General features: G+C 56.2%; 58 protein-coding genes (1 of these 58 running past the window's edge). 46 read left to right on the top strand and 12 right to left on the bottom strand.

Going from position 1 to position 56425, the window contains the following annotated elements; all coding sequences use genetic code 11:
• The 4 genes from dnaB to hemH all read left to right on the top strand — a co-directional run.
• Window positions 1–176, top strand: the 3' portion of a protein-coding gene (dnaB, locus tag GPM19_RS05095) for a replicative DNA helicase (protein WP_160417804.1). Its footprint begins 1213 nt before the window's first position; 176 of the gene's 1389 nt are visible here — the last part of the coding sequence; its start codon lies off the left edge, out of view; its stop codon occupies window positions 174–176.
• 130 nt (window positions 177–306) lie between these two features.
• Window positions 307–600: a hypothetical protein gene (locus GPM19_RS05100; RefSeq protein WP_160417805.1), complete on the top strand. Its 294-nt coding sequence runs from the start codon at window positions 307–309 to the stop codon at window positions 598–600.
• 127 nt (window positions 601–727) lie between these two features.
• Complete coding sequence (locus tag GPM19_RS05105; RefSeq protein ID WP_160417806.1) at window positions 728–1030, top strand: DUF6482 family protein; 303 nt, start codon at window positions 728–730, stop codon at window positions 1028–1030.
• Window positions 1031–1354: 324 nt separating this feature from the next.
• Complete coding sequence (hemH, locus tag GPM19_RS05110; protein ID WP_160417807.1) at window positions 1355–2425, top strand: ferrochelatase; 1071 nt, start codon at window positions 1355–1357, stop codon at window positions 2423–2425.
• Window positions 2426–2485: 60 nt separating this feature from the next.
• On the opposite strand, the gene GPM19_RS05115 is transcribed toward hemH, so the two are convergent.
• The 6 genes from GPM19_RS05115 to GPM19_RS05140 are packed head-to-tail and all read right to left on the bottom strand — an operon-like array spanning window position 2486 to window position 8311.
• Window positions 2486–2878, bottom strand: coding sequence for a Na+/H+ antiporter subunit G (locus GPM19_RS05115; protein ID WP_202114701.1), 393 nt, complete (start codon window positions 2876–2878; stop codon window positions 2486–2488).
• A 19-nt stretch (window positions 2879–2897) separates the two neighbouring features.
• Entirely contained in the window at window positions 2898–3167 is a 270-nt protein-coding gene (locus tag GPM19_RS05120) for a K+/H+ antiporter subunit F (RefSeq protein ID WP_114486118.1), read from the bottom strand.
• Entirely contained in the window at window positions 3161–3658 is a 498-nt protein-coding gene (locus tag GPM19_RS05125; protein ID WP_160417808.1) for a Na+/H+ antiporter subunit E, read from the bottom strand. The genes GPM19_RS05120 and GPM19_RS05125 overlap by 7 nt, the downstream gene beginning before the upstream one ends.
• A complete protein-coding gene (locus GPM19_RS05130; RefSeq protein WP_160417809.1) occupies window positions 3655–5157 on the bottom strand; it encodes a monovalent cation/H+ antiporter subunit D in 1503 nt (500 codons plus the stop codon). The genes GPM19_RS05125 and GPM19_RS05130 overlap by 4 nt, the downstream gene beginning before the upstream one ends.
• Complete coding sequence (locus GPM19_RS05135; RefSeq protein ID WP_160417810.1) at window positions 5154–5486, bottom strand: Na+/H+ antiporter subunit C; 333 nt, start codon at window positions 5484–5486, stop codon at window positions 5154–5156. Before GPM19_RS05135 ends, GPM19_RS05130 begins: the two co-directional genes overlap by 4 nt.
• Window positions 5486–8311 carry a monovalent cation/H+ antiporter subunit A gene (locus GPM19_RS05140; RefSeq protein WP_160417811.1) on the bottom strand — a complete coding sequence of 942 codons (2826 nt, stop codon included), beginning with the start codon at window positions 8309–8311 and terminating at the stop codon, window positions 5486–5488. Before GPM19_RS05140 ends, GPM19_RS05135 begins: the two co-directional genes overlap by 1 nt.
• A 227-nt stretch (window positions 8312–8538) precedes the next feature.
• Between GPM19_RS05140 and GPM19_RS05145 the strand changes: the two genes are divergently transcribed.
• From GPM19_RS05145 to rloA3, 11 genes are all read left to right on the top strand, one after another.
• Entirely contained in the window at window positions 8539–10872 is a 2334-nt protein-coding gene (locus GPM19_RS05145) for a putative monovalent cation/H+ antiporter subunit A (protein ID WP_160417812.1), read from the top strand.
• Window positions 10865–11326, top strand: coding sequence for a Na+/H+ antiporter subunit B (locus GPM19_RS05150; protein ID WP_160417813.1), 462 nt, complete (start codon window positions 10865–10867; stop codon window positions 11324–11326). The genes GPM19_RS05145 and GPM19_RS05150 overlap by 8 nt, the downstream gene beginning before the upstream one ends.
• Window positions 11314–11661 carry a Na+/H+ antiporter subunit C gene (locus GPM19_RS05155; RefSeq protein ID WP_160417814.1) on the top strand — a complete coding sequence of 116 codons (348 nt, stop codon included), beginning with the start codon at window positions 11314–11316 and terminating at the stop codon, window positions 11659–11661. The genes GPM19_RS05150 and GPM19_RS05155 overlap by 13 nt, the downstream gene beginning before the upstream one ends.
• Window positions 11658–13175, top strand: coding sequence for a Na+/H+ antiporter subunit D (locus GPM19_RS05160; RefSeq protein ID WP_160417815.1), 1518 nt, complete (start codon window positions 11658–11660; stop codon window positions 13173–13175). The genes GPM19_RS05155 and GPM19_RS05160 overlap by 4 nt, the downstream gene beginning before the upstream one ends.
• Window positions 13172–13645: a Na+/H+ antiporter subunit E gene (locus GPM19_RS05165; RefSeq protein ID WP_160417816.1), complete on the top strand. Its 474-nt coding sequence runs from the start codon at window positions 13172–13174 to the stop codon at window positions 13643–13645. Before GPM19_RS05160 ends, GPM19_RS05165 begins: the two co-directional genes overlap by 4 nt.
• Window positions 13646–13690: 45 nt before the next feature.
• Window positions 13691–13960 (top strand): MrpF/PhaF family protein, encoded by a 270-nt coding sequence (locus tag GPM19_RS05170; RefSeq protein ID WP_160417817.1) that lies wholly within the window; start codon window positions 13691–13693, stop codon window positions 13958–13960.
• Window positions 13953–14357, top strand: a complete 405-nt coding sequence (gene mnhG, locus GPM19_RS05175; protein WP_160417818.1) for a monovalent cation/H(+) antiporter subunit G — start codon at window positions 13953–13955, stop codon at window positions 14355–14357. The genes GPM19_RS05170 and mnhG overlap by 8 nt, the downstream gene beginning before the upstream one ends.
• 235 nt (window positions 14358–14592) lie before the next feature.
• The gene (locus GPM19_RS05180) at window positions 14593–15882 is read left to right on the top strand and encodes a DASH family cryptochrome (protein ID WP_227842166.1); all 1290 of its coding nucleotides are present in this window, start codon (window positions 14593–14595) and stop codon (window positions 15880–15882) included.
• A gap of 55 nt (window positions 15883–15937) precedes the next feature.
• Entirely contained in the window at window positions 15938–16402 is a 465-nt protein-coding gene (locus GPM19_RS05185; protein ID WP_160417819.1) for a DUF3429 domain-containing protein, read from the top strand.
• 118 nt (window positions 16403–16520) lie between these two features.
• The gene (locus GPM19_RS05190) at window positions 16521–17777 is read left to right on the top strand and encodes a lytic murein transglycosylase (protein ID WP_160417820.1); all 1257 of its coding nucleotides are present in this window, start codon (window positions 16521–16523) and stop codon (window positions 17775–17777) included.
• 115 nt (window positions 17778–17892) lie between these two features.
• On the top strand, window positions 17893–18384 hold the full coding sequence (rloA3, locus tag GPM19_RS05195; protein WP_227842199.1) for a retropepsin-like aspartic peptidase RloA3: 492 nt from the start codon (window positions 17893–17895) through the stop codon (window positions 18382–18384).
• Window positions 18385–18393: 9 nt separating this feature from the next.
• On the opposite strand, the gene GPM19_RS05200 is transcribed toward rloA3, so the two are convergent.
• Entirely contained in the window at window positions 18394–19107 is a 714-nt protein-coding gene (locus tag GPM19_RS05200; protein WP_160417821.1) for a 16S rRNA (uracil(1498)-N(3))-methyltransferase, read from the bottom strand.
• 149 nt (window positions 19108–19256) lie between these two features.
• Between GPM19_RS05200 and phaR the strand changes: the two genes are divergently transcribed.
• From phaR to coq7, 6 genes are all read left to right on the top strand, one after another.
• Window positions 19257–19775, top strand: coding sequence for a polyhydroxyalkanoate synthesis repressor PhaR (gene phaR, locus GPM19_RS05205; protein WP_160417822.1), 519 nt, complete (start codon window positions 19257–19259; stop codon window positions 19773–19775).
• 100 nt (window positions 19776–19875) lie between these two features.
• A complete protein-coding gene (gene purD / locus GPM19_RS05210) occupies window positions 19876–21177 on the top strand; it encodes a phosphoribosylamine--glycine ligase (protein WP_160417823.1) in 1302 nt (433 codons plus the stop codon).
• A gap of 52 nt (window positions 21178–21229) precedes the next feature.
• Window positions 21230–21682 carry an acyl-CoA thioesterase gene (locus tag GPM19_RS05215; protein ID WP_160417824.1) on the top strand — a complete coding sequence of 151 codons (453 nt, stop codon included), beginning with the start codon at window positions 21230–21232 and terminating at the stop codon, window positions 21680–21682.
• Window positions 21682–22554: a phosphoribulokinase gene (locus GPM19_RS05220; RefSeq protein WP_160417825.1), complete on the top strand. Its 873-nt coding sequence runs from the start codon at window positions 21682–21684 to the stop codon at window positions 22552–22554. Before GPM19_RS05215 ends, GPM19_RS05220 begins: the two co-directional genes overlap by 1 nt.
• Before the next feature lie 61 nt (window positions 22555–22615).
• Window positions 22616–22957, top strand: coding sequence for a histidine triad nucleotide-binding protein (locus GPM19_RS05225; RefSeq protein ID WP_160417826.1), 342 nt, complete (start codon window positions 22616–22618; stop codon window positions 22955–22957).
• A 33-nt stretch (window positions 22958–22990) separates the two neighbouring features.
• A complete protein-coding gene (gene coq7, locus GPM19_RS05230; protein WP_160417827.1) occupies window positions 22991–23632 on the top strand; it encodes a 2-polyprenyl-3-methyl-6-methoxy-1,4-benzoquinone monooxygenase in 642 nt (213 codons plus the stop codon).
• Window positions 23633–23737: 105 nt separating this feature from the next.
• On the opposite strand, the gene ettA is transcribed toward coq7, so the two are convergent.
• From ettA to GPM19_RS05250, 4 genes are all read right to left on the bottom strand, one after another.
• The gene (gene ettA / locus GPM19_RS05235) at window positions 23738–25399 is read right to left on the bottom strand and encodes an energy-dependent translational throttle protein EttA (protein WP_160417828.1); all 1662 of its coding nucleotides are present in this window, start codon (window positions 25397–25399) and stop codon (window positions 23738–23740) included.
• 219 nt (window positions 25400–25618) lie between these two features.
• Window positions 25619–25837, bottom strand: a complete 219-nt coding sequence (locus GPM19_RS05240; RefSeq protein ID WP_160417829.1) for a PA3496 family putative envelope integrity protein — start codon at window positions 25835–25837, stop codon at window positions 25619–25621.
• 147 nt (window positions 25838–25984) lie between these two features.
• Complete coding sequence (locus GPM19_RS05245) at window positions 25985–26422, bottom strand: PAS domain-containing protein (protein WP_160417830.1); 438 nt, start codon at window positions 26420–26422, stop codon at window positions 25985–25987.
• Window positions 26423–26606: 184 nt separating this feature from the next.
• Window positions 26607–27920 carry an MFS transporter gene (locus tag GPM19_RS05250; RefSeq protein ID WP_160417831.1) on the bottom strand — a complete coding sequence of 438 codons (1314 nt, stop codon included), beginning with the start codon at window positions 27918–27920 and terminating at the stop codon, window positions 26607–26609.
• A 90-nt stretch (window positions 27921–28010) separates the two neighbouring features.
• On the opposite strand from GPM19_RS05250, the gene GPM19_RS05255 reads away from it, so the two are divergent.
• Together GPM19_RS05255 and GPM19_RS05260 are read left to right on the top strand one after the other, a co-directional pair.
• Window positions 28011–28280, top strand: coding sequence for an Rdx family protein (locus GPM19_RS05255; protein ID WP_160417832.1), 270 nt, complete (start codon window positions 28011–28013; stop codon window positions 28278–28280).
• Window positions 28277–29158, top strand: a complete 882-nt coding sequence (locus GPM19_RS05260; RefSeq protein WP_160417833.1) for a DMT family transporter — start codon at window positions 28277–28279, stop codon at window positions 29156–29158. Before GPM19_RS05255 ends, GPM19_RS05260 begins: the two co-directional genes overlap by 4 nt.
• A gap of 16 nt (window positions 29159–29174) precedes the next feature.
• Here GPM19_RS05260 and GPM19_RS05265 read toward each other — a convergent pair whose 3' ends face one another.
• Complete coding sequence (locus GPM19_RS05265) at window positions 29175–29861, bottom strand: arylesterase (protein ID WP_160417834.1); 687 nt, start codon at window positions 29859–29861, stop codon at window positions 29175–29177.
• On the opposite strand from GPM19_RS05265, the gene GPM19_RS05270 reads away from it, so the two are divergent.
• From GPM19_RS05270 to cysQ, 23 genes are all read left to right on the top strand, one after another.
• Window positions 29860–30609 carry an ABC transporter ATP-binding protein gene (locus tag GPM19_RS05270; RefSeq protein WP_227842168.1) on the top strand — a complete coding sequence of 250 codons (750 nt, stop codon included), beginning with the start codon at window positions 29860–29862 and terminating at the stop codon, window positions 30607–30609. The genes GPM19_RS05265 and GPM19_RS05270 overlap by 2 nt on opposite strands.
• On the top strand, window positions 30606–33200 hold the full coding sequence (locus tag GPM19_RS05275; RefSeq protein ID WP_160417835.1) for an ABC transporter permease: 2595 nt from the start codon (window positions 30606–30608) through the stop codon (window positions 33198–33200). Before GPM19_RS05270 ends, GPM19_RS05275 begins: the two co-directional genes overlap by 4 nt.
• Window positions 33201–33300: 100 nt before the next feature.
• Window positions 33301–34713, top strand: a complete 1413-nt coding sequence (locus GPM19_RS05280; RefSeq protein WP_160417836.1) for an aq_1923 C-terminal domain — start codon at window positions 33301–33303, stop codon at window positions 34711–34713.
• A gap of 141 nt (window positions 34714–34854) precedes the next feature.
• The gene (gene glyA / locus GPM19_RS05285; RefSeq protein ID WP_160417837.1) at window positions 34855–36120 is read left to right on the top strand and encodes a serine hydroxymethyltransferase; all 1266 of its coding nucleotides are present in this window, start codon (window positions 34855–34857) and stop codon (window positions 36118–36120) included.
• 558 nt (window positions 36121–36678) lie between these two features.
• On the top strand, window positions 36679–37458 hold the full coding sequence (locus GPM19_RS05290) for a Wzz/FepE/Etk N-terminal domain-containing protein (RefSeq protein WP_160417838.1): 780 nt from the start codon (window positions 36679–36681) through the stop codon (window positions 37456–37458).
• On the top strand, window positions 37452–38771 hold the full coding sequence (locus tag GPM19_RS05295; RefSeq protein ID WP_202114703.1) for a lipopolysaccharide biosynthesis protein: 1320 nt from the start codon (window positions 37452–37454) through the stop codon (window positions 38769–38771). The genes GPM19_RS05290 and GPM19_RS05295 overlap by 7 nt, the downstream gene beginning before the upstream one ends.
• Window positions 38772–38793: 22 nt before the next feature.
• Window positions 38794–39792: a UDP-N-acetylglucosamine 4,6-dehydratase (inverting) gene (pseB, locus tag GPM19_RS05300; protein WP_160417839.1), complete on the top strand. Its 999-nt coding sequence runs from the start codon at window positions 38794–38796 to the stop codon at window positions 39790–39792.
• The gene (pseC, locus tag GPM19_RS05305) at window positions 39792–40952 is read left to right on the top strand and encodes a UDP-4-amino-4,6-dideoxy-N-acetyl-beta-L-altrosamine transaminase (RefSeq protein WP_160417840.1); all 1161 of its coding nucleotides are present in this window, start codon (window positions 39792–39794) and stop codon (window positions 40950–40952) included. Before pseB ends, pseC begins: the two co-directional genes overlap by 1 nt.
• Window positions 40952–41680: a pseudaminic acid cytidylyltransferase gene (gene pseF / locus GPM19_RS05310; RefSeq protein WP_160417841.1), complete on the top strand. Its 729-nt coding sequence runs from the start codon at window positions 40952–40954 to the stop codon at window positions 41678–41680. The genes pseC and pseF overlap by 1 nt, the downstream gene beginning before the upstream one ends.
• Entirely contained in the window at window positions 41677–42840 is a 1164-nt protein-coding gene (gene pseG / locus GPM19_RS05315) for a UDP-2,4-diacetamido-2,4,6-trideoxy-beta-L-altropyranose hydrolase (protein ID WP_160417842.1), read from the top strand. Before pseF ends, pseG begins: the two co-directional genes overlap by 4 nt.
• Complete coding sequence (gene pseH, locus GPM19_RS05320; RefSeq protein ID WP_202114704.1) at window positions 42837–43385, top strand: UDP-4-amino-4,6-dideoxy-N-acetyl-beta-L-altrosamine N-acetyltransferase; 549 nt, start codon at window positions 42837–42839, stop codon at window positions 43383–43385. Before pseG ends, pseH begins: the two co-directional genes overlap by 4 nt.
• Window positions 43386–43396: 11 nt before the next feature.
• On the top strand, window positions 43397–44440 hold the full coding sequence (pseI, locus tag GPM19_RS05325; RefSeq protein WP_160417843.1) for a pseudaminic acid synthase: 1044 nt from the start codon (window positions 43397–43399) through the stop codon (window positions 44438–44440).
• A gap of 20 nt (window positions 44441–44460) precedes the next feature.
• The gene (locus tag GPM19_RS05330) at window positions 44461–45666 is read left to right on the top strand and encodes a hypothetical protein (RefSeq protein ID WP_160417844.1); all 1206 of its coding nucleotides are present in this window, start codon (window positions 44461–44463) and stop codon (window positions 45664–45666) included.
• Entirely contained in the window at window positions 45653–46999 is a 1347-nt protein-coding gene (locus GPM19_RS15595) for a DUF6418 domain-containing protein (protein ID WP_160417845.1), read from the top strand. The genes GPM19_RS05330 and GPM19_RS15595 overlap by 14 nt, the downstream gene beginning before the upstream one ends.
• Window positions 46989–47930: a glycosyltransferase family 2 protein gene (locus tag GPM19_RS05340; protein ID WP_160417846.1), complete on the top strand. Its 942-nt coding sequence runs from the start codon at window positions 46989–46991 to the stop codon at window positions 47928–47930. Before GPM19_RS15595 ends, GPM19_RS05340 begins: the two co-directional genes overlap by 11 nt.
• 182 nt (window positions 47931–48112) lie before the next feature.
• On the top strand, window positions 48113–49066 hold the full coding sequence (locus GPM19_RS05345; RefSeq protein ID WP_227842171.1) for a glycosyltransferase family 2 protein: 954 nt from the start codon (window positions 48113–48115) through the stop codon (window positions 49064–49066).
• On the top strand, window positions 49066–50145 hold the full coding sequence (gene rfbB, locus GPM19_RS05350; RefSeq protein WP_160417847.1) for a dTDP-glucose 4,6-dehydratase: 1080 nt from the start codon (window positions 49066–49068) through the stop codon (window positions 50143–50145). Before GPM19_RS05345 ends, rfbB begins: the two co-directional genes overlap by 1 nt.
• Before the next feature lie 36 nt (window positions 50146–50181).
• The gene (rfbA, locus tag GPM19_RS05355) at window positions 50182–51060 is read left to right on the top strand and encodes a glucose-1-phosphate thymidylyltransferase RfbA (RefSeq protein ID WP_160417848.1); all 879 of its coding nucleotides are present in this window, start codon (window positions 50182–50184) and stop codon (window positions 51058–51060) included.
• Entirely contained in the window at window positions 51057–51599 is a 543-nt protein-coding gene (rfbC, locus tag GPM19_RS05360; RefSeq protein ID WP_160417849.1) for a dTDP-4-dehydrorhamnose 3,5-epimerase, read from the top strand. The genes rfbA and rfbC overlap by 4 nt, the downstream gene beginning before the upstream one ends.
• Window positions 51600–51601: 2 nt before the next feature.
• Window positions 51602–52492 (top strand): dTDP-4-dehydrorhamnose reductase, encoded by an 891-nt coding sequence (gene rfbD, locus GPM19_RS05365; RefSeq protein ID WP_160417850.1) that lies wholly within the window; start codon window positions 51602–51604, stop codon window positions 52490–52492.
• A gap of 76 nt (window positions 52493–52568) precedes the next feature.
• Entirely contained in the window at window positions 52569–53951 is a 1383-nt protein-coding gene (locus tag GPM19_RS05370) for an undecaprenyl-phosphate glucose phosphotransferase (protein ID WP_160417851.1), read from the top strand.
• Between the two features lie 151 nt (window positions 53952–54102).
• Window positions 54103–55359, top strand: a complete 1257-nt coding sequence (locus tag GPM19_RS05375; protein WP_227842173.1) for an O-antigen ligase family protein — start codon at window positions 54103–54105, stop codon at window positions 55357–55359.
• 116 nt (window positions 55360–55475) lie between these two features.
• Window positions 55476–56246 (top strand): 3'(2'),5'-bisphosphate nucleotidase CysQ, encoded by a 771-nt coding sequence (gene cysQ, locus GPM19_RS05380; protein ID WP_160417852.1) that lies wholly within the window; start codon window positions 55476–55478, stop codon window positions 56244–56246.
• Window positions 56247–56425: the final 179 nt, after the last annotated feature.

Genomic DNA, 56425 nt, shown 5'->3' on the forward strand with positions numbered 1-56425 from the left:
TCTATCGTGATGAGGTATACAACCAGGACAACCCGGATAACCAGGGGCTGGCCGAATTGATTATCGGCAAGCAACGTAACGGCCCCATCGGCACGGTGCATATGGCATTTATCGGTAAATACACCCGTTTCGAGGACTTGGCCCCGGACAGCTACGGGGAAGCCTTCGGCGGTTGAGCCGATGTTGAGAGACGGTTGAGGCGCAATGGCCAAGCCGCATAATGCCCAGTCGCGAAGGGCAGGGCCGATAAGCAAACGCACGAACGAGACTGGCGTGCGAGTGGCAATCAATCAAGTGGAGAAAGCAATGGCTGGTGGTTTTCGACGGGGTAATCGTCCGCGCATTCCCAAGTTGGAAGCGCGGGGTGAGCTACAATCGCTGGAGAAGGAAGGGCCGTTCAAGGAATGGCTGGGGATGCCGGATCTTTACCGTTATCATTTGGTGGTGGAAGGCGAGGCCTACAGTTATCAGACGGAAGACAGTGAGTTGCCTGTCGCGGTCGGTGACAAGGTGGTGTTCCGCTATAAGCAGACCAAGGCGGGTAACTGGATTGACCGTAACTCATTGGGAAAGGCGATCGACCCAGCTGATTATCAGTAATATTTGATGAAGATACTTGGAACTCCCTTGCAGCATTGCCGTCATATTTGTGACACTCAACCGCAATGGAAATGTCATCAGGCACAGTCAAGCTGTGCCTGAGTTGTATTTAATGCAGGAGGGAACCATGGAGTTCAAGTCACTCAAGCCGTTCGTCAAACAGCATGATAATTTTGAAATACGGGTGATTACCCACGCCGGCAGCCGTTTCTATCAAGTGGAACTTGAAGATGTGGAAGGGCAGCGCCACATGCTGACTAATCGTAAAAAACCGATGCTATTTCGCGCGCTCGACGATGTTTACCTGGAGCTCAAGCGAGCCGGTATTCACCGTGCTTACTTGGTGCAGTATGTGCCCCAAGATGAAGTGGTCGGTCGCGAAGCCCATTATGATGCCCCTCTGACATCGCGCATGCCGCTAGTCTTTTGAGTATCTGATGGTTGTATAGCAACCTCGTTTTTTAAGGTCGTTCTCAAGACCGTTTAGCACAACGTTTAGCTTGGCGTTTTTCCCACCACTGGCCCAGCCGTACCCGGCGGCGGGCACAGAAGCGCTAACCGGCATTCGTGCCCTTATGCCACGCCCCTATCCAATACGCCCCCATCCAACATGCCGTCTGTCCAATACCAGAGGTTTAGACAAAAGCTTGTCTATTGTTATACAAATTATGTCAATAGTATAACTTTATGCCGCCGCGGTGATGAAAAATGCTAAGATTCAGTCACGGATAATGTATTTGCCTAGGAGTATTGCATGACCACGACTGTAGAGAAGGACCAGCCCGGTACAGGGCGCTTGGCGCATGCCGCCTCCGACCACCCGCCGGTGGCCCCCACCAAGGTCGGTGTGGTGCTGGCCAATCTGGGCACGCCCGATGCCACCGATTACTGGTCGATGCGACGTTACCTAGGTGAATTTCTGTCCGACAAGCGGGTGGTGGATTACGCCGATTGGAAATGGCAGCCCCTGTTGCAGCTGGTCATTCTCAGCAAGCGTCCCTTCTCTTCGGGAAAAGCGTATAAAAGTATCTGGAATATGGAAAACAACGAAAGCCCGTTATTGACCATTACCCGTGCGCAAACCGAGAAAGTGACTACGGCGCTGCACGAGCTTTACGGTGATAATGTGGTGGTGGATTTCTGCATGCGCTACGGCAATCCTTCCACCGATAGCGTGATTCGGCGACTTCAGGCCCAAGGCTGCGAAAAAATCGTGTTCTTCCCGTTATATCCGCAATACGGCTCACCGACCACCGCGACTGCCAACGATCAGGCCTTTCGCACCTTGATGAAACTCAAGTGGCAGCCCTCCATTCGTACGGTGCCGGCATATTTCGAGCACCCGGAATATCTCACGGCGCTGGCCAATTCAGTGCGGGAGGTCTATGAAAACACGGCGTCACGCCCGGAAAAATTGGTGGCCAGTTACCACGGCGTGCCCCAGCGTTATCTGATGGAAGGCGACCCCTATCATTGTCACTGCCAGAAGACCACGCGCCTGTTGAAAGAACGGCTGGGGATGGCGGATGAAGAGATCGTGACCACTTTCCAATCCAAGTTCGGGCCGGAGAAGTGGGTGGGGCCGGCTACCGTGGACTATGTGGCGGAGCTTGCCAGGCAGGGCAAGAAACATATAGCGGTGATATCCCCAGCGTTCGCCTCGGATTGTGTAGAAACGTTGGAGGAAATTCAGGAAGAGATCCGCGATAGCTTTCTGGAGGCCGGGGGCGAGACCTTCACCTATATTCCTTGTCTGAATGACCGCGACGATCATATCGCAGCCCTGACAGCAATTATCCGCAACGAACTGGGTGGCTGGCTCTAGCCAATGAAAAGGCCAATGTATCAACGACTACATTGGCCTTCTCGCTACCCATCCTGCTTGTCAGCCGTGTCCCTGATCGGGGTGCGGCACCGGCTTGTCACCGATTTCTTCATCGCGCAGCTCCGAAGGCCGGCCTTGGGTCTTGTCGACATGAGGCAGCTGCAAGTGCAGCCCGGTCTTGGCCAGCAAATGCGCGCTGACCGGGGCGGTGATGAACAAGAACAAGGTAATCAGTATTTCCTGGATATCCGGCTTGCCCTGGGCACCCCAGAAATACAGCATCGAAGCCAGCAGAATGCAGCCAATGCCCAGGGTGGTTGCCTTGGTGGGGCCGTGCAGGCGCATGTAGAAGTCGCGCAGGTGGGTCATGCCCAGCGAGCCGATAAATACGAAGATGCCGCCTGCAATCAGCAGGAAACTGATCACGCCCTCAAGAATCACGTTAATCGTCATGGAGCCTCCAAGGCCTTTTTTATTCGATGATATCGCCGCGTAGCAAGTACTTGCACACCGCTACCGTGCTGATGAAACCGAGCATGGCGATCAACAGTGCCGACTCGAAATAGGTCTTGGTGTTGAGCCACAGGCCCATCATCACAATCAAGGCAATGGAATTGACGTACATGGTGTCCAGGGCCAGCAGTCGGTCGGGAAGCGAGGGACCCACGGTGAGTCGATAGACATTCAGCAACAGCGCCAGGATCACTAGCGCCAGACTGATCTTGAGTGCGATAGCTAGCATTCATATATCTCCATAAGCGGTCGCTCGTAACGCTCGCGAATGTGATTGATAAGCGCCTCTTCGTCCTCCACATCCAAAGCGTGGATCAGCAGCGTCTTGCCATCCATGCGCAGGTTGGCCGAGACCGTTCCCGGGGTAAGGCTGATGGTATTGGCCAGCAAGGTAACCGTGAAACGCTTCTTTACCATCAGTGGATACTCAACGAAATGCGGACGCATGCGGCGCCAAGGGTTGATGATCAACCAGGCCACCTCGAGATTGGCGACGATGATATCGCCGAGTACTCGCAGAACGAAGCGCAGCAACAGCCAGGGTTGGCTGACATGCGGCTGTAGATCCCAGAAACGGTAGGTAAGCAGAGGAATGACGATCGCCAGTACGCTCCCCAGCAGAATCTGGCCGAAGGCCATGCTACGTGTCATGAGTAGCCATACCAGCAACAGCAGGATCGACAACAGAGGTGTCGGCAGCCAAGAGCGGGGCTTGATCATCGAGACTCTCCGTCGAGAAGGGCATGAATCATGCTCTGGGGGTTGGCCAATTGGACGGCGGTGGCGTGAGTGTAGTCGCTGATCGGGCCCGCCAGTACCACCAGCAGGGGGGATGCGCCCAATAACCAGACGACGCCGAACCATTGGCGGCGCGGTAACGTTTCGCCAGCGGCTTCACCGTGGCTGCGCCAGAACAGGGTGGAGCCGGCGCGGGAAAGGGCAATCATCATGCACAACCCACCGCCCAGCAAGATGGGCCACAGCCACAACCGCTGAGTGCCTTCGGCGGCTATCAGCAGAAATGCCTTGCCGATAGCGCCGGACAGCGGAGGCATGCCCGCCACCGCTATGGCCCCGAGAAAGAATAGCCCCGCCAGCCAGCCGCCCTGTTTGAGAGGGCGGCCTTTCACCAGCCGTGTTCCGGCTTTACCGCGTTGCACACCGATCAATTCGGCAAGCAGGAAGAGCCCGCCGGTCACCAGGGTGGTATGAATCAGATAATAGAGTAGCGCGGAGGTGGCCTCTACCGAGCCGATGCCGATGCCGGCCAGCAGGGTGCCGACCGAAAACAACACCAGATAGGCGACCATCAGGCGCAGATCCCGTGCCGCCAGTATACCCATGGCGGCGGCTACCAAGGTGGCCAGGGACAACCACCAGACCCAGGATTGTTCCAGTCCGGCGAGCGGCCCCGCCTGTTCGCCGAAGAGCAGCGAGTAGACCCTGAGAATCGCATAGATACCTACCTTGGTCATGATGGCGAACAGCGCCGCTACCGGGGCAGGAGCCGCGGCATAGGCACGCGGCAGCCAGAAGTAGAGGGGCAGGATGGCGGCCTTGAGGCCGAACACCACCAGCAGCATCAGGGCGCCGGCCGTCACCAGGCCGGCCCGTTCGGCAGGGAGTTCGCTGATCCGCACGGCCATATCGGCCATGTTGAGAGTGCCGGTGGCGCCGTAGAGCACGCCCACCGCAATCAGAAACAGTGAAGAGCCTGCTAGGTTGAGTACCACATAATGCACCCCGGCCTGAATGCGTGCCTTGCCGCCGCCATGCATCAGCAGGGCGTAAGAAGCCAGTAACAAGACCTCGAAAAATACGAAGAGGTTGAACAGGTCGCCGGTGAGAAAGGCACCATTGATGCCCATCAGCTGGAGCTGGAAGAGCCCATGGAAATTGCTGCCTTTCTCGTCGTCACCGCCACAGGCGAAGACCACCGCACCCAGCGCAAGCACGGCGGTCACCAATACCATCAAGGCTGACAGGCGATCGAGCACCAGAACGATACCAAAGGGAGGCTGCCAACCGCCCAGCGCGTAGTAGCTTACTTCGCCGCCGGCGGCTTGGGCCAGCAGTGCGATGCCGATCATCACCAGCAATGCAGTCGCGCCCACGCCGATCAGGCGCTTGGAGCGGGTGCCGCCCTGGCGGCGGCGCAAGGTCAGAATGCCGGCCACCAACGGCAGGACGACCGGCAGGACAATCAAATGCTGTATCACTGGCGTTCCTCCTCGCGGCCGTCGACATGATCGTTACCCGCCTCGCTGCGGGCGCGCATCGCGAGAATCACCACGAAGGCGGTCATGGCGAAGCCGATGACGATGGCCGTAAGTACCAGTGCCTGCGGCAAAGGGTCGGCATAGCTTGCGGGGCCGTCAACGATAGCGGCCCCATCGGTGGTCAGCCCACCCATGGAGAACAGAAAGAGGTTCACGGCATAGGAGAGCAAGGTCAAACCGACCACAACCGGAAAGGTGCGTCCGCGTAGTGTCAGGTAGAGACCACAGGCGGTGAGAACACCGGTGGTGATGGCGTAGAGGCCTTCCATCAACGTTTCTCCTTGGTGGAACGTTCGGTATCGCTTGATGCTGGTTGCTTGACCGGGCGGTGCGCGGTGGTGACCTTGCCCAGATTGGCCAGAATCATGAGGGTAGCTCCTACCACCGCCAGATAGACGCCTAAATCGAAAAGCATGGCGGTGGCCAATTCGAACTTACCCACCAGCGGTAGATGGAAGTAGCCGAAAGCCGAGGTCAAGAACGGCTTTCCGAACAACCAGCTGCCCAGACCGGTAAGAGTAGCGATGGCGACCCCGGCAATAGCGACCGGTTGGTAGGGAAAGTCGAGGCGGTACTGGACCCATTCGACGCCACGCGCCATGTAGACCAGGATAAGGGCCACGGCGGTGATCAGCCCGGCGATAAAGCCGCCGCCCGGCATGTTGTGTCCGCGCAGGAAGATGAAGGCCGAGACCAGCAGCGCCAGAGGTAGTATGGCCTGGGAAATGGTGGTCAGGATCATCGGATAGCAGTCCGGCGACCAGAGGCGCCCCTCGTTATCGCTGTGAGGCATGAACAAGCGCAGACGATTGAGTAGCTTGAAGATCGCCAGCCCCGCGAGGGCCAGTACGGTGATTTCACCCAGGGTATCGAAGCCGCGAAAGTCGACCAGAATCACGTTGACCACATTGTGACCGCCACCGCCGGGCACGCTGTTTTCCATGAAAAAGCCCGATATCGGGTCGTTGTCACGGGTTAGCACCGCATAGTTGAGGCTTGCGATGACCGTGCCTAGGGAGCCGGCCAGGGCTATGTCGCGCAGGTTGCGGCGTGGCGAGGACTCGCTGGCGGTTTTCTGGGGCAGAAAGAACAGCGCCAACATCAACAGAATCATGGTGACGACTTCCACCGACAGCTGCGTCAGGGCCAGGTCGGGAGCGGAGAATCGCGCGAAAGTCAGCGCGACCACCAGCCCCACGACGGAAAGCATCAGCAGCGATATCAGGCGGTGGCGGTGGGTGAGCACGGTACCGATGCCACCGAAGATCAATAGACCGGCGCCCAGCAACAGTACCCCGTCGAGAGGCTGGTTGCCCCGGCTGCCGGTAAGGGCTCCCATGCCGGCCAGGCCCAGTGTGCCCATGACCAGGGCGGCGAACAGCAACAACCCCATGTAACGTTGCAGTGAGCCGCCATCGAAGCGGGCCAGGCCGCTTTCCGCCCGGCGAGCCAGGCATTGCATGGCACTCTCGAAGACCAGGCGAGCATCCACCGGCTGGAAGCTTTTGGCAAAACTTTTCAGGTAGGGGTGACGCCAGTAGAGAGCAATACCCGCGACGATGGCCACGAAGCTCATGGCCAGCGGCAGATTGAAGCCATGCCACACTGCCAGGTAGAACGTCAGGGCTTCACCGAGCACAGCCTGGGTGGCCAGCCCCAGCAGGCCGGTGGCCAAGGCGGCAGGAAATATCCCCACCAGAACGCAAAGAACCACCAGCAATTCCACGGGTAAGCGCATCAGATGTGGCGGCTCATGAGGAGATTTCGGCGGTGCTTGGCGAGCCGGCTTGAAGAAGACTGCATATACCAGGCGTAGTGAATAAGCCACCGACAGTACGCCACCCAAGGTCGCCAGGACAGGCATTATCCAGCTCAACCCGCCCAGCACCGGTGTGACCAGCGTCTCGGTGAAGAACATTTCCTTGGAGAGAAAGCCATTGAGTAGCGGTAGCCCGGCCATGGCGGCGGCGGCCACGGTGGTCAACAGGGCGGTGACCGGCATGGCGCGCCTGAGCCCGCCGAGGTGGCCAAGCTCGCGGGTGCCGGTTTCGTGATCGATGATCCCCGTACTCATGAACAGCGCCGCCTTGAAGGTGGCATGGTTGAGTATATGAAAGAGCGCGGCGAGCACCGCCATGGGACTGCCGATGCCCAACAGCACCGTGATAAGCCCCAGATGGCTGACCGTGGAAAACGCCAGGATGGACTTGAGGTCGGTCTTGATCAAGGCGAACCAAGCGCCGTACAGCATGGTGACGATACCCACCAGCGGTACGATGACCGACCATAGCTCACTGCCGGCGATAGCCGGATGCAGTCTGGCCAGCAAGAAGATACCCGCCTTGACCATGGTGGCCGAGTGCAGATAGGCCGACACCGGCGTCGGTGCGGCCATGGCGTGGGGTAACCAGAAATGAAACGGAAACTGGGCCGATTTGGTAAAGGCGCCGAGCAGCACCAGTATCAGCATCACCGGATAAAGAGAGTCGGCAACAATCAGCTCGCCGCTGGCCAGTACCACATTCATGTCGAAGCTGCCGACCATGTTCCCCAGCAATATCAGACCGGCAAGCAAGGCCAGTCCGCCCGCGCCGGTGACGGCCAAGGCCATGCGTGCTCCTTTGCGAGCATCGCTGCGATACGACCAGAAACCGATCAGCAGGAAGGAGGAAAGGCTGGTAAGTTCCCAATAGAGCCACAGCAGCAAGAGGTTGTCGGACATGACGATCCCGACCATCGACGCCATGAACAGGATCAAATAGGCATAGAAGCGTCCGAAAGGCTCCTCCGGCGACAGGTAATAATGCGCGTAGAGAAGAATCAACAGACCGATGCCGATTATCAGCAGGTTGAAAAGCAGTGACAAGCCGTCAAGGCGAAACGCCAGGTCCAGCCCCAGGCCGGGGATCCAGTCAACGGAGAAGCGTAGTGCTTCGCCGGCGTTCAGCGCAGGCAACTGAGCGAGCGTCAGTAACAGGGCAAGGGCCGGCAGCAAGGCGGTGGCCAGAGAACAAAAATGCCGACCGCGTCGAGCGGTCAGCACAGGCACCAGTACCCCTAGCAGGGGCAGCAGGGCTATCCACAGCAATGTCATCGATCAGTCATCCTGCACGGGTCCGAAAGAAGGGTGGGTGAGAACCGTCTTGCTCACCGCAGCGTCGATAGCTCTACTGTAACGTAAAACAGCGCTTCTGGCTCCCTCCTTGCCTTTCAACATCTTGGCTCTATACAGTAAGGGTTTCTGCAGTTGTGATTCATGTCGTTGTGATTCGCCGCCTTGAGTGGGGGGTGTCGAATCGGCGCATGCCGGGAGGATGCATCATGCAACTCGCAGTGCTGGGAGGTTTTGTGGTGGCGGGGATGGCGCCCCTGCTGCATCGCTGGTTCGGTGCTCGAACACCTATGCTAATGGCGTTGTTGCCCGCGTCCTTGACGCTGTGGCTGCTGTGGCAGTGGCCGACTATCATCGCGGGAAATGTGCTGCTGTTGGAGTGGGCCTGGGTGCCGGGGCTCGATATCACCCTGACGTTTCTGATAGACGGCCTGGCTTGGCTATTTGCCATGTTGATCAGCGTGATCGGCGCACTGGTGCTGGTGTATAGCGGCGACTACCTGCGCGGCCATCAAGATCTGCCCCGCTTTTTGGTGGTGATCACCGCTTTCATGATGTCGATGCTTGGTCTGGTGCTCGCCGATAACCTAGTGACCCTGTTCGTGTTCTGGGAACTCACCAGTATTACCTCCTACCTCTTGATCGGCTTCAACCACACCGACCTTGCTGCACGCAAAGCGGCCCTCCAAGGGCTAATCGTTACCGCAGGCGGAGGCTTGGCGCTACTCGCAGGCTTCGTCATGCTGGCAGTGGCGGGAGGCAGCTGGTCACTTTCCGAGCTCATCACGCAAGGCGAGGTATTGCGCGAGCATTCGCTCTACACAGCACTGCTGATCTGTGTGTTGATTGGCGCCTTCACCAAATCGGCGCAGTTTCCGTTTCATTTCTGGCTACCCAATGCCATGGCCGCCCCGACGCCGGTGTCGGCCTATCTGCACTCGGCCACCATGGTCAAGGCAGGTATCTATCTGCTGGCTCGGCTGCATCCCGCCCTGGGGGGCACCGATACCTGGGTGATCAGCCTGTCGCTGGTGGGGGCCTTGACCATGGCGACCGGCGCCTTTCTGGCGATCCAGCACACCCATATCAAGAAAATGTTGGCGTATTCGACGATCATGGCACTGGGCACCTTGACAATGTTGTTGGGTATCGGCACCCAGGGTGCCCTGGTGGCTTTCGTGGTTTTCCTGCTGGCGCATTCGCTCTACAAGGGGGCGCTGTTCATGGTGGCCGGCATTCTCGACCATGCAACCGGCACCAAAGATGTCACCGCCATGGGCGGGCTAAGGCATGCCATGCCGTTGACTGCCGCAGCGGCTTGCATCGCCGCTCTTTCATTGGCCGGCTTGCCGCCGCTACTTGGCTTTGTGGGCAAGGAGCTGATGTTCGAGTCGGTGCTTGAAGCGAGCCATTATCAAGGCGTTATTCTGATACTGGCATTCATCGCGGCTTTTCTGACATTGGCGGTGGCGGTGATCGTCGCCTTGCGGCCCTTCTTCGGCCCGCGGCGCGAAACGCCAAAAACACCTCATGAAGCACCGCCGGCGATGCTGATTGCCCCGGTCCTGTTGGCCGAGCTGTCGCTATTGCTGGGCTTGGTCCCGGCGCTGCTGGATGGCTTGGTCGCGGCTGTCGTGACAGGCATAAGCCTTGGTGAAGTCAGGGGGGTAAAGCTGTCGCTGTGGCATGGCATCAACCTGCCGCTGTTACTTTCCCTGGCTAGCCTGGCGGCGGGAGTGCTGGTTTTTCGTTACTGGCATGCATTGCGCGCCAGACTGGCACGCCTGGAGCCGATCATGGCGCGTGGCCCGGAAGCCGGTTACGAGGCGTTGATGCGCGGCCTGGTCAATGTGGCAGAATGGCAGACGCGGCTGCTTCAGAATGGCTATATCCGTAACTATCTGGTGATGACCCTGCTGGTGTTCTTGGGGTTGGTCGGCCATGCGTTAGTGTTTCGCCACTCACCGAATATAGCGCTGTCCATAGACGTGTATTTCCACGAAGCGGTGGCGGCGGGGCTGATGGTGTCCGGTGCGATAGTGGCCTGCGTGATGCGTTCGCGTCTGGCGGCGGTGGCGGCGCTGGGGGTCATGGGTTTTTCGATCGCCCTGACCTTCGTGCTGTTCAGTGCGCCGGATCTGGCGATTACTCAGTTGCTGGTGGAAACCTTGACGGTCATTCTGCTGGTGCTGGTACTGTTTCGCTCGCCACGCTTTGCCGACCTCTCCACGCCTGTCGAGCGATTGCGTGACCTGGTGGTTGCCGTGCTCACCGGGGGGTTGACAACCCTGCTGATGCTGGCGGTATTGAACGGGGAGCGATTGCCGCGAATTTCCGATTACATGGTGGCCAACAGCCAGCCGCTTGGGCATGGCCACAATATCGTCAATGTCATCTTGGTGGATTTCCGGGCACTGGATACCTTGGGCGAGATGTTCGTTCTCGCCTTGGCGGCAATGGGGGTCTACGCCATGCTGCGTTTTCACGTCGTGGACTACGATGCCCGGCATCCCCCGACCCCCCGGGAGAATACTGATGATTAGATCAGGTACCTTGATTCTCAACGTGACGGCACGCCTGTTGCTGCCTTTGCAGCTGCTGTTTTCGGTGTTTCTGTTATTGCGGGGTCATGACGAACCGGGCGGCGGTTTCATTGCGGGTCTGGTGGGGGCGGGAGCCTTCGTGCTCTACCTTTTTGCCTACGGCAGGGCCTCGCTGCACGCCATGCTCAAGGTGACGCCTCAGGATCTGGTGGGGGCGGGGTTGTTGCTGGGAATATGCTCGACACTGCCTGCCTGGTGGTACGGCGAGCCTTTCTTTACCGCCCATTGGTGGACGGTACCGATTATCGGTTTCAAGGCGTCCACCACGCTGATCTTCGATATCGGCGTCTACCTGACAGTACTGGGATCGGTGCTGACAGCGATCACTTCGCTGGTGAGAACCGATCAGGAGGAGCATCGAGACAGTGCCGAGGAGGTGCCATGGAATCGTTGATGGCGATTGCTATCGGTATTCTTTTTGCCGCTGCCATCTACATGATGTTGCGCCGCTCCATCGTCAAGCTGGTGATTGGCCTGATGTTGCTTTCCAATGCTGCCAATCTGCTGATCTTCGTTACCGCCGGGATGACCCGTGGGGCGCCGCCGTTGGTCCCCCAGGGGCTGACGGCCCCGCCAGGTATCGTGGCCGACCCCTTGCCCCAGGCGTTGGTGCTCACGGCCATCGTGATTTCCTTCGGCGTACTCTCGTTTGCCGTGGTGCTGGTGCGTCGTGCCTGGGAGATCGTCAAGGCCGATGACCTGGACAAGATGAAGGATACCGATACGTGAACCCGCAAATCGCGCTTCCTATCCTGATCCCGCTGTTTTCGGGTGCCTTGTCATTGGTGTTCTGGCGTTCGAGGGCCGTGCAGCGAGTGATTGCCGTGGGCGGTACGGCGGCCTTGTTGCTGACGTCGCTGTGGCTGCTGGTGACGGTCAATCGTGACGGCATTCTGGTGATGCATATGGGCTCCTGGCCGGCACCTTTCGGTATCAGCCTGGTCGCCGATCTGCTGGGTGCCATCATGGTGGTGCTCACCGGAATCATCGGCTTTGCCGTGGCATTGTTTTCACTGGCGACCGTGGGCCGGGGGCATGAGGCCTATGGCTACTTCCCGTTGATGCACCTGCTTCTGGCGGGGGTCGCCGGTGCCTTTCTCACCGGGGATATCTTCAACCTTTATGTCTGGTTTGAAGTGATGTTGGTGGCTTCCTTCGCCTTGCTGATTCTGGGTAGCGAAAAGGCGCAGATGGAAGGCGCCATCAAGTACGTCACGCTCAACCTGGTGTCGTCGGTAATTTTTCTGGTCGCGGTAGGGCTGCTTTACGGCATGGTGGGAACGCTCAACATGGCCGATATCGCCCGTCGTCTGGCGACGCTCGAAAACGACGGTATGGTCGATGTGTTGGCGATGATGTTCATGGTGGCCTTCGGCATCAAGGCGGCGGCGTTTCCGTTGTTCTTCTGGCTGCCGGCTTCCTACCACACGCCGCCGGTGGCGGTCTCGGCACTGTTCGCCGGCCTGCTCACCAAGGTGGGGGTCTATGCACTGTTTCGGGTGTTCACGCTGATCTTCCATCACAGCCCGGGCTATACCCATGAGATCCTGTTGTGGGGGGCGGGGTTGACCATGCTTTCCGGCGTGCTGGGGGCGGCGGCCCAGTTCGAGTTCCGGCGAATCCTGTCGTTTCATATCGTCAGCCAGATCGGTTACATGATTCTGGGGCTGGCGCTGTTCACGCCGCTGGCGCTCATCGGCGGGGTCTTCTACATCATGCATCACATCATCGTGAAGACGAACCTCTTCCTGGTCAGTGGTATCGTGCACCGCCTGCGCGGCAGTTATGACCTCAAGAAGCTTGGTGGATTGTATAAAAGCCATCCCGGCTTGGCGGTACTGTTCTTGATCCCGGCACTATCCCTGGCCGGCATGCCGCCGCTTTCCGGTTTCTTTGCCAAGTTCATCGTGGTTCGTGCCGCCATCGAGGCCGAGGCCTACGGTGTCACCTTCATCGCGCTGCTGGTGGGGTTGCTGACGCTTTATTCGATGACCAAGATCTGGGCGGAAGTGTTCTGGAAAGCCACACCGCCGGAAGGGGATATCGTCCCCTTTCCGGCGGTTAGCCAGCGCGAGCTCTGGTTGATGTCGGCGCCGGCGGTGGGCCTGGCCGCCTGTACCCTTCTGATCGGGCTCAATGCCGAACCCTTCTATGCGCTGGCCGAAGCCTCGGCGGCGGAGCTGCTTACGCCTGAACGCTACATCGAAGCGGTGCTCGGCAAGGCAGAGGAGACAACGCCATGATCGGAGCTGCCTGGAATTTGCTGCTCGGGTTGGCCTGGATCGTGCTTAGCGGGGATTTCAGCGGGGGCAATGTCCTCGCCGGGCTAATCTTCGGCTATCTGGTGCTGGCGCTTATTCAATCCCAGGTACCGGCGCTTGACGGTTATGCCCAACGCTTGCCCCGGCTGATTTGTTTTATTGGTTTTTTCTTCAAGGAACTGCTGGTAGCTAATCTCAAGGTATCCTATGACATCGTGACGCCACCCTGGTACATGAAGCCTGGGGTAATTGCCATGCCGCTCAAGGCGCGTACCGAGTTCGAGATCGCCTTCGTCGCCAATCTGATTTCGCTGACACCGGGCACGCTCAGCCTGGATGTCTCCGATGATCGACGCGTGCTGTATATTCATGCGATGTTTCTGCATGACGAAGTGGAACTGCGCCAGGGCCTGGCCGAGCTCGAGCGTCGGGCGCTGGCGCTTTTTCACTGATTGCTTCTTGTAGATTGCTTCTTGTAAATGTAAAGGAGGCGCACCATGTCGACCCTGATCTTGCTGAGCTTGGCGTTGATGTCACTGGCACTGTGTCTGGCTTTCGTGCGGCTTTTTCGCGGCCCCAGTCTGCCGGACCGGGTGGTGGCCCTGGAGCTATTTTCATCGATTCTGGTCGGCATCATCGGGCTGGTCGCCATCGCGACCGATGTGCCCAGTCTGGTCGATGTGGCTATCGTCATGGCATTGATGGCGTTCATGGCGGCGATCGGTTTCGCTCGCTTTCTGGAACGAGGAGGGCCGCGCGATGATTGAGCTTCTAAAGGGCGGGCTGATCCTCGCAGGAGCATCGTTCATGTTTGTGGCGGCCCTGGGGATACTGCGCCTGCCCGATCTGCTGACGCGCATGCATGCCACCACCAAGGCGGCGACGCTGGGTACCACCTTGATCATGCTGGCGGTGGCGTTGCACTTTGCCGAGGCGGCGGTGGTCGCCCGAGCCTTCGCGGTCATTATCTTCATCATGATGACCGCGCCGGTAGCGGCCCATGTGATTGGCCGTGCGGGCTATTTTGTGGGCTCGAAACTCTGGTGTGGAACGGTAAAAGATGAGCTTAGGCCTAACTATGACCCTTTGACTCATGAACTCAAAAGCGGCATGGAAACCGTTGAGAATGCCCAGCGTCAGCCGCGGGATACCGATCCGGACTAATCAGATAAAAGTAATTGAAATCAAATGTTTGTAGCAAGCTAGCGCTCTTTGCATACGCCACCTTCGGGTGGTTTTTTTGTGCCTGAAGAAAGGCCTGCAAGCAATTCTTGAACAGTAATTACACGGCAATATATGTACAGTAATTATACAATATAATATATTTGGTTAAATAATTTACCGGTCAGCACGCGTAGCGACGAGCCAACAGCAGGGGAAATGATATGGAGAAAACAGTATGCACGGTGGCACAGGCATGACGGCTGACATCGTATGGTTGCAGGATGATCTACGTATCGCGGATAACCCGCTATTTCACTTCGATACCGCACCGGATCAGCTGCTGTGTCTTTATGTTCTGGATCAACACTGGCTAAATACGCTTTTCCAGGAAGAAGATGTGGCGCGGATGGGGTCAGCGCGTCTGCGTTTCATATGGCAGAGCCTGATGGCGTTGCGCGGCGAATTGCTCAAGCGGGGCAGTGACCTGCTGGTACGCATCGGGTCGCCGGACAAGGTAGTGGGTGATCTTGCCAAGCAATTGAATGTACGCAGTATTCGTGTACGGCAAACCGCCGGCCTGGACGAAAGACGCTATCAAGCGGCTGTGCGCGCCAACCTTCCCGCGAGTACCGAACTGCAGACGGTGGAAAGCGGGCTGTTGCTTGCGGCGCAATCGCTACCCTTTGCCTCGCACGCCTTGCCGACGAGTTTTTCGGCGTTTCGCCGCCAAGTGGAAGCCCAGTGGTCAGTGCCTTCGGCCTTGCCGGCGCCCATCACTCTACCGCCTTGGCCGGAAGCGCCCCGGGGGTTTCCGGCGCTCCAGCTGGTGTGTGAAAAAAGTGCCGACTGGCAACCCGATGCACGTCAGGGGTTGGCATACGTGGGTGGCGAAGACGCCGCTCACAAGCGCCTGGAAGATTATCTCTGGCACCAAGGTGGAGTCGCGACTTATAAACAAACCCGGAATGGCTTGTTGGGCGCGTATTTCTCCACTCGGTTCTCACCCTGGTTGGCGCAGGGATGCCTCTCTGCTCGACAGGTATATGGCGAGGTGCGCCGATGGGAAGCCTGTCATGGGGCCAATGAGTCCAGCTATTGGATCATCTTCGAATTGCTCTGGCGGGAATATTTTTATCACGCTGCCCGATTGGAAGGGGCCGCCTTGTTCGGCTCCCGTCAACTGCCCATCTCCTGCGCCAATTTCAATGCCTGGCGTGATGGCAGAACAGGCGTTGCCTTCATCGATGCCGCCATGCTCGAACTGAAAAGTACCGGCTGGTTATCCAACCGCGCCCGTCAGAACGTGGCCAGCTTTCTGGTCAAGGACTTGAATGTCGATTGGCGGTTGGGCGCCGCCTGGTTCGAACATTGTTTGATTGACTATGATGTAGCGAGCAACTGGGGAAACTGGCGCTATATTGCCGGTATTGGACGTGATCCACGTAAAGATCGCCACTTCGACGTGCTCAAGCAAGCCGAGCATTACGATCCGGACGGTCTGTATGTCGCGCACTGGTTGCCCTGAACTCGAAGTGTGGCCCTCAAGGGTTGAACGAATCCGCTAAATAGAGAAACACAGCATGGCGAAAATGATTGATGACAGACGTGTAGTTTGGCTCTTGGGGTTGGCTGGACTGATTCCCTTCATCGTTACCGGCGTTCTTGCATGGACTGCGCCATCGTCATGGCAGCTCATCGCGGTATATGCCTTTCTATATTACAGCGCGGTCATTCTTTCCTTTCTGGGCGGTGTGCAATGGGGCATGGCGTTGAGCCATCACGCTGGCGAAAGGGCTGGTATCAGTCGGCGTCTGGCGTTGGCGATGGTGCCGAGTTTGATCGCCTGGCCGGCCCTTCTCCTGAACCTCAGTACGGGCGCATGGGTGCTGGCTATCGGTTTTATACTGATCTGGGCCTACGATACTAGCCGGGAGGGGCGCGCCGGATTTCCCGGATGGTATTTGCCGCTGCGTTCATTGCTATCGGTCGTAGTGATATTGACCCATTTGTTGGTTATCTGGCGGCTAAGGTATCTGTCGGGCTAGCGTGATCACCCGATCTGCGAGATCATCGCGTGCTTTAATTTTATTTTCCCGGTTGGGGTTTATGTGGGCGGCAAGAGCGGCTCGTCAAGGGTCGCCCATCAAAGACAGGTTCCTTTCTATGTGTAAAACCCATATTCGTTTTTCCCTGCGCGGTTCAGTGCTGGGTGCTGCGGCCATCCTGACATTTACCTTGGCGCCATTGGCTGCGGCCGGCAATGCCCTGTTATCCGAAGTGGATGCCCAGGTAGCCGAAGATGTCAGTCACACCGATTTCAGCCAGTGGCTAAGAGAGTTTCGCCTTTATGCGCGAAGCGAAGGCATCGATGAAGCGACCCTCACCCAGACTCTCGATGGGTTACGTTACCGGCCTCGAGTCATTGAGCTGGATCGGCATCAGCCCGAGTTCGTTCGGGCGATCTGGGACTATCTGGACACGGCCGTTTCCAGTACCCGGGTCGATAACGGGCGCGAAAAACTCGCCGACCATGGCGCCACCGCAGAACGCATGGCCCGGCGCTATGGTGTGCCTGCCGAGGTTATCGTCGCGATCTGGGGAATCGAAAGTAATTACGGCAGTAATTTCGGTGATTTTTCCACCCTGGAATCCTTGGCCACCCTGGCCTATGAAGGCCGGCGACAGGCATTTGCCCGCAATGAATTGATGGCGGCACTGCGTATCATCGAGCAAGGTGATATTGCCGCCGAACGAATGGTGGGTTCCTGGGCGGGGGCCATGGGCCATACCCAGTTCATTCCGTCGAGTTTTGAAGCCTATGCGGTGGATGGCGACGGCGACGGTCGACGTGATATATGGCAAAGCATCCCCGACGTCATGGCTTCCACCGCCAATTACCTGGCTCGGGCGGGTTGGCAAGCGGGGCAGCCATGGGGGGCGGAAGTAGCGCTTCCCGAGACATTCGATTACGCCCAGACCCAACGCTTGAGCACCGCCGCCTGGGCTGCCCAGGGTGTGCGTGCCATTCGGGGGGAACTGCCTGAATTCGAGAGTGCGGCGTTAATCGTGCCGGCCGGTGCCGATGGCCCCGCCTTTGTGGTGGGGCAGAACTTTCGTGCCATTTTACGCTACAACAATGCCACCAGTTATGCCTTGGCCGTCGCTACTCTGAGCGATGCGATTGCCGGGCGTGAAGGTGTCGAACAGTCCTGGCCGCGCGAGCAGGCTCCGTTGAGTCGCCAGGATACTCGGGAACTTCAGCGCCTATTGAATGATCAGGGTTATTCGGTGGGTGGCGCGGACGGCATCATGGGTCCCAATACTCGGGCCGGGCTACGTACCTTTCAACGTGACAACGGTTTGACCCCCGATGGTTTCGCCACTCAGCGCCTGCTCGCCCGGTTACGCCAGGCACAGTGAAAGTGATATACGAATTCTGTCATTACGGAGTCGATGCATGATAGGCAAAACAAGCTCGGGTCGAAGCATGGTACATGGCGCTCTGGCATACCTCATTGGCATAGCGCTGTTCGCCATGAGCGTCAGCGCGGTGCAAGCCGAGGAAAAGGTCTTCGGCTGGGTGGAAAAGGCTACCCTGAAACCCTGGGGGATAGAAGTGAAGGCCAAGTTGGATAGCGGCGCCCTGACGTCTTCCCTGGATGCCCGCGATATCGAGCTGTTCGAGAAAGATGGCGAAGACTGGGTACGCTTTCGCTTGAAACTGGAAAATCAGGCCAGCGGCGAAACGTTCAGCGATACGCTGGAGCGCCCGTTATATCGCGAGTTGACCGTGCGCGGCGCCGGCGGGCGTGATGAACGCCCGGTGGTGTTGTTGAAGGTGTGCATGGGCAACACTATTTACGAGGAACAGTTCAGCCTGCGTGACCGTGGGGAAATGAATTATCCCCTCTTGCTGGGGCGGCGTACCCTGAGTCATCTAGGGTTGCTCGATGTACGGCGTACCTTCATGCAGACACCCGATTGCGAGAAGGACGCACCCCTGGTGGCTCATGAGTCGAAAGACTAGGCGTCGGCGTTAAAAAATCCGCGCCAACAAGGCGGTCACGGCGGTTTCCACCCGCAGGATACGCGGGCCTAGATGTATGCCCTCGCAGCCGGCTGTCAGCAGCTGCTCGACTTCCCAGGGAATAAAGCCGCCTTCCGGGCCGACCAGCAGTAGGCTCGGCTGAGTAACTCCACGGGGGCAAGGCCGAGGCATGCCGGGATGGGCGAGAAGCCCTTGGCGAGCTTCCAGCAGGCCGGGCAGGCTGTCTTCCAGGAAAGGACGAAACCCCTTGGCCAATTGAATGCTGGGTAACTGGGTATCCCGGGCTTGCTCCAACCCGAGCAATAAATGCTGGTGGATCTTGTCGTCGCGCAGCTCTGGAGATTGCCAATAGCTCTTTTCCACTCGCTGGGTATTGAGCAAGGTAAGTTGCTTGACCCCCAGTGCGGTCACGTGCTCCAGGGTTCTGGCCAGCATGCGGGGCCGCGGCAGGGCCAGCACCAAGTGGACCGGCAGCGCTACCGGGGCAGGCTCATCCAGCGACTCCAGCGCGAAGCAGGCTTGGTGTTCATCCAGCTTGCTCAAGATGGCTTTACCCATTTTGCCACCCCGGATACCCACGCTTAAACGATCCCCTTCCTGAGCGCGATGCACCTCATGTAAATGGCGTAAGCGGCGGGGGTCGGTGATGCGAGCAGAAGTCGGACTTGCCAGCTCGTTTGGGTCGATCAATATCAGATTCATGGCGAAAAACGATTTTTCCGGAAAAAATGAAAGACAGGGATGCGCCTATGCCGCCGGGGAATTGTCAGCGGTTGCTTGCATGGGCGTGTGTTGCAGGCACAATACCAGCATCGGGCTAAAAAGCTCTATTGCTTCAAAGGAGATGCGCAGTGCGCGTAATTCGCAAGTATGCCAATCGCAGGTTGTACGACACCCAGCAAAGCCGCTATGTCACCCTAGAAGATCTGCGTCACTTGATCCTTGAGGAAGAGCCGTTTCGGGTGGAAGACGCCAAAAGCGGTGAAGACCTGACGCGTACCATTCTGCTCTCGATCATCATCGAACAGGAACAGGGCGACGGTGAATCCGAGGTATTCTCCAATGACCTTCTGGCGCAGTTGATTCGGGTCTATGACATGACCTCGCCCTTGCCCTTGTCACGCTACCTGGAGCAGGGCACGCGTTTGATGCTGTCGCAGCAAAAACGCATGCAAGACCAATGGAAGCAGGCGGTGCGTAATTCGCCAATAGAGGTCATGCGTGATCTGGCGGAAGAGAATATGCACTTCTGGAAAAAGACCTTCAACAAGACGGACCAGGACGCCATCGAAAAAGACGCGCCCGATAATCGGAATGAGAGCACTGACGAGACTGAAAAACCTGAAAAGAATGATAAAACGCCTGGTTGAGCCAGGTTTCCCCGTCCTATGGCGCGATCGAGCCAGGCCGCCTACGCTGTGGCATAATGCTGCAACGCATTGACAGCTTCCCAGGTCGAGAAGGAAAGACATGAAGGTTTTGATTATTGGCGGCGGTGGCCGCGAACATGCACTGGCGTGGAAAATAGCCCAGTCGAAAAATGTCGAGCAAGTGTTCGTCGCCCCAGGTAATGCCGGCACCGAGCACGAGCCGAAGGTTGCCAATGTCGCCATTCAAGCCGTTGACCTCGATGTGCTGGTGGATTTTGCTAGCTCTCAAGCGGTGGGGCTGACCATCGTCGGTCCCGAAGCGCCACTGGTGGAAGGTGTCGTGGATCGTTTTCAAGCGGCCGGGCTGGCTATTTTCGGCCCCACCCAGGCGGCCGCTCAGCTTGAAGGATCCAAGTCTTTCACCAAGGATTTCCTGGCTCGCCATCATATTCCCAGTGCCGATTATCAGACGTTTACCGAGGTGGCCCCCGCCCTTGAATACCTGAAGCGCCAGGGCGCACCAATTGTGATCAAGGCCGATGGGCTGGCCGCCGGCAAGGGTGTGATCGTCGCCATGAGCGAAGCCGAAGCGCAAGCGGCGATTCGCGACATGCTGGAAGCCAATACCTTCGGTGATGCCGGGGCACGGGTGGTGATCGAAGAATTTCTTGAAGGCGAGGAAGCCAGTTTTATCGTCATGGTGGATGGCCAACATGTAGTGCCCATGGCGACCAGTCAGGATCACAAGCGTGCCTATGACGGCGATACCGGTCCCAATACCGGTGGCATGGGGGCTTATTCACCGGCGCCGGTGATCACCCCCGAGGTTGATCGACGCATCATGAAGCAGGTCATCCTGCCCACGGTTGAAGCGATGGCCGCCGAAGGTCATCCGTATACCGGATTCCTTTATGCCGGGCTGATGATCGATAAGCAAGGCAACCCCAAGGTAATCGAATACAACTGCCGTTTCGGTGACCCGGAAACCCAACCGATCATGCTGCGCCTGCGTTCGGACCTTGCCGAACTTTGCCTGGCAGGTGCTCAAGGGAAGCTGGAAGGTAAGCATTGTGAGTGGGACCCGCGTGCGGCCGTGGGGGTGGTCATGGCGGCGGGAGGGTATCCGGGCGACTACCGCAAGGGCGACGTTATTCACGGTTTGGATAATATTATCGGAACCGGCTGCAAGGTATTCCATGCGGGAACCCGGGAAAATGCCCAAGGGGATGTCGTGGCTGCCGGAGGCCGGGTGCTGTGTGTCACGGCGCTGGGCGAAAGCGTCTCTGCGGCGCAGCAAACGGCCTATCAAGGGGTGGCCGAGATCGACTGGACGCAGGTGGAGTATCGTCGCGATATCGCGTTCCGCGCCATTGCCCGTGAAAGCCTGCATAAGGATTCATGAATTCATGCGTCCGAGCCTCATGTCCCCAGAAGCAGCCTGAAAGGAAAAAAGCATGGAACGAGTGAAGCTGGTATTTCCCCATGAGGCGGTTTTCCATCGTCACCCGATGACGGTACGCGTGACCGACATGAACTATGGGCATCACTTGGGCCACGATGCCCTGGTTTCGTTGCTGCATGAAGCTCGCATTCAGGCGTTGGCGTCACTGGGGCTGAACGAATGGGACATGCATGGCTATCCCAGCGTGGTGGCGGATCTTGCCGTGCAATATCAGAGTGAGGCACGTTGGCCGGATAGCCTGAGCGTGGAAACTGCTATTCCCACCCCTGAAAGCAAGGCGTTGAGCATCTATCACCGCGTAGTTAAAAGTGCTGGTGATAAGAGCGACGGTGAAGTCGTGGCAACGGCACGCGTCAACCAGCTGTTGGTCGATACACAAACGGGGCGTCCGGTCACGATTCCAGAGACAGTGCTGGCCGTCCTTGCCGAGGCGGAGAAAACCTGATGTCACGGGAATATCCGATCATCGCGGTGACCGGTTCCTCAGGGGCGGGTACCACCACGGTCAGGCGCAGTTTCGAGCGCATGTTTCTGCGCGAGGATGTGCATGCCGCCGTGGTCGATGGCGATGCCTTCCATCGCTATACCCGGGATGATCTTCACCGTATCTTTCGCGAAGAACCCGAGCGCAAGCACGAGCTTTCGCATTTTGCCGTGGAAGCCAACCAGTTGGATCGACTGGAAAACCTGTTCATCGAGTACGGGGAGCAGGGGACCGGCACCTTTCGGCATTATATCCATGCCGAAGACAAGCAGATGATCGAAGCCGGCTATCGTGTGGGTACCTTTACCGAATGGCAGGGGCTGCCCTGTGGTACCGACCTGCTGTTCTATGAAGGGCTCCACGGTGGGCTGGTAACCGAAGAGCATGATATTGCTCGACACGTGGACCTGCTGGTGGGTGTCGCCCCGACCATGAACCTGGAGTGGATCCAGAAGATCGACCGCGACACCAAGTTGCGCGGCTATTCGCAGGAAGCGGTGATCGATACCATTCTGGGGCGCATGGACGACTACGTGCGCTACATTCAGCCGCAGTTTTCACGCACCCACATCAACTTTCAGCGGGTACCCACCGTGGATACCTCGAATCCCTTCGAGGTCCAGGACATTCCCACGGATGCCGAGTCCTTCGTGGTGATTCGTTTTCGCGACCCCTCCACCGTGGATTTTCCGTGGCTTCTGGCAATGATCAAGGATGCCTTCATGACGCGGCCGCATACGCTGGTCGTGCCGGGCTCACGTTTATCGCTGGCCATGGAGTTGATCCTGGCACCGCTGGTACGCCATCTTCTCGCCCAGCGCCGGTTTCGCTGAGAGACCCGATTTTGGCAGCCAGCCAATAACGCAACGACATGCAACACAAGGAGATTTTTTCATGGATTGTCTGTTTTGCAAGATCATCAATCAGGAAATACCCGCGGATATCGTCTATGAAGATGACGAGGTACTGGCCTTTGACGACCTCTCGCCCCAGGCGCCGACGCATATCCTGATCGTTCCCAAAAAGCACATCGCCACCCTGAACGATATCGAGGAAGACGATCTTGAAACCATCGGTCGGCTGCAATACACCGCCGCCAAGCTGGCCAAGGATCACGGCTTTGCCGGTGACGGTTATCGGGTGGTCATGAACTGCAACGAAAAGGGCGGCCAGACGGTCTTTCACCTTCACATGCACCTTATGGGAGGCCGGCAATTCACCTGGCCCGCCGGTTAAAGGGCGTCATGCTCATCAAGGGAGGCAATCGCCATGCGTCGTAATCTCAGTCGTACGGATAATCTTATTCATCAATTCGATACCGTGTTGCGCACCTTGGTGCCGCGTGCGGCGCAGCCGTATCGGCCCAATCCCGCCGGGAAGTTGGCCGAAGAACCGCTTGATGAGCAGGAGCGTCGCCATGCCGAGGGGCTGATGCGGATCAACCATACCGGTGAAGTCTGTGCCCAGGCGCTGTATCAGGGGCAGGGAATGACCGCCAAGTTGCCCAAGGTGCGCGGCCAGATGGAAGAGGCCGCCCAGGAAGAAATCGACCATCTGGCTTGGTGCGACCAGCGGCTGCAGGAGCTGGAAGGGCGCACCAGTTACCTCAACCCCTTGTTCTACGCCGCCTCGTTCGGAATAGGCGCCACGGCGGGCGCCATCGGTGACAAGATCAGCCTGGGATTCGTCGCCGCCACCGAAGATCAAGTGGGAAAGCATCTGGAAGAACACATGAAAACCTTGCCGCAAGCCGACAAGCGTTCTCGGGCGATTCTCAAACAGATGGCGATCGATGAAGCCCACCACGCCCAGCTGGCGCTGGAAGCGGGGGGCGCACGCTTTCCCGCGCCGGTAAAACTGGGCATGTCCCTGATGTCCAAGGTCATGACCAAAAGCGTCTATCGGCTTTAGCCGCCAGGCAGAGAAAGTCGAAAGCAGCAGAAGTTGAAACAAGTGGAAACAAAAAAGGCCCCTCCGGGGCCTTTTTCAGTCAAGCGTAGTTATTGCTAGTTAGCATCATGCATCGATACGCTTGTACTTCATGCGCTTGGGCGAGTCATTGCCGACACGCTTCTTGTGGTCCGCCTCGTAATCGGTGTAGTTGCCGTCGAAGAACACCACCTGAGAATCGCCTTCGAACGCCAGAATATGCGTGGCGATGCGGTCCAGGAACCAGCGATCGTGGGAGATCACCATGGCGCAGCCGGGGAAGGCGAGTAATGCTTCTTCCAGGGCGCGCAGGGTCTCGATGTCCAGGTCGTTGGAGGGCTCATCCAGCAGCAGCACGTTGGCGCCCTGCTTCAAGGTCTGAGCCAGCTGCAGGCGGCCACGCTCACCACCGGAAAGCTCGTCCAGACGCTTTTGCTGGTCGTTGCCCTTGAAGTTGAAGCGGCCTACATAGGCGCGCGAAGGCACTTCGTAGCCGTTGATGTTGAGCAGATCCTGACCGTCGGACACCGCTTCCCACACCGTCTGCTTGTCATCCAGGGCGTCGCGCAGCTGCTCGACGTAGGCGATCTTGACGGTATCACCGACCACCACTTCACCGGCATCGGGCTGTTCCTGGCCGGTAATCAGCTTGAACAGGGTGGACTTGCCGGCACCATTGCCCCCCACAATCCCCACGATCGCACCGGGCGGCACGCTGAAGGACAGGTCTTCGTAGAGGACCTTGTCATCGAAGCGCTTGGCGACGTCATGAAACTCGATGACCTTGTCGCCCAGGCGCGGGCCGGGCGGAATGTAGATTTCGTTGGTTTCATTGCGCTTCTGGAAATCGCCGGATTGCATCTCTTCAAAGCGATTCAGGCGCGCCTTGCTCTTGGCCTGGCGTCCCTTGGTGTTGCTGCGCACCCACTCGAGTTCCTGGCGAATGGCTTTCTGGCGTGAAGCCTCCTGCTTGGCTTCCTGGCCGAGACGCTGTTCCTTGGTTTCCAGCCAGTTGGTGTAGTTACCTTCGAAAGGCAGGCCCTGGCCACGGTCGAGCTCCAGAATCCAGCCGGCAACGTTATCCAGAAAATAACGGTCGTGGGTAATCGCCACCACGGTGCCCGAATAATCGTGCAGATAGCGCTCGAGCCAGGCAACCGACTCAGCATCCAGGTGGTTGGTGGGCTCGTCGATCAGCAGCATGTCGGGGCTGGAAAGCAGCAAGCGACACAGGGCCACACGGCGGCGTTCACCCCCGGAAAGGGTGCCCACCTTGGCATCCCAGGGCGGCAGACGCAGAGCTTCGGCGGCGACTTCCAGCTTGCGCTCGAGGTTATGCGCATCGGCCGCTTCGATGATGTTTTCCAGACGCCCTTGCTCGGTAGCCAGGGCATCGAAGTCGGCATCCGGCTCGGCATAGGCGGCGTAGACGCCATCCAGCTTTTCCTGAGCTTCCTTGATCGCGCCCAAGGCTTCCTCGACGGTATCCCGGACGTTTTTGCCGTCGTCGAGTTCCGGTTCCTGGGGCAGGTAGCCGACATTGAGGTCCGGCATCGGCCGTGCTTCGCCTTCGAACTCCTTGTCGACACCGGCCATGATGCGCAGCAGGGTAGACTTGCCCGAGCCGTTAAGGCCCAGTACGCCAATCTTGGCGCCGGGGAAGAACGACAGGGAAATGTCCTTGAGAATTTGCTTTTTGGGCGGCACGACCTTGCCGACCCGGTTCATGGTAAAAACGTATTGCGCCATGGATATCCGTTATGTTGAAAGATCGAAATAAGAAAAGGAAATGTTGCTGAGGGGAAGATGATAGAGGCCGGCCAAAAGAAAGGCCAGCCGATGCCGCCTATTGCATGAGCCAGCAAGCGCTGGGAGAGGGTGATTCAAGGGGGTAATCAGGGTTAACGTATGATGCCTTCTTTTACCGTACGGCTTTGATCATTACTGCTGTAACACGATTTTTTCGTATTACTCTTCCTCGTCGTCCCAGCTGTCTTCTATCACGCGTTTCAGGCGGCGTTCTTCCAGCAACGCTTCCACTCGTCGGCGGGCACGCAAGGTATCGGTCTTGCTCGATGAGCGACTACGCCCATAGTGTTCATCATTGACAGCTTCTGAGGTGTCAAGTTCATCGGAAGCGTCGTAAGCCTCTTCGGTGAAATCACGATTCAAGGGGTTACGGCTCATAAAAGGCCCTCCAACCCAAAACCGGCTTGGCCGGCAACACAGCACTGCTTCAGCCATCTCGGCATGAAGCGCCAAGCGCTGCGATCAGCGCCTTTTGGCTATATAGCGGTTCCGGTAAGGAAATGCAAGCCTTGGAGAGGCGCTTTTTTATTCTTCGATATCGTACTTTGCTTTCAGGTGAGCCAATTCATGCTGGGCTTCTACACGTTCGGTCACGTCTTTCTGTACGCCGATGTAATAGGTCAGATTGTCGGTTTCGTCGTACATCGGGGTAATGGAAAGCTCATTCCAGAATAAGGTGCCGTCCTTGCGATAATTGCGCAATACTTCCCGGCAGGGCCTACCGGCCTTGAGAGCCGCGCGAATCGCCGTCAAGCCTTCCTGGTCACGGTCTTCGTTTTGCAGAAAGCGACAGTCACGGTAGAGAATTTCGTCAGCAGTGTAGCCGGTCAGGCGCTCGAAGCCCTTGTTGACATAAATGAGAATGTTCTCATCGCCTTCCTGTTCGGCCACTACAATACCGTCTTCCGAGGCGTCAATGATGCGTTCGAGTAGCGCCGGGTTGATCAAGGGAGATCGTTTCATCAAGAGGGTTCCTGTTGCTGCTTCAAGCCTTCCGGTGGCCTCGCGACCAAACGGCATTTCTGGGCATTTTTGGAATATGCATTTGTGAATAGGATAGCAAATGCCCCATCAAGCGGCGTTTATCCTGCTGCCATCATGGCTAGCCGAGCCATGGTTTGCAATTGGCCGCGGCTAACAAAAAGCATCATTCCACTTCAGGCAGGCGTTGAGCGCTCAGCATAGCGGCCACGGCGACAAGGCTCAGTACCACCAAAAGCATGGGGGTGCCCAGCCATTGGGCCAAGGCCCCGAGTATCCCCCCCACGAGCAACATCAGCACACCGGTCAATGTATTGGAAAGCGCCACATACAAGGCTCGGTTGTCCTGACCCGCCATATCGACAATATACGTCTTGCGCCCCAGGCGTACCCCATGATGAATGATCACCAGCAGCGCATAGACCAGGGCGTAGGGCCAGATAGTCTCACTCCAGGCAGCGGGCAGCCAGGCGGCACCTGCACCCAGCAGGCAGCACAGGCTAGTGCCCAGGGCGGCGTCGCGCATCACACCACGGCTGGAGCGGTCGGCTCGCTTGCCCCAAACCGGGCTTGCCAGCATGCCGGCAAGCCCGGAGACCACTACCATCAACCCCAGCCCACCCAGGTCGGTGCCGCTTTGGCGCTGGCCGAGCAGGGCGATGTAGGGCAGAGCCAAGGCACTGGAAAGCAGCAGAGCCCGTGACAGGTTGAAGTGCAAGAAGGTGCGGTCCTCCCTGAGTAGCGATAACCCCAGCTTGATGCTGTCCCAGGCATTTTCGCCACCTTCCACCGCGCCCGGCGTTTCGCGAATCCGGGCGGCGCACAGCGCATTCAGCGCCCAGCCCAGAGCCGCCACCGCCAGCAGCACGGCCAGTGCCACTTCCCCGGGGCGGTCGTCGAACAGCATTAAGATGCCCCCCGCGACCACGGTAGCCACCCCGGCGAGACTGCCGCTCCATCCCATCAAGGTGCCGCGGCGTTTCTTGGCGATGGTCTTGCCCAGCACATCTTTGGTGGAAATCGAGGAAAGCCCACGCGCCAGGGCCAGCAAGGCCAGTACACCCAGCACCAGGGCTCCGCCTAGGCTGCCCCGGCCAAACAGTGCCAGCAGGGCCAGTCCCAGCGCCGCCACTGCCTGCAAGAGACCGCCGGTAACCCATACCCACTTGCGTCGGGGTTTCAAACGAATGAAGCCGGCGACAAACAACTGCGGCAGCAAGGCGCCCGACTCGCGGATCGGTACCAGCAGCCCGACCATCCAGACCGGGGCACCGATCACCCCCATCAGCCAGGGCAATACCAGGCGAGCGTTGGAGAGTTCATCGGCCAGTTTGTTGCCCAGCGAGGCGACCAGGTGCAGGAAGAAATTGCGCGGCTGTTCATTGCAGGCGCTGTCGGCAATGTCGTCACACATTCGGCTGTCTTCATCGCCGGTCAGCCATTCGTACACCCGCGACTGGGAAACGTCCTGGTCGGCCATAGAGCCTCCTTGGCTGTTATCATTGTATGTATTGTGGCGCGATAAATTGTCCTTAACCAGTACCCAAGGCATCAGCTAGAAGGAAACCCTATGTCACGTATCCGGATTCGTTACTGTACCCAGTGCCAATGGCTGTTGCGCAGTGGATGGTATGCCCAGGAGCTGTTGTCCACCTTCGGCGAGGCAATTACCGAGGTGGCGCTGATGCCGTCTCACGGCGGTACCTTCGAGATCTGGTGTGACGACATTCTGATATGGGAACGCAAGCGCGATGGCGGCTTTCCTGACATCAAGAAGCTGAAACAGGCGATTCGCGACCAGCTCGACCCCGGGCGTGATCTGGGGCACCTGGATAGATGACCCAGGATAGACAAGCCATGCTTTATGGTCTGGGCGCGGTGGCCCTGTGGTCCACGGTGGCCACGGCATTCAAGGTGGCCTTGGCGTGGATGAGCCCGCTGGAATTGATGTGGCTGGCATCCCTGGTGTCCTGGGTGTTGATGGGCGCCCTGGTCGTGCGCCAAGGGCTGGTCAATGAAGCCTTGCGCCGGGGCTGGCGCACTGCGGCCTGGGCCGGGCTGATGAATCCGGTGGCCTATTACCTGGTGCTGTTCGCCGCTTACGACCGCCTGCCGGGCCAGGAAGCGATGGCGCTCAATTATACCTGGGCGCTGACCATGGCATTTCTGGCGGTGCCTCTTCTGGGGCACCGTTTGACGCGTATCGACGTGCTTGCCGGCATGGTCGCCTATGCCGGGGTCTGGGTGATCGCCACCCGTGGCGCGGTACTCGATGTCGATTTTGCCGATGTCTGGGGGGTGGTGTTCGCGCTGGTTTCGACGCTTCTATGGGCGCTTTACTGGTTGCTCAATACCCGGGATGCCCGCTCGCCGCTGGTGGCCCAGTGGCAGAACTTCAGCGTGGGGATGCCGGTGCTGACGCTATTGTTATGGATGGGGCCGGGATTCGAGTGGCACGGCTGGTCGGCGGTAGGCGCCGGCGTCTATGTCGGGTTGTTCGAAATGGGGGTGGCTTTTGTGCTTTGGCAGCTGGCGGTGCACAAGATTTCACGCACCGCCAAGGTCTCCAACCTGATCTTTCTTTCGCCCCCGGTGTCGCTGTTTCTGCTTTACTGGGTAGTGGGCGAGCCGATCCTGCTTTCCACCTTGCTGGGGCTCGGGTTGATCCTCGCCGGGCTGGGCCTTCAGCAACGCCAGAAGGTACCCGAGCCGCTATAGATGCGGCTCGCTTGCCTCACTCCTGATTCAGCGCTGTTTCTATGCCTTGCTCCTCCAGAAACGGCGCAAGGGCAGGCCAGACATTATCCAGAATGGCGGGCTGGGCGGCGGCCGTCGGATGAATGCCGTCGCTTTGCATCAGGCGCCTCTTCAAGGCGACGTTTTCCAGCAGAAACGGTACCAGGGTAAGGTCGTAGCTCGCTGCCAGGTCGTGAAATACCGTGGTAAAGGCATCGCGGTAGGCCTGGCCATAATTGGGCGGAATGTCGATGCCCAGCAGTATCACCTTGGCACCGGCTTGCTGGCTGGTCTCGATCATTTCTGCCAGGTTGGCACGCATCCGCCCGGGAGGCAGACCGCGCAAGCCATCATTGCCGCCCAGCTCGAGCAGAACAATATCAGGGTCGTATTGTCCCACCAGTGCCGGTAAACGCTGCGCCCCCCCGGTGGTGGTCTCGCCGCTGATGCTGGCATTTATCACCTTTGCCTGTTCATCCAGGCGTTCGGCCAATAGCGTCACCCAGCCCTGCGCCTGTTCGATACCATAGGCGGCGCTCAAGCTGTCGCCCATTACCAGCAGCGTGGGGCGCGCTTGCGCCCAAGCCGTGCTTGTATTTAAGCAAGCCGCAAGTATCAGCAAGACAAACCAAGCGGTTATCATGCCTCTCAGCTCACGCTTTGCCACAGGGATGCCCTTCTTCATGTCCAACTCCTTTACTCGAACGTCCGGAACCTCTGTCAACGATACATCCATTCTAGACACACCCATTCTACATGCCGAAGGCTTGACCAAGAGGGTTGCCAGCGGCGAACGACAGCTGACCATCTTGAGTGAACTGGATTTGACCGTGTTGCCTGGCGAAAGTGTCGCGATCCTGGGGCGCAGTGGGGTGGGAAAATCCACCTTGCTGGGATTGCTTGCTGGCTTGGATACCCCCACCGCGGGTGAGCTTTCCCTATTCGGCCAGGCGCTCAGCGAACTCGACGAAGACGGCCGTGCCATGTTGCGCGCCGGGCGGGTGGGCTTCGTGTTCCAGAATTTTCAGTTGCTGCCCAGCCTGAGTGCCCTGGAAAACGTGCTGCTGCCGCTGGAGCTTTCGCCTCGCGCGGGTGAAGAAGGCACGGCCAAGGATTGGCTGAACCGGGTGGGGCTGGGCGAGCGCGTCACGCATCTTCCCAAGCAGCTTTCCGGCGGCGAGCAACAGCGCGTCGCGATAGCCCGGGCCTTCGTGGCCAACCCTGAGCTGGTGTTCGCCGATGAACCCACCGGCAACCTCGACCCGCACACCGGCGCCACGGTGATCGAACTCTTGTTCTCGCTCAATCAGCAAGAACGCACCACCTTGATACTGGTGACTCATGACCATGCCCTGGCCGGGCGTTGTGACCGCTGCTTGCGCCTGGAGGAAGGGCGTCTGGTGGAATTCGACCCCAGCGAGGTGACGGCGTGAAGGCTCCCACTCTTCGCCTGGCCGCCCGTGGCCTGAAACGCGACCTGCGCGCCCCGGACGTGCGGGCGCTGTTCATTGCCCTGGTACTGGCGGTTGCCGCCTCGACCATGATCGCCTTTTTTCTCGACCGCCTGGATCGCGGCCTGGAACGTCAAGCCGGGCAGATGCTGGGGGGCGACCTGGTGCTGGAGCAGAGCGAGCCGTTTTCTCCCGAGTTACGCCAGGCATTGATCGATGCCGGACTCGTGCTGAGCGACCAGGTGGATCTGGTCTCGATGATCAGCCGGGAGGATCGTTTTCAGTCGGTGAGCCTCAAGGTGGTGGATGATGTCTATCCGCATTACGGTGTCTCGCATGTGGATCTCGGCGAAGGTGTCGAGGAGGTGGCCTCCGGCCCCGCAGCCGGTGAGGCCTGGATCGACCCGCGCCTGCGTGAGCTGGTCGATCTGAAGCTGGGCGACCAGGTGCAGATCGGCCAGACCGAGCTGCGGGTGAGCGGTATCATCGAGCGAGAAGCCGACCAGTCCGGCGGCTTCAGTAGTTTCAATCCACGTGTGATGATGAATATCGCCGATCTGGAGGCCACCGGCCTGGTACAGCCCGGCTCAAGGGTAGAATTCGAGATTCTCGCCGCCGGGCCGCCGGAGGCGGTCAACCGTCTGGATGACCGCTTGGCACAGCTGCGCCGCGAGGGCGTTGAAGTGCGCGATGTGCGCCAGGATCGCCCCCAGCTGGGCAACGCTCTGGAGCGAGCCGAAAGCTATCTGGGTATCGCCGGGCTCGCCGCCGTGCTGCTGGCCGGCGTCGCGGTGGCCATGGCCACGCGGCGTTATGTAGAGCGCCACCTGGACACCGCGGCGCTGCTGCGCTGCTTCGGTGCCACTCAGCGTCAACTGGTACATATTTTCACCCTGCAGCTCGCCGGGCTGGCGCTGGCCGCCTCGCTGCTCGGGGCACTGCTCGGGGTGCTTGGCCAGGCGCTGCTGCTGCGCCTTCTCAGCGCTTTTCTGCCCATGAGCCTGCCGGCACCCGGCATCATGCCGCTATGGCTGGGTATGTTGACCGCCCTGGCGGTCCTGGTGGGGTTTGCCGGTCCCACGCTGTTGCGCCTCAAGCGAGTCAGTGCCCTCAAGGTGTTGCGTCGCGAGCTCGACCCCTTGCCGCCCTCGGCCTGGCTGGTGGTCAGCGTGGCATGCGGCGTGTTCGGTGGTTTGCTGTGGCTTTATTCGGGCAGCATCACGCTGGCGCTTGGGCTATTGCTGGGCGGCATTATGGTGCTGAGCGTCTTATGGGGGGTGGGCGCCGCCTTGCTGGCCTTGCTGTTGCGCGGCATTCAAGCGCTTCCCAAGGGCGGTGAATGGACCCAGGCGCTGCGCCTGGGTGGGCGCCAGCTGGCACGGCGTCGCCAAGCCGGGCTGGGGCAGTTGCTGGCATTCTCGATTACCTTTTTTGCCATGGCGATGATCGTGCTGGTGCGCGGGGATCTTCTGACCACCTGGGAGGCACAGCTGCCCGCAGACACCCCCAATTACTTCGCCATCAATATTCAGCCCGGTGAGCGGGAAGGCTTCGATGCCGCGATTGCCGATAGCGTGGAAGCCCAGAGCTCTCTGTACCCCATGGTGCGTGGGCGAATCACTGCGATCAACGGCCAGCCACCACGAGAGGCAGTGCCGGAAGAGGCCCGGGGCGACAATGCCCTGCGCCGTGAACTCAACCTCACCTGGCAAGCCGAGGTTCCCGAAGGCAATCGCGTGGTGGCGGGAGAATGGTTTGATGGCTGGCAGGCTGACGCCACCGCCTCCGAGACTGCCTATTCGCAGGGCGGCAGTGGCTGGACGGCCGCTGTGGATGCAGAGTCCCAGCCGCCGCCGGTGCCCGTCTCCATGGAAGACGGCCTGGCACAGCGCCTGGGATTGGCGCTGGGCGATCAGCTGACGTTCAGTATCGGCAGTGACGAGGTTCGCACGAAAATCACCAGCCTGCGGGATCTGAACTGGGATAGCTTTAGGCCCAACTTCTACGTCATCTTTCCGCCGGGTGTGCTCGAGCGTTACGGCCATAGCTACATCACGGCGTTTCACTTGCCGAAAGAAGAGCAAGGCATCTTGCCCGAGCTGGTAAGCGAATTTCCCGGAGTCTCGCTGCTCAACGTGGATGCCATTCTCGGCCAGGTGCGTGATGTGCTCACCCAGGTGACGCGTGCCGTTGAACTGGTGCTGGGGCTGGTGTTGCTGGCCGGGATCAGTGTGCTGTATGCCGCCCTGACCGCCAGCCGTCCGGTGCGGGCTCACGAAAGCGGCCTGCTGCGGGTGTTCGGTGCCGGCAACCGGATGATTTCCCGCATTCAAGGCGCTGAATTCGCCTTGCTGGGTCTGGCCAGCGGCCTGCTGGCCGCCGTTCTCGCCGAGCTTGCCACGGCCGTACTGTATATGTTCCTGCTGGACTTGCCGCCGCGCCTGCATATCGAACTATGGCTGGTGCTGCCGCTGGGTGCGGCTTTGTTGATCGGCGTGATCGGCCACGCCCTGTCTTACAGCCTGCGACGCCAGGCGCCGGCCGCCAGCCTCGGCTTGCTGGGAGAGGCGTGACACTTGTCCCGCCAGACACCAAGGTGGTGTATTGCGAGCATCGGGAATATTCTTGACGCTAGGTTTTCCAGGATGTTTTCTCTTGATACGGAGGTTTTGCATGTCACAGCGCCTATCCAATCGCAGTCTGGCCGGTAGCGGTTTATTGATTGCCACTTTAATGGCAACTACCCCGGCGCTGGCCAGCGCCGAGCGTCTTGAGGCCGAGCTGCGTGCCTTGTTCGCTCAGGGAGGCGAACTGAGCATTGGCGACGTTTCAGATGCCATGTTGCGCAGCCGCTATACCGTTGAAGACATCGTATTTGATAGCGTCGAGGGCGAGCGTCTGCGGATTGGCAGCTATGTCGTCGATGGCGACTACGACCAGCCTGAGCGCGTTACGCTGCAAGACATCCGCGTGGAAGACCGCCTGACCGAGCTTGCGCTGTTGCAGATCGAGGAGATCGTTCTCAATGAACCTTCCCGGGCGGTATTTCCGCTTCACGAGGCGATGGAAGGTCAGGACTTTCAACTGGGCGGCTTGACGATCGACCAGATCGTGGTGGATCTCGACTCCGACCTGGCGGAAGAATTTCTGCGCGATGCCGGGGTAAAGCGTGGCCGAGGGCGCCTGGATATTGAACGACTTTATGGCGAGTCGCTAAGTGCCGATGCCATCGGGTTGCTCGAAATAAACGGCCTGGCGGCCACCGGGGAAGACCTCGAGGAATTCGGCAGCGGTTCCCTGACGCTCGATTCATTGCGTATGGAGCAATTGAGCGGACTCGAGAATCCCGAGGAAGGGCAGTTGAACCTGCTGGTAATGGAAAATTTCGCCATCGACAGCGACCGCCTGGTAGGTCGGCTCGATGAGCTGCGTATCGATGGGGATCTTGCCGATGGCGAAGGTGGCATGTGGCTGGAAGCCTTCGAAGTCGACCTTGAACGCATGATCGCCAACGCCCCGGCCAAAGAGCGCACCCAACTGCGCATGGCGAGCAATTTGCTTACCGGTGGCAGCGGCACGCTCAAGCTGGACGCCGGTTTCAACGGCCGTTGGGAGCAGCACAACGACCACAGCACTTTGGGCGGTGACAGCCGCATCACCCTGCACGACGCCATGCAGCTAGCCTTCGGCGTCAATCTGCCGGTGGTGCTGCCCGAAAATACCCAGCCGATGGATGTCTTTCACGATGCCAGCCTGCTGGATGCCGCCACGCTATTGGGCGGCGATCTTTCGCTGACGCTAAGCGATAGGGGGCTGTTCGGCCGGCTGGTCACGGTGGGCGCAGCCCTTGAAGGAATTACCGAAGCCCAGCTACTCGAACAGGTGCGCACCCAGGCCCAAGGTTTCGGCATGATGATGGGGCCAGAAGTCCAGCAAGTGCTCTCAGGCTTTGTCGCCTTGCTGGAAGGCAGCGCCAGCGAGCTTGAAATCAACGCCACCCTACCGTCACAAAGCAACCTGAAAACCTATACCGATGACCCCCTGGGCCTGCCCGGCCAATTGTCGCTGCAAGTGGAAACGCGCTAACGCTTTTCCTTCAGCTTTTTATTCATTAATGTCATTCATGAGCTACCTGACGCGGATTCGATGAAACCCGCGTCAGGCTGAGTTATCATTGCCGCCTGATTTTCCCCTAGCCTGTCCTTTCGTTTAACGAGGTTCCCGCCGATGTTCAGCCGTGACATGACAATTGCCGGATTCGATGATGCCCTGTTCGATGCCATGCAAAAAGAAGTGGTGCGCCAGGAAGCCCACATCGAACTGATCGCTTCCGAAAACTACGCCAGCCCCCGCGTACTCGAAGCTCAGGGCAGCCAGCTGACCAACAAGTATGCCGAAGGCTATCCCGGCAAGCGTTACTACGGCGGCTGCGAGTTCGTGGATATCGCCGAAAACCTGGCCATCGACTACGCCAAGCAGCTGTTCGGCGCCACCTACGCCAACGTTCAGCCGCATTCCGGTTCTCAGGCCAACGGTGCCGTCTTCCAGGCGCTGGTCAAGCCCGGCGATACCATCCTGGGCATGAGCCTGGATGCCGGCGGCCACCTGACCCATGGGGCAAAGCCCAACTTCTCCGGCAAGCATTACAATGCCATCCAGTACGGCTTGAACGACCAGGGCCTGATCGATTACGACGAAGTCGCCCGTCTGGCGCGCGAGCATCAGCCCAAGATGATTATCGCCGGGTTCTCTGCCTACTCCCAGATCGTCGACTGGGCCAGGTTCCGCGAAATCGCCGATGAAGTGGGTGCCTACCTGCTGGTCGACATGGCGCATGTGGCGGGCCTGGTGGCCGGCGGTGTCTACCCCAGCCCCTTGCCGCACGCGCATGTGGTCACCACCACCACCCACAAGACCCTGCGCGGCCCGCGTGGCGGCCTGATTCTTTCGGCGGAAGGCAATGCCGATATCGAGAAGAAGCTTCAGTCAGCGGTGTTCCCGGGCGTGCAGGGCGGCCCCTTGATGCACGTCATCGCCGCCAAGGCGATCTGCTTCAAGGAAGCCATGGATCCGGCGTTCAAGGCTTACCAGCAGCAGGTGGTCAAGAACGCCCAAGCCATGGCCGGTGTGTTCATGGAGCGTGGTTTCGATATCATCTCCGGGGGTACCCAGGATCACCTCTTCCTGCTTTCCCTGGTCAAGCAGGGCGTGACCGGTAAAGACGCCGACGCCGCCCTGGGCCGGGCGCATATCACCGTCAACAAGAACGCCGTGCCCAACGACCCGCAAAGCCCCTTCGTCACCTCCGGCTTGCGTATCGGCACCCCGGCGGTCACCACGCGCGGTTTCGGTGAAGCCGAATGCCGCGAGCTGGCGGGCTGGATCAGCGATATCCTAGATGCCCTGGCCAAGGGTGTCGACACTGCCGCCATCGAAATCGATGTCAAAGGCAAGGTCGAGGCCCTGTGTTCGCACTTTCCCGTCTATCGTTGAGCGACAACCTGCTGGTGGTGGGAGGCCGGCTTGCCGGGCGAGCCCTACCAGGCCAACCCCCACCAGGCTGGCCGTATGGTGGGAGGCCGGCTTGCCGGGCGAGCTCTTGACTGTGGTTGTTGGTCGGCTACCTCTCGCGCGATAAAATTGCCCTCCCACCAGGCTGGCCGCATGGTGGGAGGCCAGCTTGCCATGCAACTTCATGAGAAGCTTGGTAAGTAGCATTAATACGATGGTATGGATGGCATATATCGACAATTATTTGCGAGCTGCCTGTTCGCACAAAACCTAGCCTCTGGTTCTGCGCCTGTGTAGTATGTGCTTCCTTAAATTGTAGAGCTAGACGCATTGAGCGGCTGAGCAATCCAGTTATGCATAAAGCCAGCCTACTAGCCTGTTTAAAAAATTATTGATAACAATTATTTACACAAATGCGTTTCTGCGCCCAGCGGTTTGTGCAGAGCTTGCAAAGTACCTTCCGGCCTCGGGAATGCGCCCTATCATCTCGGGGCGGTAGCGTGTCTTTAGTTTTTGATCATCTTATAATGGCGATACAGCATGAACCAAACTCCTCCGTACGAGCCGCAGCGTTACCCTCAAAATGACGAAATTTCCTTGGTTGATCTTGCTAAGATACTGATCAAACGCTGGAAAACCATGGTGTTAATTTTTCTTATCGTTGTGCTCGGGGCCTTGGCCTATGTGTTGCTAACAGAGCGCTCCTATGAGTACGTCTCGATCTATCAAGTGGCAGAGGAGGCGCCCGGCCGTGCTCTGGAAACACCAGCTTCCGTGTTGGCTAAGGTTAACAACCTCTATGTTGGGCCGGAGACGCGTAAACTCAGGGAGTCGGCAGGACTGGAGAGCCTACCCTTTGAAGTGACAGTAGCCAACCCCAACGACACCTTGCTTATTCGCTTGGGCTCGGAAGCGAGTGAGGACAATCATGAATTGGTAGCTCAGATGCATGAAGGGTTGCTGGCTCGCATGACGGAAGGTCAAGGAGAGCGGCTTGAAAGACGTCAGGCTTCCCTTGAACAGCAGTTAAAAAACACTGAAGCTGCCTTAGAGTCCGTCGAGCAGACCAATACCGAATGGGGGAGTGAGCTGATAGCTAGCTACACTGAACGCCTTGCAGGAATTCAGTTGCGTCTTACCCAGTTAAGTGAAGGCCAAGTTGTACAGGTTGCTATGCAAAGTTTGGAACCTACGGGGACGAGCCGCAGCTTAATTATGGCGTTGGCTCTGGTTCTTGGCGGGATGTTGGGGGTGATAGCTGCCTTTTTTTCACAGTTTGCGGTTGTAGTGCGGGATAGTTTGTCGGAAGAAGCATGGTAAAACATCTCTTATTAAAGAGTGGCATGTTGAGAGTTGCTTTTAATTCTAAATTCTTGCTTAGAGTTACTAATATAGGTTTGCGGGGAGTCACGCTTCTATCTAAATTTTTGCTTATTTTTATTTTGGCAAGATTTCTTGAGCCAGCTGAAGTAGCGCTATATGGGTTGGTCGTGGCGACTGTGGGTTATTCCCTTTACGGGCTGGGTTTCGATTTTTATAGCTATAGCACCAGAGAAATTCTAGGGAGTGATAAAGAGCACTGGGCTAGGCTGTTAAGGGATCAAAGCGTTTTTTTTGGTTTGGTGTATTGCCTGGTTATTCCTCTTTTATTACTGGTTTTTTATAATGAGCTTCTGCCTTGGTCCGTTGCTCCTTGGTTTTTCATCATTGTGGTCTTGGAGCATTTGGCTCAGGAGTTGAATAGGCTGCTTGTCGCTATTTCCAGGCAATTGCTTGCAAGCGTGATACTTTTTCTCCGATCTGGGCTTTGGGCCCTTTTTGTCGCCCTTGTTTTCTGGCTGTCAGAAGATATGCGTTCTATTGATCTAGTGATGACAGCTTGGGCGTTAGGAGCTGCAGCGGCATGTTTTCTGGGAGCAAGTGCCCTTATGAAGCTGGATCGGAACTCCTTGAAAAGCAGGGTTGACTGGTCTTGGATAAAACGAGGGATCGTAGTGGCGCTTCCCTTGTTGGTGGCGACATTAGCAGTAAGGGGAGTGTTCACCATTGATCGTTATTGGGTGCAAGCGATCGCTGGTGCCGATATTCTAGCTGCTTATGTGCTATATTTTGGTGTGGCAAATGCCATAATTTCATTTTTGGACGCTGGTGTTTTTGTGTTTCTTTATCCTAAGATGATTTCTGCTTCAAGAAATAAGAACCGTAAAGAATTTGATAAAGGCATGCGGCAGCTGCTGGTTCAAACAGTAATTGTGACAATCGCTTTTTCGGGTCTTGCAGCTCTGCTGATTCATCCGTTGTTGGGTTGGCTGGACAGGCCAGTTTACACAGAAAATGTTACACTGCTTTATCTGCTCTTGATAGCCATTGGAGTTTATGCCGTTAGTATGATTCCACATTATGGAATGTATGCAATGTCTTTTGATAGACATATCATTATTAGCCATGTTTTGGCTTTGCCGTCATTTGTTGTGTTGGCTTATGTTTTTTCGGAATGGTCTGCCAAATATGCAGTCCCGCTGGCGTTGTGTGGTTCTTTCGGGTGTGTGCTGGCTTATAAAACGGCGGCTTACCTGAGTGTCAAAAGAAAGAAAAATTGGGAGTTGGCAGAGCAACAAGAAGCTTCTGTTTGAATCCAGAATATTAGGAAATAACATGTTTAATAATGCATCAATACTCATCACCGGTGGTACAGGCTCTTTCGGTCACACCTTTATTCCGATGTTGCTTGCACGCTATAACCCTAAAAAAGTGATTATCTTCTCGCGCGATGAGATGAAGCAGTGGGAGATGGCCAAACTTTTTCAGGGCGATGAGCGCGTGCGTTTCTTCATCGGCGATGTGCGCGACCGTGAGCGTCTCTATCGGGCGCTGGATGGCGTTGACTATGTGGTGCATGCCGCAGCGACCAAGATTGTGCCTACTGCCGAATATAATCCGTTTGAGTGCATCAAAACCAATGTGCTCGGCGCCATGAACCTAGTGGATGCTTGCATCGATAAGGGCGTGAAAAAGCTGGTGGCGCTTTCCACCGATAAGGCCAGCAGCCCGATCAACCTTTACGGTGCCACCAAGCTCACCTCCGACAAGCTATTCGTGGCGGGCAATCACTACGCTGGCCATAACCCCACGCGTTTTTCTGTGGTGCGTTACGGTAATGTGATGGGCTCGCGTGGTTCGGTGATTCCGTTCTTTATGTCGATCAAGGACAAGGGCGTATTGCCGATTACCGATGAGCGTATGACCCGCTTTATGATCTCGCTTGAAGAGGGCGTTGAGCTGGTATGGCACGCCTTTGAAGACATGGAAGGCGGTGAAATCTACGTCAAGAAAATCCCCTCCATGAAGGTAACTGACCTGGCGCATGTGATTGCACCTGAAGCTAAACAGGAAGTTGTCGGCATTCGCCCGGGGGAAAAGCTGCACGAACAGATGATCAGCATCGAGGATGCTTACTATACCTACGAGTACCCCGAGCACTACAAGATCTTGCCGCAGATCAATAACTGGGATAAAGACGCCAACCGCATTAAAGATGGCAAGAAGGTAGCGCAGGATTTTGTCTATTCCAGCGACAATAACAGCGAATGGATGAGCGAAGCAGAGCTCCAGGCCTGGATCGAGCAAAACCGCGAGAAAATTGGAGCGATCTAATGATTCCTTATGGACGCCAGGAGATCACCCAAGCGGATGTTGATGCCGTGGTCGCGGTGCTCCAGTCGGATTTTCTGACACAAGGCCCGCAGGTGCCGCGCTTTGAGCAGGGTGTAGCTAAGCACGTAGGCGCTAAGCATGCGTTAGCCGTTAACAGCGCCACCTCGGCGCTGCACATTGCTTGTTTAGCACTGGGCTTGGGGAAAGGTGACTGGCTCTGGACCAGCCCCATTACCTTCGTGGCGTCAGCCAATTGCGGCCTTTACTGCGGCGCGCAGGTGGATTTTGTGGATATTGATCCACGTACCTACAACCTCTGTCCCGAAGCGCTAGAAGCGAAGCTGCAAAAAGCGGAACAAGAAGCGCGTTTGCCCAAGGTACTGGTGGCCGTTCATCTCTGTGGCCAGCCCTGCGACATGCAGGCGATCCATGCGCTCGGCCAACGCTACGGCTTCAAGATCGTCGAGGACGCCTCCCACGCCATCGGCGGCCAGTACCAGAATGAGTACATCGGCAATAGCCGCTATAGTGACATTACCGTGTTCAGCTTTCACCCGGTGAAGATCATCACCACCGCCGAAGGCGGCATGGCGCTGACCAACGACGAGAGCCTGGCAAGCCGTATGGATCTTTTGCGCAGCCACGGGGTGACCCGCGATCCAGCACTGATGACTCACGAGGCTGACGGCCCCTGGTACTATCAGCAGATTGCACTCGGTTTCAATTACCGCATGACTGAACTGCAGGCGGCGCTGGGCGTCAGCCAGCTTGAGCGCCTGGACGGCTACGTGGCCCGGCGCAACGCCTTGGCTGAGCGTTACGATACCCAGTTGGCTGAACTGCCAATCATCACCCCTTGGCAGCATCCAGACAGCTACTCGGGGCGCCACCTTTACGTGATTCGGCTTAAACTTGATGAGATCAGCGTCAGTCATCGCCATGCCTTCGAGACGCTGCGCGACCAGGGTATCGGCGTTAACCTGCACTATATCCCGGTGCACACCCAGCCTTACTATCAGCAATTAGGCTTTCAACACGGAAATTTCCCTGAAGCTGAGCGCTACTACGCTGAGGCGATCAGTGTGCCGCTCTATCCTACGATGAGCGAGTCTGAGCAAGACCTGGTGATCGCCGCCTTGCGCAAGGCGTTGGGGCTGTGATGAGTGAGACGTCAGTCACTGGCTGCATCGCCGTGATTCCCGCCCGTGGCGGCAGCAAGCGCATTCCGCGCAAGAACATCAAAGACTTCTGCGGTAAGCCGATGATCGCCTGGTCGATAGAAGCGGCCATCGCGAGCCGCTGCTTTGATCGGATCATCGTTTCTACCGACGACGATGAGATGGCGGCCGTGGCTCGCGACTGGGGGGCTGAGACACCGTTCATCCGCCCAGCCGCGTTATCGGATGACTATACCGGCACCATTCCGGTAGTCGCCCATGCGATTGAATGGCTGGGCGAGCGTGATCAAGCCCCGCAAGCCGTGTGCTGTCTTTATGCAACCGCTCCCTTTGTTCAGCCCGATGATCTTCAGGCCGGATGGCAAGCACTGCAGAACGCAGGCGTTGCGTATGCCTTTTCGGTAACCAGCTACGCTTTTCCCATTCAGCGCGCCTTGCGTCTGACTGCCGAGGGGCGGGTGGCGATGTTCCAGCCCGAGCATTTCACCACCCGTTCCCAGGATCTGGAAGAGGCTTGGCACGATGCCGGCCAGTTCTACTGGGGGCGCGCCGAAGCCTGGTTACAGGATAAGCCTATCTTTACCGATGATGCCGTGCCGGTAAAATTGCCTCTTCACCGGGTGCAGGATATTGATACCCCTGAGGACTGGCAGCGCGCTGAATGGCTGTTCAAAGCCTGGCAGGCGGAACAGCAAAGGCCTCAGCTATGAACAAACCGGGTTACAACCATCAACCAAGCAGCGTGGTCGTATTCCGCACCGATGCGTCCTTGCAGGTTGGCTCCGGCCATGTGATGCGCTGCTTGACGCTGGCCACAGCGCTGAGAGAACAGGGTGCAGCGTGCCACTTCCTATGTCGCGAGCACTCCGGCCACCTGATCGACATGATCGAGGCACGCGACTTTACAGCGCACCGTCTGACTATGCCGAGACAAACCGACTGTGCTGCTCGGGAGAGTGACGGCCAACCCGCCCATGCGCACTGGCTAGGCACGAGCTGGCAGGCCGATGCCGAGGCCTGTCGACCAGTGTTGGCACACCTTGCACCGGACTGGCTGGTTGTGGACCACTATGCGCTGGATGCACGGTGGGAGGAAGCTGTGCTGCCCGAGTCAACGCGCCTAATGGTGATCGACGACTTGGCTGATCGGCCGCATCGCGCCGACCTACTTCTCGATCAGAACCTCGGCCGTGATGTCGCCGATTACGCCCACTGGGTGCCGGCAAACTGTCAGGTGCTGACAGGGCCGCACTTTGCCCTACTGCGTCCCGAGTTTGCTGCTCTACGTAAGGTGAGTTTGGCTCGCCGTCACCAGCACCCTCCCTTCAAGCGGCTGCTGATCAGTTTAGGCGGAGTGGATAAAGATAACGTGACCGGCCAGGTGCTTAGCGCCTTGCGCGACTGCGATTTGCCTCCCGCCTTAGACATTGAGGTAGTGATGGGGGCCACAGCGCCTTGGTTGGATGAGGTTCGTCACGCTGCCCTTACCATGCCTTGGCCCACTAATGTTGTGGTAAACATCAGCGACATGGCTCAGCGCATGGCGGATGCCGATCTTGCCATAGGGGCGGCGGGCAGTACCTCTTGGGAGCGTTGTTGCCTTGGCTTACCGACGCTAATGATCGTCCTGGCGGAAAACCAGCGGCAGGTAGCCTCTGCGCTGGATAATCTTGGCGCCGCCAAGCTGTTAGGGCCGGTCGACGTCATTGCCGAGACGCTGCCGAGCTTACTTAATAAGCTGGGATCATCAGCGCTGTTTGAGATGAGCAAGACCGCTGCCACGCTTGTGCTAGGAAGCGGCACTGAAGAAGTGCTGGCTGAAATGGAACAAGTCGATGAGGCATATCTGATAGGAGAGATACACTTGTGAGTAGTGACCTGGGCTTGCTGAGAGCCATTGAAGATGACGAACTGGAACTGATCCTGAGTTGGCGCAATGCACCAACGGTACGTCAGAATATGTATACCCGGCATGAGATTTCACTTGAGGAACACCTTGCCTGGTGGCATAGGGTACGCGGTCGCCAAGATCAACACTATTTTCTCTATGAACATGACGGCCAACCACTGGGTGTCGTGTCATTCACCCAGGTTCACGCAAAAGACGCCAATGCCAGCTGGGCGTTTTATGCATCGCCAGAGGCGCCGCGTGGCACAGGATCGCGCATGGAGTTTCTTGCCCTCGAGCATGCTTTTGGGGGACTGATGCTTCACAAGCTTTATTGTGAAGTTCTTGCCTTTAATGAACCGGTGATCAATCTTCACAAGAAGTTTGGCTTCAGTGTTGAAGGCATCCTAAGGGAGCAGCATCGCGTCGATGATACCTATGTGGATGTGATACGCCTGGGTATTCTTCATCCCGAATGGGAAGCAATGCGTGACACCCTTTATCGCAAGCTGAGCTCTAAACAGTGAAGGAACAGACAATGCCGAGTATCCAAATCGCCGGGCGAGACATTGGCCTGTCTCATTCCCCTTATATTATCGCTGAACTTTCGGCTAACCATAACGGCAAGTTAGAAAACGCGCTGCGCATTATAGAAGAAGCTAAAAAAGCCGGGGCTGATGCGGTAAAGCTGCAAACCTACCGCCCCGATACCATTACGCTGGATTGTGACAGCGAAGATTTCAAGATCAAGGGCGGTCTGTGGGACGGACGTACCCTCTACGAACTCTACGAAGAAGCCCATATGCCCTGGGAGTGGCACCAGCCGCTATTTGAGCATGCTCGCAAGTTAGGCATTACCCTCTTCAGTTCGCCCTTCGATACCACGGCGGTGGATCTGCTTGAAGACCTTGGCGCCCCCGCCTACAAGATCGCCTCCTTTGAAGCTATAGACTTGCCATTGATTGAATACGTGGCGCGCACCGGCAAGCCGATGATCATCTCCACCGGTATGGCCGATGTGGAGGAAATACAAGAAGCGATTGATGCCGCGAAAGGCGCCGGGTGCAAGGAACTTGCGATTCTTCACTGTGTCAGCGGCTATCCTGCGCCAGCCGGAGATTACAATCTGCGTACCATTCCCGACATGATCGAGCGCTTCGGGCTGGTGACGGGGCTTTCTGACCATACCATCGACAACACCACGGCCATTACCAGCGTGGCACTCGGAGCGAGCTTGGTCGAAAAGCACTTCACCTTGGACCGCAACGGTGGCGGACCGGATGACAGCTTTTCGCTGGAACCCAGAGAACTCGCCGCTCTGTGCCGTGACGCCAAGACTGCCTGGCAGGCACTGGGCCAGGTGGATTACGGCAGAAAGTCCAGCGAGCAGGGCAACGCCCAGTTCCGCCGTTCTCTCTATTTTGTTAAGGATTTGAAGGCTGGTGAGATCATTACCGAAGATGCGGTGAGGAGCGTGAGGCCGGGATACGGTGTAGCGCCTAAGTACTTAGCACAAGTGATAGGAACCCCCGTAGCTTCTGATATCACCAAGAATACACCGGTCTCACTTGATCACCTCTAGGACGCATTCGTGTATATCTCATGTTGAAAAAATCCCCGTTAATATCTTTAGCTGATATCAAGGCTCTTAGTGAGTATGTGATTAATCGAGAAAGAACAGAAAGAGGGTTTAAACAGTCAATCATTTCAATGTACGAATATAATGCAAAATGGTCTAATCTTTTCTTTCGATCTGCCATTCATGTTGTGAGTTTTTTTCTTCGACCATCGTCTAAAAGAAAGAAATATATGTTTTGGGGAACCAAGTTTGAAGAACTTATTCTTTCGCTTCCGGCTGAAGAAGTATGCATAGTAGGTGGTCCCAAACAACTGATTTTTTGTCTAAAAAATCGTCGTGCCTTTCTCCCCGAAATGAGCTTTTGGCATTTTCTTGTTGATGAGTTGAAAGGTGGGTCCCATCCTGCGAATATGCAAAGGCTTTCTTCTAGTATTTCAGCTCTTTCTCAACGGCTGCGCCGAATTGCTGACGAAAATGCATTATTAATAATAGATAATGATTCTCTTCCTGCGCAACGAGCAGTTATTCAAGCTTTTCGCATGTCGGGTGTTGGGAAAAGCATTTGTATTCAAGATGGTGTTTTTCAGAAAAAATCTCCAAGTCATATTTATCATGGTTGGTTTGCGGATAGATTCTTTGTGATTGATAACAACCAGAAAGTCTTACTTGTAGAAAAAGGCATGTCCGCTGAAAAAATCAAGGTAATGGGGTTTCATTCCACTCCCTATCAGCCCAAAAGAGTATTGTCTCCTCCCAAGCATCGAAGAATCTGTCTGATTGGCCAACCTTGGTGGAAATATGGCGAGGAAAGGGGTGAGCGCTACCTATCAATTCTCCAAGAAATCACTAATATTCTTCAAAAATCCGGCTATGCCGTTTCTTTCAAACCGCATCCATGGGAGCGTGGTAGTAACTACCTTAAAAACATCCCAGATGTGATAGATATTTCCATGGCACAAGCCTTGGAGCAATATGATGTTTTTATTTCCCTGACGTCTACGGCCTTGCTTGAGGCTGTAGCGTCGGGGCGCGTTGCTGTACAGGTGGTAGATTCAGCATTTGATGCTGATAGGTTTTGTGATTTTAGTGAAGTTGCCTCGATTTCATCTGGAAGTTATGAGTTATCAGATGAGTTAATTAATTGTGTTAAGAGAGAGCCTTTGCCCAAGAGGAAGGAAGTTAAACCTCTTGTTAAAAGGTTCCAAGAGGCTCTCAGTGGAAAAAATTAATTACCATATTTCATCCAAAATGCTAGGTGTGATTTTTATTCTAGCGATTTCGCTTATATTGTATTATATAGGCGTGTCTTTGGAACATTCTCAATACAATTTCGTTGGGCTTCTTTTCTTGGTTGCGATAGTTTGTTTTTTCGGGTATCAACCGTCCTTGGGGTGGGTTTTTTTTGTTTACATATTTGGGCTTTTGTTTTCTGTTTTTTCAAGTTTTTTCGTAGAGTATTATTCTATTTATCTTATTGAGGTAAAAGCATATGCTGAGCCCACCGGGGCGGGGTTTAGAAACGCTTTCTTAGTTGTTATATTCTTTTGCAGTATTCTTCTATCCTTTAATTTTTCAAAAAAAATTTTTTCAATAAGATTTAAAAGGATAAAGAATCTAGATTTTTTAATATTAAAGTTTTTTGTTTTTATGGGTTATGTGCTCGTAACCTATATGGCTTTTGTTGTTATTGTATATGGAAGTCCATTGACGATGGGGGTTGATCGCTTTACTTATTGGGCGAGTATTGCTCCGAGTAAATATCGTTATATAACCTCATTAATGCCGATTTTTGCTTTTGCAATATCGTATTCGCGTGAAATTCGAGTGTTGCCGAATTGGTGTTCTGTTTTTTGGTTGGTTTTGGCTGCGTTTTTATTAGTTCTTGGTGGCGAGAAGTTTTCTGGACTATTCTTGTTGATTTATTTTTATTTTTTGCCATATTTTTGCGTGGTCCAACGGCGGTTTTCCAAGCGAGCAGTTCTAGCTGGGTCTTTCTTATTACTTGTCTCCGTTTTGCTTGTGCTTTATAACTATTATTTAATATATGGTGCTAGGTTTTTAGAGATGTTTGGGGCGAGGCTTTCCCTTCAAGGGCAGATGTTGTTCTCCCTTGATAAAATAGCCGAGATCGAATTTCAAGGATTAGACGCCTTGTATTCGCATTTCTTCGGCTGGGGCGTTGTAGGGGCAGAAGAAAAAGGAATAAGGTACTTAATGTATTTGGTCGCTCCGCATGATGTGGTGAGCAATTTTATAGAAGGAGGCGCTACCTTTACTGCCCCTTTTCCGGCAAATATAAGCCATTTTTTTGGCCTATATATATCTCCAATTATCGTAATGTTATTAGGAGCAGTGTCTGGAGTTATGGGGTGGGTTCTTCATCAATCATTGAGAGATCGATCATTTTTGTCAAGCGTTATAGCTGTAAAAGCTTTCTTCTTTGTTTATGTTGCAATAACTATGGGCGAGTCTTATATGTTATTTGAATGGAAGATGGCTGTTTATTCGCTGCTTATTTTGTTTTTAATTTTCCTATCAGGGTTCCGGCTCAATGAAAAGTGAAATGTTGGTTCTTTTAGCAGCTTATAACGGTCAGAAGTATATACGGGAACAACTCCTTTCAATTTTTGAGTCGGAAGGTTGCCTTTCGGTATCGGTGCTTATAGGTCTTGATCCAAGCTCTGATAGTACGGAGCTTGTTGTTGAGGAATTTGAAGGTGAAAGTTGCCTTGTGATTAAAAACAAAGAACCATCCGGAGGCGCAAAAAATAACTTCTCCCTATTAGTGGAACATGCTCTTGACTCAGATAATAAGTACTTTGCTTTTTCTGATCAAGATGATGTATGGGATGCCGATAAGCTGTCGCTGAATCTTGATAATATGCGTGAGATGGAGTTATTGTACGGTGCTAATGCGCCGGTTCTTGTTTTTTCTGACTCTAGGGTAGTCTCTGAATCCATGGAGATGATTGAGACTTCCTTTATGAAGGCCGAGTCTCTAAATCCTGATTTTTGCGATGATTTTAAAAGATTGGTCATCCATAATGTTGGGCAAGGTTGTACATTTTTATTTAATAGAGCTCTGCTGGAGCTTGCAGCTCCAGTTCCTGACGGTGCTAGGATGCATGATCATTGGTTCATGCTCGTTGCATGTGCCTTAGGGAAAATTTCTTATATTCCTAAGCCCTTGCTTTCATATCGGCAGCATTCCACTAATGTGGTGGGTGCCCATGGTCATGGAGTGCTCAGCTCTATAGAGAAGTTTTTGTTTAAAAAACAAAGCATAGTTGATTCGATAATAAAAAATCAAAAGCAAGCGGAAGTGTTTCTGAATCGGTATGGTGACCTTTTGGATAAGAATCAAGCTACATTCTTGAGAAAATACTCATCTCTTTCTAGAGAGAGCTTGTTATATCGCAAAATATTTTGTATTAAACATCGTTTGGCCATGAGTGATTCCTATAGGACTGCTGGTTTTTATCTCTTTCGATGAAAAGGTTGTTTATGAAAAGTGCTGTTATTTTTGACGGTGCAGTTTTTTACACAATATTTTCTTATCGAGGAGGAGTTTATAAGGTCTATTTTTTGACTTGGAGTCGATTGGGAGGAAATAATATTTTTAGAAATAGTTTGTCGTTGAAAAACCAAGTGTCATAATTGTTAAAGTGAGGGATGATGTCGCATACTATTGAAAATGGCTCCATGCGTATTGCCTGTATCATACCGACATATAATGGTTGTGATGATCTTAGTCGGCTGCTTGACTCACTAGAATATCAGAGTTCTGAATTCGATCTATTTGTGGTGGATTCCAGCTCACAAGATGGCACACAAGAACTGGCTCGCGCTCGCGTGCCAAACCTGGTCGTGATTCCCGGCAGTGAGTTCAATCATGGTGGCACGCGGCAGATGATGATCGACCGCTATCCTGGTTACGACGTCTATGTGTTCATAACTCAGGATGCTTACCTGGAAGATATTGATGCCATCCAGCGATTGGTGGCGCCGTTTATGGATGAGCAAGTCGGGGCGGTATGCGGACGGCAGGTGCCACATCTTGATGCTGGGCCCTTGGCACAGCATGCGCGCTTATTCAATTATCCTGATGTATCACGTGTCAAGTCTTTGGAGGATGCTCGTGAGCTGGGTATCAAGACGCCCTTTATGTCTAACTCCTTTTCCGCTTACCGTGGTAAGGCTATCAAGAAAGTGGGTGGATTTCCCGTGCATGTGATTCTATCCGAAGACATGTATGTCGCGGCAAAAATGCTGCTAGCCGGATGGAAAGTTGCGTATGCCTGCGATGCTCAGTGTAGGCATTCCCACGATTATTCCTTAATAGAAGAGTTTCGTCGTTACTTCGACCAAGGCGTATTTCATGCTCGCGAGCCTTGGATTCGGCAGCGTTTTGGCGGTGCCGGAGGGGAAGGGCTGCGCTATGTTAAATCCGAACTCAAATTCCTTGGTTTTTCACGTTTGTATCTTTGGCCTTCGGCATTCATGCGTAATGCCTTGAAGCTTGTGGCATACAAGCTGGGCCAACAGGAGCAGAAGCTTTCAATCAGCTCAAAGAAAAAGTTGGGTATGTACAAGCGCTATTGGGATAGCCCCTATACGGAGAAGCATTGATGCACATTCTAGTCACCGGCGGCGCCGGCTTTATCGGTTCTGCAGTGATTCGCCACTTAATGGACAATACCTCTTGCGAAGTAGCCAATGTCGATAAACTCACCTACGCCGGCAATCTGGAGTCCTTGGCCTCAGTCAGTGATTCACCTCGTTATCATTTTTATCAGGTAGATATCTGCGATGCAGCGGCGCTTAATCAGGTGTTTGACGCATTCAAGCCCACCCATGTGATGCACCTAGCGGCAGAAAGCCATGTGGATCGCTCGATTGATGGTCCGGCGGACTTTATCGAAACCAACATCGTCGGTACTTATACCTTGCTGGAAGCAGCACGCCGTTACTGGACCGCATTGGATGGCGCCGGACGTTCAGCCTTTCGCTTTCATCACATTTCCACCGATGAAGTGTATGGCGATCTGGAAGGAACGGATGATCTGTTTACCGAAATCACGTCCTATGCGCCCAGCTCACCCTATTCAGCCTCCAAGGCTAGCTCCGACCATCTGGTTCGTGCCTGGCAGCGTACCTATGGCCTGCCCACGCTGATCACCAACTGCTCCAACAACTACGGGCCTTACCATTTTCCCGAAAAACTGATTCCGCACATGATTCTCAATGCCTTGGGGGGTAAGCCTTTGCCGGTGTATGGCGATGGTTCACAGATACGGGATTGGCTGTATGTGGAAGACCACGCCCGTGCGCTGGTCAAGATTGCCAAAGAAGGACAGGTGGGTGAGACCTACAACATTGGCGGGCACAACGAGAAAAAGAACATTGAAGTAGTGCGAACCCTCTGCGCCTTGCTGGAAGAACTGGTACCGGCTGAAAAACCAGCGGGTGTCGCACGCTATGAAGACCTGATTACCTTTGTGAAAGACCGCCCCGGTCATGATGTGCGTTATGCCATTGATGCCGGTAAGATCCAGCGCGAACTGGGCTGGGTGCCGCAGGAATCTTTTGAAACAGGCATTCGCAAAACCGTGCAATGGTATCTGGACAATCCTGAATGGTGGCAGCGAGTATTGAGTGGGGATTACCGTTTGGGGCGCCTGGGCGAAAGTAGCGTACCTGTGCAGTAACGACCAGAATCCATGAGATTTCAGTGAAGGTGTTTTATGAAAGGGATTATTTTGGCCGGTGGCTCCGGCACGCGTCTGCATCCGATTACCAAAGGCGTTTCCAAGCAGCTGTTGCCCATCTACGACAAGCCGATGGTCTACTATCCGCTTTCCGTGTTGATGCTGACAGGGATTCGTGAGGTGCTGATCATTTCCACCCCCGAGGATTTGCCTAACTTCCGCAAATTGCTGGGTAATGGTTCCGACTTCGGCATTGAACTAAGCTACGCGGAACAGCCTTCTCCAGACGGCCTGGCGCAGGCGTTCATCATTGGTGAGGAGTTCATCGGGAACGATTCCGTTTGCCTAGTACTCGGCGACAATATCTTCCACGGCCAACATTTTTCTGATCAGCTGAAGCGAGCCGCGGCCATGGAAAGTGGCGCGACGGTCTTCGGCTATTGGGTGACTGACCCAGAACGCTTCGGTGTGGTGGAGTTCGACGACCAAGGCACTGCGGTTTCCATCGAAGAGAAGCCGAAACAGCCGAAATCACCCTATGCGGTGACCGGATTGTACTTTTACGACAACGACGTGATCGAAATTGCCAAGGCGGTGACCCCTTCCGAACGCGGTGAGTTGGAGATCACCAGCGTGAACAATGCTTATCTGGAACGCGGTGACCTGCACGTGGAGCGCCTAGGCCGTGGCTTTGCCTGGCTGGATACCGGCACCCACGATAGCCTGCTGGAAGCCTCCCAGTATGTGCAGACCATCGAACATCGTCAGGGTCTGAAAGTCGCCTGTCTTGAAGAGATTGCCTGGCGCCAAGGGTGGCTAACAGCTCAGCAGCTCTCGCAGCAGGCCGGTGCCTTGAGCAAGACTGGCTACGGCCAGTACCTCCAGCGGCTGTTAGCTACGGAGGGGGCACAGTGAAGGTCATTGAAACTGCACTGCCTGGCGTGCTGATCATCGAGCCCAAGGTGTTCGGTGATCATCGCGGATTCTTTCTTGAAAGCTTTCAGGTCGAGCGCTACCGCGAGGCAGGTGTCGACCTGCCGTTCGTGCAGGACAACCACTCCCGTTCTGAGCGTGGTGTACTGCGTGGCCTGCACCTGCAGCATAGCCGTCCACAGGGTAAGCTGGTAAGCGTCAGTCGTGGCGTTGTGTATGACGTTGCCGTCGATATTGATCCTGCATCGCCCACCTGCGGCCAGTATGTGGGCGTGGAGCTCAGCGATGACAATCATTGCCAACTCTGGATTCCGCCGGGCTATGCGCATGGTTTCTGTGTGATGAGTGACGTGGCGGACTTTCAGTATAAGTGCACGGATTTCTATTATCCTGACGACGAGACAGGCCTGGTGTGGAATGACCCTGATGTTTCCATTCCCTGGCCAATAGCGACTCCCAGGCTGTCCGAAAAGGATCAGAAACTACCGACGTTGCGCCAACTGCTTAACGGGGAAGAATAACGATGCATGTGCTGGTAACAGGAGCGACAGGGCAGGTTGGTTATGAACTCCTGCGCCTGGCGCCCGAAGATTTTACGGTAGCAGGGTTTGGGTCAGCCCAGCTTGATATTACCGACGCGGCGGCAGTCGAAGAGTCAGTTGCGCGTGAGACGCCTGCGCTGATTATCAATGCAGCGGCATACACGGCCGTCGATAAGGCCGAGGCAGAGCCGGAGCTGGCATATGCCGCCAACCGAGATGGAGTGGCGAATCTCGCGGCGGTGGCAGCACGGCGTGGAATTCCTCTACTGCATATCTCTACTGACTATGTGTTTGCCGGTGATGCCAAGACCCCCTACCGTGAGGATGAGACGCCGGCGCCCACCGGAGTGTACGGAGCCAGCAAGTTGGCGGGAGAGCAAGTTCTGGCGGAGACCTGTGCGAGCCATCTCATCATGCGAACCAGCTGGGTGTTTGGTGCCCATGGCAACAATTTCGTTAAGACGATGCTGCGTCTGGGTCAAGAGCGCGAGAAATTGTCTGTTGTGGCCGATCAGCATGGTTGTCCAACCTCAGCTGCCAGTATTGCCCGGGCCTTGTGGGCGCTAGTAGAGCAGTACCGTGATCAGGGCACCCTGCAATGGGGACTCTACCACTATGCCGGTTTGCCTCCGTGCACGTGGCATGACTTTGCCAAGAACATCTTTGATATTGCCCATGAGTTGGGTCTTATAAGTCAGAAGCCGATGCTCGTCGCGATAGGGACAGAAGACTTTCCGACGCCAGCGAAGCGGCCAGCCTGGTCGGTTCTGGATTCATGTCGCCTGAAGCGTGTGCATGGTATCGGGCCATCGGATTGGCCAATGGATCTACGTGACGTACTAACAGAGTTACGCTCTCTGCGCGATAGCTGATCGACTCATCTTGGCAAAGATCAATCGCCCTACATAAATAGTGGTATCTCAATCAGAGCCAACAACGGATTTGACCATGTCAGGAAAGACCAAGGGACTGACTGAGCAGTATCCGGCTCAGTTGGTAGTGCCGATAGTCGATTTGCTCGCTTTTATATCAGGAAGCTTGCTTTCACACTGGTGGCGGTTCGGTAACTTTCAATTACATGAGCGCTACGTTCTTGCGGTCGTGATTATTTCATTGCTCATCCTGCTGCTAAATGGCTTGTTGGGTGCTTATGCCCGGTGGCGGGTTACCCGTATCTCGACCTTGCTCGCTAGGCTGCTTTTCGTTTGGCTGGTTGTCGGTATTTTGGCTACCTCTATCATCTACTTTGCCCACGCTGCCGAACGGTACTCCAGGCTCTGGGTAGGAATGTCACTTCTCTTGTCCTTCATTATGGCGGGTGGGGTCAGGGTGTTAGTGCAGCTTGCGCTTCGACAGGCGCGCTTGAAGGGAAGAGCAAGACGTTCGGTGTTCCTGGTTGGTCCTGCTCATCATCTGATCAATGTTGCCAAAGGGATGCGAGCTTCTCCAGGTGAGGGCTATTCCATCGCTGGGGTCGAACGGTTACCTCGTATGCCCAATGATGCCTGTCTGGAACGCTTATCCCGGCGGGTAGCTTCTTCGGAAGCCCGCGAAGTATGGATCTGTGTGCCCCTGGAGATGGGCAGTACTGTACGCTCAATTTTCTTTGCGCTGCGCAACCAGACAGCAGAAGTCCGATTTATCCCTGAATTCCGGGATATGCATTTGCTTAATCATCGGATGAGCGAAGTAGCGGGGCATTATGCTATCGATCTGAGCGTGACCCCTATGAATGGTATGGCGCTGGTGATAAAGCGCCTGGAAGACATCCTTGTTGGGGGCCTTATAAGCCTTCTGATTTTGCCAGTGTGTCTTGGGATTGCCGTTGCGATCAAAATCACTTCACCGGGACCGGTGCTGTTCAAGCAGTATCGGACAGGTGCCAATAGTAGACAGTTCAAGGTCTATAAATTCCGCTCAATGGAAGTGCATGAGGAAGAGAGCGGCGTAGTCACTCAAGCCAGCCAAGGTGATCCCCGTGTCACAAAATTGGGTGCTTTCCTGCGGCGTACCTCACTCGATGAACTGCCACAATTTTACAACGTGCTACAGGGGCGTATGTCGATTGTCGGCCCACGCCCCCATGCCTTGGCGCACAATGAACACTACAAGGAACTAGTCGAGTCGTACATGCGCAGGCATAAGGTCAAACCGGGCATCACTGGATGGGCTCAGGTCAATGGATTCCGCGGTGAAACTGATACCTTAGAGAAGATGGAGCGTCGGGTTGAATATGACCTTTGGTACATCGATAACTGGTCGCTATGGTTGGACTTGCGCATCATTTTCTTGACTATCTTCAAGGGTTTTATTAATCCGAATGCCTATTGAGAAGCTAAAAATAACTCAGTTTAACGGATAGGCTATGCCTTTCTGGCTGTAGCCTGAGCCGCACTACAATCCAACTCTATATGCTAATATGGTCGGCCTTTGTGCTGGCCATTTTTATTTTTGCCTCTTGGTTTCTCTCGACGGATTCGCTATGACTACCATGCCTTATTACCTTCCCGCTGCGGTGAGGCTTTCAATGCGTTTGTATACCAGCCTGGCTGTATTCCTACTTAGTGCCATCGCCTTGATCGTGCCCAGTGGCTACTCGCTGGGTGCAGTCATGTTGCTGCTGGGCAGTGTTGTGCTGTTGGTCAAGCGGCCGGCACTGGGTTTAAGTCGCCAGGACTGGCTGGTGATGGCTGCCTTGGCTGCCTATGCCGCCATCGGCATGCTGGAAGCCTGGTGGGATGGCCAAGGCACGAGCGGGATCGACAAACCTGTTCGCTTCCTGTTGGCGGTGCCGGCCATGTTGCTGGTAATGGCTTACCCGCCACGCTTGAGCTGGATGTGGAGCGGCTTAGCCGTGGGGGCCATCGGAGCAGGCAGCTGGGCCGGTTGGCAGAAACTTGCCGAGGAGGCAATGCGTGCGACGGGTCATACTTATGTCATCCAATTTGGCAATCTGAGCATGTTGCTGGGTATTCTTTGTCTGGCAGGGTTGGGCTGGGCGGTAGTGCAGCCTCACCGAAGAGCCTGGGTGGCTTTGCTGCTGGTCGGGGCGGTGGCAGGTATGCTCGGCTCGATGTTCTCGGGTAGCCGAGGGGGATGGATTGGTTTGCCGTTCGTCCTGTTGGTGCTCTATAAGGGCTTTGGGCGCCAGTTGCCGGGCACAGTGAAGGTAGGGGCGTTACTGGTGGTTGTGATAGGGGGCTTGCTTGTGTATCTCCTGCCGCAAACCGGCGTCCAGCTCCGGGTACAAGAAGCTTTCAATGACGTTGAACTTTATGTGTCGGGTGAAAACCCGGCAACGTCAGTCGGTGCCCGCTTCGAGATGTGGAAGGGGGCTTATCATTTGATACAGGAAAAGCCACTCACCGGCTGGGGCGACAACGGTTATCAGCAAGGTATGCAGGCCTTGGCGAATGAGGGGGTCGTCGACCAGGTAGTGACGCACTATGGCCACGCACACAACGAATTCATTGATGCCTTTGCCAAGCGCGGGGTGATCGGCCTTGCCGTGCTGCTGGCTCTCTACCTTGTTCCCATGCGGCTCTTTGCGCGGCACATGACGGCTGAGAACCTTGAGTTGCGCTCGCTTGCGGTGGCGGGGGTGCTGCTCTCGGTGGCGTACATCGATTTCGGACTTTCGCAGGCGTTTTTGGCCCATAACAGCGGGGTGATGATGTTCGCCTTTTTGCTTGCCGTGCTGTGGGGTTCCTTCAGTTCCCGCTTAAAGACGGCTGAATGAGAGCAGAGACAGTTGCCGTGCTTGATCGTTGCCCGTGCATTCCTAGGTTTTTCGTACAAAACCTAGCTTCCTGCCTTTCGCCCTCTATCCATTCACTAATAACCACTGAGAAATCCATGTCTTTAAGCTATGCAGACTTGCTCAGCGCCGCAGAAACCCTGGCCCGCGAGGCGGGGGATGCGATCATGGCGGTCTATGCCCGCGACTTCAGTGTCGAAGAGAAGGCCGACAAGAGCCCGCTGACCGAGGCGGATCGCGCGGCTCACGAGATCATTGCCAGCGGGCTCGAGGCACTGTCCCTGAAGATTCCGGTGCTTTCCGAGGAGGATGTCGCGGGATTTCCGGGGCCGGACGAAAAGGGTCGCTACTGGCTCGTCGACCCCCTGGACGGCACCAAGGAATTCATCAAGCGTAACGGCGAGTTCACCGTCAATATCGCCCTGATCGAGAAGGGCAGGCCGGTGCTGGGGGTGGTGACTGCTCCGGCACTCAACACAGCCTATCTGGCCGCCGAGGGTATCGGTGCTTTCAAGGTCGATGAGAAGGGCGAGCGACATGCACTGCGGGTGGCCGGCAAGCCGGAAGGCCGCACCTGGCGCGTGGTAGGCAGCCGTTCGCATCCCAGCCCGGATCTCGCTGCCTGGCTAGACAACCTCGGCGCGCATGAAATGCTGCCCATGGGTAGCTCGCTGAAGCTTTGCCTTATTGCCGAAGGCAAGGCGGATACTTATCCGCGCCTGGGCCCGACCTGCCTGTGGGATACCGCTGCCGCTCAGGCGGTGGTGGAGCAGGCCGGTGGCCGGGTAGAGACCCTGGAAGGTCAGCCTCTGAGCTATGCCAAGCCTTCTGAAGTGCTGAACCCGCACTTTGTGGTGTGGGGATATTGAGTGTCAGAAAGTCAGCACCCGCGGCGCTGTCCATCGCCTAGGCGCTGAATCTCTCGATTCCCCAGACTCACCTGCTGGCCGACCTAGCCCGCCTTAACCCCGGCAACGGATCCGGCCAACACCTCGCCCGGCAAGCCGGCCTCCCACCAGGGGGCCAGACACATGATCCGTTTTCGCCA

Origin of the sequence: Vreelandella zhuhanensis (assembly GCF_009793355.1) — a bacterium.
Taxonomy (GTDB): domain Bacteria; phylum Pseudomonadota; class Gammaproteobacteria; order Pseudomonadales; family Halomonadaceae; genus Vreelandella; species Vreelandella zhuhanensis.

Bases quoted from the DNA above. Each gene is read 5' to 3' on its own strand.
- GPM19_RS05100 (WP_160417805.1), top strand. From the start codon at position 307: ATGGCTGGTGGTTTTCGACGGGGTAATCGTCCGCGCATTCCCAAGTTG.
- GPM19_RS05105 (WP_160417806.1), top strand. From the start codon at position 728: ATGGAGTTCAAGTCACTCAAGCCGTTCGTCAAACAGCATGATAATTTT.
- hemH (WP_160417807.1), top strand. From the start codon at position 1,355: ATGACCACGACTGTAGAGAAGGACCAGCCCGGTACAGGGCGCTTGGCG.
- GPM19_RS05115 (WP_202114701.1), bottom strand. From the start codon at position 2,878: ATGACGATTAACGTGATTCTTGAGGGCGTGATCAGTTTCCTGCTGATT.
- GPM19_RS05120 (WP_114486118.1), bottom strand. From the start codon at position 3,167: ATGCTAGCTATCGCACTCAAGATCAGTCTGGCGCTAGTGATCCTGGCG.
- GPM19_RS05125 (WP_160417808.1), bottom strand. From the start codon at position 3,658: ATGATCAAGCCCCGCTCTTGGCTGCCGACACCTCTGTTGTCGATCCTG.
- GPM19_RS05135 (WP_160417810.1), bottom strand. From the start codon at position 5,486: ATGGAAGGCCTCTACGCCATCACCACCGGTGTTCTCACCGCCTGTGGT.
- GPM19_RS05140 (WP_160417811.1), bottom strand. From the start codon at position 8,311: ATGACATTGCTGTGGATAGCCCTGCTGCCCCTGCTAGGGGTACTGGTG.
- GPM19_RS05145 (WP_160417812.1), top strand. From the start codon at position 8,539: ATGCAACTCGCAGTGCTGGGAGGTTTTGTGGTGGCGGGGATGGCGCCC.
- GPM19_RS05150 (WP_160417813.1), top strand. From the start codon at position 10,865: ATGATTAGATCAGGTACCTTGATTCTCAACGTGACGGCACGCCTGTTG.
- GPM19_RS05155 (WP_160417814.1), top strand. From the start codon at position 11,314: ATGGAATCGTTGATGGCGATTGCTATCGGTATTCTTTTTGCCGCTGCC.
- GPM19_RS05165 (WP_160417816.1), top strand. From the start codon at position 13,172: ATGATCGGAGCTGCCTGGAATTTGCTGCTCGGGTTGGCCTGGATCGTG.
- GPM19_RS05170 (WP_160417817.1), top strand. From the start codon at position 13,691: ATGTCGACCCTGATCTTGCTGAGCTTGGCGTTGATGTCACTGGCACTG.
- mnhG (WP_160417818.1), top strand. From the start codon at position 13,953: ATGATTGAGCTTCTAAAGGGCGGGCTGATCCTCGCAGGAGCATCGTTC.
- GPM19_RS05180 (WP_227842166.1), top strand. From the start codon at position 14,593: ATGCACGGTGGCACAGGCATGACGGCTGACATCGTATGGTTGCAGGAT.
- GPM19_RS05185 (WP_160417819.1), top strand. From the start codon at position 15,938: ATGGCGAAAATGATTGATGACAGACGTGTAGTTTGGCTCTTGGGGTTG.
- GPM19_RS05190 (WP_160417820.1), top strand. From the start codon at position 16,521: ATGTGTAAAACCCATATTCGTTTTTCCCTGCGCGGTTCAGTGCTGGGT.
- rloA3 (WP_227842199.1), top strand. From the start codon at position 17,893: ATGAGCGTCAGCGCGGTGCAAGCCGAGGAAAAGGTCTTCGGCTGGGTG.
- GPM19_RS05200 (WP_160417821.1), bottom strand. From the start codon at position 19,107: ATGAATCTGATATTGATCGACCCAAACGAGCTGGCAAGTCCGACTTCT.
- purD (WP_160417823.1), top strand. From the start codon at position 19,876: ATGAAGGTTTTGATTATTGGCGGCGGTGGCCGCGAACATGCACTGGCG.
- GPM19_RS05215 (WP_160417824.1), top strand. From the start codon at position 21,230: ATGGAACGAGTGAAGCTGGTATTTCCCCATGAGGCGGTTTTCCATCGT.
- GPM19_RS05220 (WP_160417825.1), top strand. From the start codon at position 21,682: ATGTCACGGGAATATCCGATCATCGCGGTGACCGGTTCCTCAGGGGCG.
- GPM19_RS05225 (WP_160417826.1), top strand. From the start codon at position 22,616: ATGGATTGTCTGTTTTGCAAGATCATCAATCAGGAAATACCCGCGGAT.
- coq7 (WP_160417827.1), top strand. From the start codon at position 22,991: ATGCGTCGTAATCTCAGTCGTACGGATAATCTTATTCATCAATTCGAT.
- ettA (WP_160417828.1), bottom strand. From the start codon at position 25,399: ATGGCGCAATACGTTTTTACCATGAACCGGGTCGGCAAGGTCGTGCCG.
- GPM19_RS05240 (WP_160417829.1), bottom strand. From the start codon at position 25,837: ATGAGCCGTAACCCCTTGAATCGTGATTTCACCGAAGAGGCTTACGAC.
- GPM19_RS05245 (WP_160417830.1), bottom strand. From the start codon at position 26,422: ATGAAACGATCTCCCTTGATCAACCCGGCGCTACTCGAACGCATCATT.
- GPM19_RS05250 (WP_160417831.1), bottom strand. From the start codon at position 27,920: ATGGCCGACCAGGACGTTTCCCAGTCGCGGGTGTACGAATGGCTGACC.
- GPM19_RS05255 (WP_160417832.1), top strand. From the start codon at position 28,011: ATGTCACGTATCCGGATTCGTTACTGTACCCAGTGCCAATGGCTGTTG.
- GPM19_RS05260 (WP_160417833.1), top strand. From the start codon at position 28,277: ATGACCCAGGATAGACAAGCCATGCTTTATGGTCTGGGCGCGGTGGCC.
- GPM19_RS05270 (WP_227842168.1), top strand. From the start codon at position 29,860: ATGTCCAACTCCTTTACTCGAACGTCCGGAACCTCTGTCAACGATACA.
- GPM19_RS05265 (WP_160417834.1), bottom strand. From the start codon at position 29,861: ATGAAGAAGGGCATCCCTGTGGCAAAGCGTGAGCTGAGAGGCATGATA.
- GPM19_RS05280 (WP_160417836.1), top strand. From the start codon at position 33,301: ATGTCACAGCGCCTATCCAATCGCAGTCTGGCCGGTAGCGGTTTATTG.
- glyA (WP_160417837.1), top strand. From the start codon at position 34,855: ATGTTCAGCCGTGACATGACAATTGCCGGATTCGATGATGCCCTGTTC.
- GPM19_RS05290 (WP_160417838.1), top strand. From the start codon at position 36,679: ATGAACCAAACTCCTCCGTACGAGCCGCAGCGTTACCCTCAAAATGAC.
- GPM19_RS05295 (WP_202114703.1), top strand. From the start codon at position 37,452: ATGGTAAAACATCTCTTATTAAAGAGTGGCATGTTGAGAGTTGCTTTT.
- pseB (WP_160417839.1), top strand. From the start codon at position 38,794: ATGTTTAATAATGCATCAATACTCATCACCGGTGGTACAGGCTCTTTC.
- pseC (WP_160417840.1), top strand. From the start codon at position 39,792: ATGATTCCTTATGGACGCCAGGAGATCACCCAAGCGGATGTTGATGCC.
- pseF (WP_160417841.1), top strand. From the start codon at position 40,952: ATGAGTGAGACGTCAGTCACTGGCTGCATCGCCGTGATTCCCGCCCGT.
- pseG (WP_160417842.1), top strand. From the start codon at position 41,677: ATGAACAAACCGGGTTACAACCATCAACCAAGCAGCGTGGTCGTATTC.
- pseI (WP_160417843.1), top strand. From the start codon at position 43,397: ATGCCGAGTATCCAAATCGCCGGGCGAGACATTGGCCTGTCTCATTCC.
- GPM19_RS05330 (WP_160417844.1), top strand. From the start codon at position 44,461: ATGTTGAAAAAATCCCCGTTAATATCTTTAGCTGATATCAAGGCTCTT.
- GPM19_RS05340 (WP_160417846.1), top strand. From the start codon at position 46,989: ATGAAAAGTGAAATGTTGGTTCTTTTAGCAGCTTATAACGGTCAGAAG.
- GPM19_RS05345 (WP_227842171.1), top strand. From the start codon at position 48,113: ATGTCGCATACTATTGAAAATGGCTCCATGCGTATTGCCTGTATCATA.
- rfbB (WP_160417847.1), top strand. From the start codon at position 49,066: ATGCACATTCTAGTCACCGGCGGCGCCGGCTTTATCGGTTCTGCAGTG.
- rfbA (WP_160417848.1), top strand. From the start codon at position 50,182: ATGAAAGGGATTATTTTGGCCGGTGGCTCCGGCACGCGTCTGCATCCG.
- rfbD (WP_160417850.1), top strand. From the start codon at position 51,602: ATGCATGTGCTGGTAACAGGAGCGACAGGGCAGGTTGGTTATGAACTC.
- GPM19_RS05370 (WP_160417851.1), top strand. From the start codon at position 52,569: ATGTCAGGAAAGACCAAGGGACTGACTGAGCAGTATCCGGCTCAGTTG.
- GPM19_RS05375 (WP_227842173.1), top strand. From the start codon at position 54,103: ATGACTACCATGCCTTATTACCTTCCCGCTGCGGTGAGGCTTTCAATG.
- cysQ (WP_160417852.1), top strand. From the start codon at position 55,476: ATGTCTTTAAGCTATGCAGACTTGCTCAGCGCCGCAGAAACCCTGGCC.